We start from the raw sequence: 56364 nt of genomic DNA, 5'->3' as shown, positions 1-56364 counted from the left end.
CGGTCCTTCTGATGGTTGTCGAGAGAGGGTGAATTGAGGCGCCCCCGCACGCTCCATGCTACAATCGCGGGCATGCCCCACAACTATATCTGCCTTCGAAAGGAGCCTGCGTGGCGGATGCCATCGATCAGCTCACGGACCGCGTGCTCGTACTCGGCCGCCTCACCATCGTCCGCCGTGCCATTACTGCCGTGGCAGTCACGGTCTCTGCCGTTCTCCAGACATTCCTGATCCAGGCGTTCATTTGGCCCGCTGACCTGCTTCCGAGTGGTCTTACCGGCGTCGCGGTCCTTCTCGATCGCGTTACCTCGCTAGGTGGCGTTCACATCGACATCTCGCTCGGTATGCTCGCACTCAACATCCCCGTGGCGCTCCTATGCTGGAACGGCATTAGCAAGCGCTTCGTCATCTTCTCGATGATGCAGGTCGTGCTCTCGTCGCTGTTCCTCAACGTTTTTCACTTCGCTCCATTTTTGGGCGACAAGATCATGCTCATCATTTTTGGCGGCGTGGTCTCGGGCCTGGGTGCTGCCATCGCGCTTAAGTCCGGCGCATCCACCGGCGGTACCGACTTTATCGCGTTGTGGGTCTCCAACCACACGGGCAAGACCATCTGGGGCGTCATCTTTGGCTTCAACTGCTTTATCCTGGCAATCTTTGGTTTTATGTTTGGCTGGGACAAGGCGGCGTATTCCATTGTGTTTCAGTTTATTTCGACCAAGACCATCGACAGTTTCTATCATCGCTACGATCGTGTGACGCTGCAGATCACGACGCGTAAGGCAGACGAGGTCATGACTGCCTACGTAAACCATTTTCAGCACGGCATTAGCTGCGCCGAGGTCGTCGGCGGATACAGCCGCGAGAAGATGTACCTGCTGCACACCGTTGTCTCGACCTACGAGAGCCAGGACATTATCAGGCTGGTATGCGAGGTTGATCCCGGCGCCGTGATCAACGTGTTCCACACGCTCAACTTTGTGGGCGGTTGGTGGGGCGGTCATGTCGACGAACCCATGCCCACGGCCGTTCCCGATCCCGACAAGCCCGCACGCATGGCCAGCAGGCAGGTGCGCCTCAGCGAACAGGACAGCCTGCAGCAGGACGACGGCAAGTAAGGTATTTGGCATTTTGCCGGCTCTGCTCAATCCTGTCCCTTTTTGGTAGGGAGGGTGTATCGTTTTATCGTTATGAGGTAACATAAAACTAGACGTTATATACGTATTTGTTATTCCGATATTTCGATAAGAGTGATTAGATATGCCTGCACCCAAAAATGCGCCGCTGTACCAGCAGATTTACGACGAAATCAAGGATTCGATCGAGAAGGGTGTTTATGCACCCAAGGAGCGTATCCCGTCCGAGCTTGAGCTTGCCGAGCAGTACGAGGTGAGCCGTATTACGGTGCGCCGCGCCGTAGAGGAGCTGTGTTCCGATGGCTATCTGGTTAAACAGCAAGGCCGTGGCACGTTTGTCTCCACGCCGCACATCAACCGCCAGTTTCATGCCTCGATGCTGCAGACGTTTACCGCGCTGTGTGCCGACAATGGCATGAAGGCCGGCGCGCATGTAATCGATCGCCAGATCGTTCCGGCGCGCCAAAACGAGATGGAGTTCTTTGGCCTGCAGAAGGATGCGCTGCTGCTGCATATCAAGCGCGTGCGTACGGCCGACGGCGAGCCCATCTTTGAGGAGAACATCTTTGTGCCCTTTGACGCCTACCGTGAGCTGTTGACGGCCGATCTTGAGGACAAGTCGATTTTTGCCGAGGTCGAGCGTGTTGGTGGAACGCCGATTGCCTCGGCTGGCTACCGCACGGTCGAGGCCGTTCGCGCCAATGCCGAGCAGGCGGCCGAGCTGGGCATCGCTCCGCACGATCCGCTGCTCAACCTGCGTGCCGGCTTTACCGGTCCCAATGGCGAGCCGGTTTTGCTCGGCAAGCAGTATTACGTGGGTAGCCGCTACGTCATGGTCATATAAGTTACGCGGTTTTACCAAACCGTGTAACGGCTCGACGCTACGCCTTTGGTTCCGCCGTTCTAACGAACGGCGGACCGGTCGACGCTGCAAACGCCCCTAAGCGGCAATCTGACGTTCAATCGTCGGTCGCGTACCGAAGTACGCTTCCCTCCTCTTTCACGTCACCTTGCTCGCTTAGGGGCGTTTTCGCTGACTTATGCTCAACCAGCGACGTTTCCGCGCTTGTCAAGAATGTCCCCAATGACTACCCACCGTTTTTGGCCTGTGTACGGGTTCAAAGTGGGAGATTATCCACGCTCGTTCCCATCGGATTACATTGCCCGTGGCCGGCAGCCGTGCGGCACCGGTCCGCGTGGCGGCGTATAATCGGCGGCAGATGACTTGGACGTTAGGAAACCATGACCGATAGCATGCAGAAGATGGCGCTCGATACGCTCGGCGCCTATTTTGGCTACACCTCGTTTCGCCCGGGGCAGGACCGCATGGTCGATGCGATCCTTGCCGGCCGCGATGCGCTGGGCGTTATGCCCACGGGCGCCGGCAAGTCCATTTGCTACCAGGTGCCCGCGCTCATGCTGTCCGGTATCACCTTTGTGGTGAGTCCGCTGCTGTCGCTTATGGAGGATCAGACCCGTGCATTGCTCGCGGCGGGTGCGCGACCCAGCTATCTCAACTCCAGTCTTACTCCGGCCCAGCAAAACACCGTGCTCAAGCGGGCGCGCGAGGGCCGCTACCAGCTTATGTACGTGGCGCCCGAGCGTCTGCTCGAGCCGCGCTTTTTAGCTTTTGCGCGGGAGGCCGCCGCCGGCATTGGCGTGCCACTCGTGGCCATCGACGAGGCTCACTGCGTAAGCCAGTGGGGCCAGGATTTCCGTCCCGCCTACCTGCAGATTCGCGAGTTCATCGATTCCCTGCCGCAGCGCCCCATCGTGGCGGCCTTTACCGCTACGGCGACCGAGCGCGTGCGCGCGGACATTCAGCAGATGCTCGGCCTGCAAAACCCCGCGACGGTGGTGACGGGCTTCGATCGCAAGAACCTCTACTTTGGCTGCGAGGAGATGGGCGACAAGGCCAAGGCCGCGTGGGTGCGCGACTATGTGATCGCACATTCGAGCGAAAGCGGCATCGTGTATTGCTCGACTCGCAAGACCGTCGATGCGCTGGCAAGCGAGCTTGCCGAGGCGCTGGGCTCCAGCGGCATTCGCGTTGGCCGCTACCATGCCGGCATGGGCAACGACGCCCGCCGGCAAAGCCAGCGCGCCTTTATCGACGACGATATCCAGGTAATGGTTGCCACCAACGCCTTTGGCATGGGTATCGACAAGCCCAACGTGCGTTACGTGATTCACAACAACGTGCCCGAGAGCATCGAGGCGTACTACCAGGAGGCGGGCCGCGCCGGCCGCGATGGCGACCCAGCCAGCTGCCATTTGCTGTGGAACGGCAATGATTTTCGTATGCGTCGCTTTTTGATCGATCGCGGCGATGTTGCCGACGAGGCGCTCGATGACGAGCAACGCGCGTGGGCGCTCCAGAATCGATACCGTCTGCTCAGCCAGATGGAGGGCTACTGCAATACCACCGGCTGCCTGCGCGAATACATACTGCGCTACTTTGGCGACGAGGCTGCGGCCGAGCATACCGCCGCAGCCGGTGCTAGCGGTGCCGCCACGGACGACGCCGAGGGCTGCGGCAACTGCAGCAACTGCCTCACGCAGTTCGAGGTCGAGGACGTCACCGATATGGCCCGTGCCGCCGTGCGCTATGTGGCTACGCGTCCCATGCGTTTTGGCAAGTCGCTGATCGCCGACGTGCTCCACGGCGGTAACACCGAGCGCATTCGCCAGATGCATCTGGACGAGGACCGCGGCTACGGTGAGCTGTCGAGCGAATCGGTCGGGCGCATCAAGGACATTATCGGGCAGCTGTGCGGCCGCGGTTATTTGGCAACCTCACAGGGACAGTACCCGGTCGTGGGGCTGGGCCCGCGTGCCGGCGAGGTCGAGGACGAGGCGTTTGCCTTTACCGTTAAGCGTCGTGCATCCAAGCGCAAGGCCTCGGCCCGCGCCCGCCGTGCGGTGGATCTGCTGCGCGAGGAGGCCGAGCTGGATCAGCGCCCGCGCGTGGGCGACGATGCCGAGCTGTTCGAGCGCTTGCGGGCACTCCGCAAGGAGATTTCGATCGAGCTGGAGATGGCGCCGTACATGGTCTTCTCCGATAAGGCCCTGCGCGGTCTGTGCCGCCTGCGCCCTCAGACGCGCGACGAGCTTATCCGGGTCAACGGCATTGGCGAGAAAAAAGCCGACGCCTTTGGCGAGCAGTTTATGGCGGCGATTGAAGAGTTTGAATCCGAGCATGCACGGGATGGAGCGTAACGATGGCAGCCGATAGCAAGACCGACCGTACTGACGTGTCCGCCGTGCCGCTGTACCAGCAGGTTATGGACGACCTAAAGGGCGAGATCGCGCGCGGCGTGTACGCTGCCGGCTCGCGCATTCCTTCCGAGATGGAGCTCGCGAAGTCCTACGGCGTGGGGCGCATTACCGTGCGTCGCGCCATTGAGGAGTTGTCGCGCGCGGGATATCTCAACCGTCAGCAGGGGAGGGGCACGTTTGTGTGTGCGCCCAAGCTCAAGCGCAAGATTGTCCAGAAAGGCGACGTCCAGAGTTTTACCGAGGCCTGCGCTGCCAACGACATGGCGGCCGGAGCGCGCCTGGTATCGCGCACGGTGGTTGCGGCGACGCGAGAGGACGCGGCGTTTTTTGGCGTGGAACCCGGCTGCGAGCTCATCGTGGTCGAGCGCGTGCGCACGGCCGATGGCGTGCCCGTCATGCTCGAGAACAACGCCTTTGTGCTGGCCGACCATCCCTATCTGCAGCAGCTTGCCGACGAGGACCTCGCCGACAATTCGATTTTTGCGATCGTTGCCGTGCATTCGGGCCGCGCACCGCTCAAGTCCGATCCCTGTACCGTGGAGATCGCGCTCGCTGATGCCCAGACGGCCCCGCTGTTGGAGGTGCCGGTCGGCGAGCCGCTCTTTTATATGGAGGCGTACTTTACCGATGCGGACGAGCGGCCCTTGCTGCTCGGGCGCCAAAAGATCGTGGGCTCGCGCTACGTGTTCGACATCTAACGTCCATAGATAGAACAATACAGAACAAGTTTGGTGAAATGAATTCACCTGCGACAGCTTGCGTGTTATAAATAGGACAACATAGAACGACCGCAGGTACGAGCTTTCGTCGCTCAAAGCCGCCACACAGGGAGGAACGTCACCGTGAACGCACACGATCTGGTTCAGGAAATTATCGAGCGCAAGGGTAAGATCGAGAATGTCTTTTGGATCGCCTGCGGCGGTTCGATGATTGACCTTATGCCGGCCAATGAGCTGCTCAAGCGCGAGGCAACCACGTTTACTTCGACGGTCTACACGGCGCGCGAGTTTTGCCTTATGGCCCCCAAGAGTCTAGGGCCGAAGTCGCTCGTCATCGCCTGTAGCCACAGCGGTAACACGCAAGAGGTCGTCGACGGCTGCGAGATGGCGCTGGCCGCCGGTGCCGAGGTCGTGACTATGACTGACTACGCGGGCTCCAAGATCGATAACGGCAAGTGGACCACCTGGGTTTACCCGTGGGGCAAGGGCGAGTCGCAGGCCGAAGTTCCGCAGGGCATCGGCGCTCTGATCGCCGCCGAGCTGCTCGACCAGCAGGAGGGCTACGAGGCGCTCGCCGACATGTACGCCGGCCTTAAGCAGATGGACGCACTGCTGCCCGCTGCCCGCGAGAAGGTCAACGCCGAGCTGGGCGATCGCTTTGCCGAGCTCTGCCAGCAGCACAAGTTCTTCTATATCCTGGGCTCCGGCCCCAACTTTAGCCAGACCTACGCCATGGCCATCTGTTCGCTCATGGAGATGCAGTGGCAGCACTGCTGCTACATCCACTCCGGCGAGTATTTCCACGGTCCCTTCGAGGCTACCGAGCCCGGCGTGTTCTACTTTGTGCAGCTTGGCGCTGGCGAGTGCCGCCCCATGGAGGAGCGCGCACTGGCATTTCTCAACACGCACACCGATACAGTCATGGTGCTCGATGCGCTTGAGTACGGCGTGGGCGAGGTGCCTGCCAGCGTGCGTTCGTACCTGGAGCCGATCTTCTTCTATGCGATGAGCTGTGAGCTGCGCGCCGCCCGCGGCAAGGTATTTGACCACAGCCCCGAGGTTCGCCGCTACATGGGCGTCGAGCAGTACTAGGTAACGGGGAACGCGATTTTTCATGACGGGGCCTTCGCCAAGCGCGGGCCCCGTTTGCGTTACGGCGCCCCTTTCTGTTTGTCGAAAACGAAGTCAAATACTTTTCCCGAGAAGTGAACGACCTATTTTGGACCCCCGAAGCATCGACATTTTTTGACGCCAAAACAGCAGGAAAATCTTAATGAAACTGCAGGAAATGGTCTCCACAAAGTGCCGATGCTTCGAGGGCTCGTTTTTGCTCGTTCACTTTTCGGGAAAAGTATTAGACCTAAATCTGCAGGCGTGTCGCGTGAGTCAAAAAGCGGGCCGCGCCGGTGGGTTTCCGGCGCGGCCCGCTTGGTATCGCGCTTAGATTTGCAAGGTTGCGGCAGCCAACGGCCTACTTGGCGTCGTAGGCCTCGGCGTCCCACCAGTCGAGCTGGGCGATGTTGTCGCGGATGTGCTGACAGCTCTTGTGGAAGCCCTCGAGCTCGTGCTCGGAAAGGTCGAGCGTGTAGACCTCCTCGACGCCCTCGGCGCCGATCACGCACGGCAGGGAGGTAAAGATGCCCCCCTCGCCATACTGGCCGGTCATAAGCGTAGAGGCCGAAAGCACGGCGTGCTCGTTGTGCAGCACGGCGGCGCAGACGCGCGCGGCGGAGTTGGCAACGGCGTACTCGGTGCACTGCTTGCCGGCGTAAGTCACATAGCCGCCCTTGCGTGCGAGCTCCTCGACTTCCATGTGGTCGAAGGCGTACTTGTCGGGGTTCTCGGCCTGAAGCTCGTTGAGGCTCTTGCCGGCGATGGTTGCGGCCTTAAAGGCGGCCAGCTGGCTAAAGCCATGCTCGCCGATCATGTAGGCATCGATGGACTTGGGGCTCACCCCGACCTTCTTGGAGATCTCGGTGCGCAGGCGGGCAGAGTCCAGGCCACAGCCCGAGCCGATGATCTTCTTGGGATCGTAGCCGGTCAGGTGCCACAGCTCGGTGCACACGACGTCGCAGGGGTTGGAGATGCTCACGAAGATGCCGTCGAAGCCGGCGTTGACGATGCGCTTGGCAAAGGTGCGGGCGGCGTCGGTGGTAAAGAACAGCTCGCCGTCGCGGTTGCCGGCGGCCAGTGCGACCTTGCCGGCGGCGTTGACGATGACGTCGCAGCAGGCCAGCTCCTCGTAGTGGTCGTAGCAGTTGACGATCTTGGTGTTGTACGGAACAAACGAAAGGGAGTCGCGCAGGTCTTGGACCTCGGACGTCACCTTTGCCTCGTTGATATCGCAGAGGTACAGCTCATCGGCAATGCCCTGCATGAGCAGGCTGTTGGCGACATGTGCTCCTACGTGGCCCTGGCCGACCACACCGATCTTACGCGTCTGGTACATATACGTATCCTTTCGGCCGAGTTTTTCGCATCGAACCATTGTAGCGTCCTGCTGCCACTTTGCTAGGCTAAAGCGCCGTAGATTTTTGGGACATGCCTTAATCTCTACTTTTGGAGTGATTTGGGCCGCTGACGGTGTCTCGGGGCGATGCACTCGCGCGGATGGGGCCGCTCGTTGTACCATAGCTGCAACTGACTCGTAAGGAGCATCCATGCCCATTCGCATCCCTGACGCCCTCCCTGCCGCCGCGCAGCTCGAGAGCGAGAACATCTTTGTCATGACCGAGTACCGCGCGCTGCACCAGGACATCCGTCCGCTGCGCGTGCTCATCCTCAACCTCATGCCCACCAAGATCGCCACCGAGACGCAGATCATGCGCAAGCTCTCCAACACGCCGCTGCAGGTAGAGGTGGACCTGCTACGCACCAAGACGCACGAGGCCACGCACGTGAGTGCCGGCCACCTGGAGACGTTCTACCGTACGTTCGACGACATCCGCGATATCCACTACGACGGCCTGATCATCACGGGCGCGCCGGTGGAGCAGATGCCGTTCGAGGAGGTCGACTACTGGCCCGAGCTCTGCCAGATCATGGATTGGTCCACCACGCACGTGCACTCTACGCTGCATATTTGCTGGGGTGCACAGGCAGGGCTCTACCATCATTACGGTATCCAGAAGTGCGACCTGCCGGCCAAGGCGAGCGGCGTGTTTGAGCATTATCTGGTGAAGCCGCAAAGCCCGCTGGTCCGCGGCTTTGACGACCGCTTCTATGCCGTGCATTCACGCAATACCGATGTGCGCCGCGAGGACGTGGAGGCCGAGCCGCAGCTTGAGGTCGTGGCCGTATCAGACGAGGTGGGCCTGTACATCGTCAAGTCGACCGACAGCCGCCGCTTCTTTGTCTTTGGCCATCCCGAGTATGATACCGACACGCTACGCCTGGAGTACGAGCGCGACGTGAAGCGCGGGCTCAACCCCCAGGTGCCGGCGCATTACTTCCCAGGTGACGACCCCACCGCCGAGCCGCGCAACGTCTGGCGCAGCCAGGCCCAGCTGCTCTACACCAACTGGCTCAACTACTACGTCTACCAGACCACGCCCTACGACCTGGCCCGCGCCGGCGAGGAGCACTAGGCTACGGCCGCGGTTGCGGTTGTGGCTGCGGCTGCGGCGTGACGAGCGTGGATTTTCGGATGCCCATCTTGCGGGTGCGATACAACGGCGGTTAGGCGCTGATGATGTGGGGTAGCGGCAGGTCGTGGGTGTCGGTGGGAACGTGGTCGACACGCTGCTCGTCAAAGGCGATGCCGATGATTTGGCATGCGGGCGAGAGCGTGGGCAGGTAGCGGTCGTAGCAGCCGCCGCCGTAGCCCAGGCGCGCGCCGGTGTGGTCGAAGGCTACGAGCGGCACGACGATCATATCGAGCGCCTCGGCAGGCACGATAGGAAAACGGCTGCTGTCGACGTCCGTGGCTGCGAAGGCCCGCGTAGGGTGGGCGATAAACGGGGCCTCGGACGCATCGCCGGCAGCAACTGCCCGCATGCACATGCGCTGGCCACAAGCCACGGTGTCAGCTGCCGAGAACATGCACGGATAGGCCACGCGCCAGCCGTGTTTTGCGGCCGCTGCGGCAAACGCGGCAGGATCTGCCTCGGAGCCCATGGCGGCATAGACGGCAACGGTGCGCGGGGCCGCGGGACCCGAGCCGCCCAGCAACTCAACGAGCCGCGCGCATACAGCAGCAGACTTTGCCGCCCGCATATCCAAATCTAGAGCATCGCGCCGGGCAATTATCGCCCGCCGCAACTCGGCCTTATCCATCCCGGCCCCTCTCTCAAACCTGCCAAAAAGGGACAGGTTTATTTTGGTAGGTTTTATCTGGTCAAATGTCGAAACCACCACGCAAACCATCGCAAGGGGAGCAGTTCATGGACATCTTCGTGGGTTTTGACGAAGAGTGGGTGTTCGCGGCGGTGTGTCTCGATCTGTAACAGTAACTCGGCAAAATCGGGCCTAGATGTTACAGATTGAGACAAAGGGCCGGCGTCATCCGAAAACGTCTCGATTTGTAACGTCTGGAGCCAATATTCCCGCCTAGATGTTACAGATTTAGACAAACTGGTGTGACGGGCTGAGCTGCCCCGCCCAGGCAGCGGCAAAAGAAAAGGTAGATTTTCAGGCATGTCCCAAAAATCTACCTTTGCTGTGCGTTAGCCCAGCAGGTCGATGACGTTGAAGCCGGCGTTGCTCTTGGCGATGACGTCTCGGCCGCCAAAGACGCAGGTGGGCGAGACGGCTGCGATGCGCGTAACGTCGGCGCCGAGCGAGCGCAGCTCACCGGGCGTGGCGGCGAGCATCTGGGCGCGGCGCTCCTCGCGTGCATGCGGATCGAGTCCGGCCAAGTAGGTCGTGTTGCGGCGTTTGGTGAGCGCGTACGGCTTCACCGGCGCGTCCATGCCGCTCACGCAGCTCACGATAAAGCCCTCAAAGGCTGCCTCGTCGGGCTCAAAACCGCCGAGCCATTCGCCTGCGCGCGCCACGCGCTCAATCGAGGGGTCGATTGCCGGGTCGCGGTAGGTGTAGAACGCGGCCTGACGCTCGCCTGCCGCGCGGAATCCGCAGCCGTAAGCCCCGCCCTTCACGCGGATCTCGTTCCACAGGTAGTCGTAGGAGAGCGCGTTGGCGGCAACCGCCCAGGCGCCCGTCACGTCGAGCCCCAAGCGACGCGGGTCGCATGCGCTTGCCGCAAAGCAGATGTCGCTGGGGATGACAAAAGCCTCGTGGCGGTCGCACGGCGTCGGCACCACGAGCGTGTCGCGGCCGGCAACAGCACCGTTGCCCGCGCCCAACCCCAGGTCGCCCGCGGCGGCCCAGTACGCGTCAAAGTCCTCATCGCTGCCGGTAAAGCTCGCCAGACAGCCATCGGACACAAAGATGCGGCCTGCCAGCTCGGCAAGCTTGGCGCGCAGGTCGTCCAGGCGCTCATCAAAGTGGTCGAGCAGATCGCGCAGGAACAGGTAGAAGTCCACGCCCGAAAGCTGCTCGCGCACCACGGCCGAAGGCGAACTGTAGCTCATCGCGCGACCGAGCGCCGCCGAGTGACCGTTGTTAATGAAGCCCTGCTCAAGCCCAATGCGAATCTGCGTGAGCACGTCGCGCACGCGGTCGGCGTCGGCATCAAGCAACAGCGTGCTCGACCACACCTCGCGCGGCAGGCTCGCCAGCGCATCGATCTTTTCGGACAGGGCGCCGGCGCTCACCAGCAGGTAGGGGCGCACGCCGTCCACGTCGGGCTGGGTCATGACCTCGGTCGTAAAGCTCAAAAAGCCCAGCTTGCCGGCGATAAGGTTGTCGAGCTCCTCGGCCGAGTGCTCGCTCGTGGGCAACTGCTTGAGCAGGCGGCAGAGCAGGGTCACATAGGGCAGGTCCTCAAACGCGACGCAGCTCAGGTCGAAATACTGCATGGCGTAGGCCAAGCGGTTGGTGGGGATGCCGTGGCGCAGGCAGGGGATGGGCGCGGTCGTGTCCACGACCAGCGGCGGCTCGGGGCGCGCCTCGCCAATGTCGGACACGCGCAGGCGTGGCAGCGTGGCCTTGGCCTCGGGCGCGTCATCCGCCTCCTGCGCGGCGCGCAGCGCAGCCGTGCGCTCGACCACATCGGCCAGCTCGGCATCGGTCATGGTATCGCGCTTGGCTGCCAGCTCGGCAGCCTCGGCACTCTCCGCACCCTCGGCGGCATCCACCGGCACCAGCTCGACCAGCGCCATGTGGTCATTCTCCAGCACCAGCTCGCGCAGCAGGTCCTCAAAGTAGCTGCCGTCCAGCTCGCCGCGCAGCTCCTCGTACACCGGGCCGTACTTGAGCGCCAGCGTCGCGGCGTCGTCATCGTAGAGCCAGGTGCTCAGCGCGTCGCACGCAATGGCCACGCCGTCGGCGATACCGTAGTCGCGCTGGCGCAGGTCGTATTCGTTGCTGCTGATGATGGCCTCCAGGCGCTCGCGCGGAACGCCGTGCTCGCACAGGTCGCGGCAGGCGTCCTGGAACACGCGGCGCAGCTCACGCGCCACGCCGGGCTGCGCGTTTTGCAGCATGATGAGCTCGTAGGGCTGCAGGCTCTCGGCCGCGGTGTAGCTCACCACGTTGCCGCCCAGGCCGGCGGCAAGAATGGCCTTCTTAACCGGCGCCTCGTTGGAACCCAGCAGTGCCTCGAACAGGATGTCCGCCGCGATCGTGCGCTTGCGGTCGAGCGCGCTGCCCAGCACAAGACCCAGGCCCACCAGGGCGTTCTCGGGTGTGGTGGCCATCTCGACGCGCTTGTACTCGCAGGTCACGGGCGCCTGCACGACCAGCGGATTGGGCGCCAGCGTGGACGGGTCCTCGCCGGCTGCAACGGCAGCGTCCATGCGGCGGCTCGCGGCACTCGGCTGCGACAGATAGCGCTCGTCCAAAAACGCCAGCGCGCGGTCCACGTCCAGGTCGCCGTAGAGCGTGATGTAGGAGTTGGAAGGATTGTAGTGGCGCGCGTGCGTGTCCAGGAACTGCTCGTAGGTGAGCGCAGGGATCGCGCGCGGGTCGCCGCCGCTCTCGTGCGCATAGGCGGTGTCGGGATAAAGCGCGGCGTTGACGGCGTCGTCCAGCACGCTCATGGGGTCGGACAACGCGCCCTTCATCTCATTGAAAACCACGCCGTTATAGTGTAGGGTTCCCTCGCGCAGGCTCGCGGAGCTGCCGTTGCCCTCGCCCTCGGCGCCCTTCGGCAGGTCCAGCTCGTAGTGCCAGCCCTCCTGCTCAAAAATGGTGGGCTTGGTATAGATGGCCGGGTTGAACACCGCGTCCAGGTACACGTCCATCAGGTTGTACAGATCCTGCTCGTTGGTGGTGGCAACGGGGTAGATGGTCTTGTCGGGGTAGGTCATGGCGTTGAGGAACGTCTGCATGGAGCTCTTGATCAGGTCGACAAACGGCTCCTTGACGGGAAACTTGGCCGATCCGCACAGCACCGAGTGCTCGAGGATATGGAACACGCCGGTGGAATCGGCCGGCGGCGTCTTAAAGCCAATGGCAAAAGCCTTGTTTTCGTCGTCGCACGCCAGGTACAGCAGGCGGGCGCCCGAGGCGGTGTGGCGCAGCACGTAGGCGTCCGAGTCGAGCTCGGGCACGGTCTCGCAGCGCTCGACGGCAAAGCCGTGACAGGTGGTGCCGGGCACCAGCAGCGCGGCGGCAGCGGCGCGCGGGTCGGTTGAGGTGGTGGGCATATGCAGTCTCCTTTGACGCCCCAGCGGGGGCGAATCGAGTCGAATCCTCGTGAGTATACCCATATGGGGCTGCGGCTCTGCGGCGAACTGGAGACGATGTCGGCGGATTGGACAAAGGCCCCGCGTGCCCGCCGCGCGAGCGTGGAAACTTGGACGCCTATCGAATGAGAGTGGATTTTCGGACGGAATCAGCCTCAAAACGTCCAAAAACCGTCCAAATATCCACCCTCATTTCCCGACCGTCCAAAATCCACGCTCATCCGCCGCCCGCGCATCTCTCATCTCTCATCTCTCATTCGTCACTAATACGAGAGATAACAGAAAGACGAGAGATGAATATGAGAGATAACTGAGCAGCAAAGAGACAAGAAATCACGGTATTGTCTCAATACTGATTGTTCTACCAGCAAAAACATGTTTAAATGAAACAGATGGTAGATATCTTATCTCTCATCTTTCACTCATCTCTAATACGAGAGATAACAGAGAGACAAGAGATAATTACGAGAGATAACTGAGAGACGAAGGAAATCTATTCGCGGCATTCTCCGCCGGACCGAGCGAAAGGACGTGCAGATGAACGAGAACGAACTGATCGGTCTGCTCGAGTCTTTAAGGCGCATGGGCTCGGACGATCTTAGCGTCGAGGTCAAAGAGAGCGCCACGACGCTTTCTCGCGACGTATGGGAAACGGTTAGCGCATTCGCGAATACCGCCGGCGGAATTATCGTGCTCGGCGTGAGCGAGCGCGCGGGCTTTGTCCCGGTTGAGGACTTTGAGACCGAGAAGGTGCTCAACCAATTTGTCGCAGGCATGGGTGATGCCGGCGGTCGCGGAAAACTGGCCAATCCGCCCAAATACACTATTGAGCGCGTGGAGCTTCGGGGCACCGTGGTTCTCGTTATCACGATTGAGGAGCTCGACCCGTCGAGCAAGCCCTGCTATGTAATAGAACGCGGCGCCCAGGGCGGCAGCTACAAGCGCATTGATGACAAAGACGTGCCACTTTCATCGACCGAGGTTTTGGCACTGTCGTCATACGAGCGGACGAGTCCTAGCGATCGCGATGCAGTGCCCGGCGCGGTTGCAGGCGATCTTGACGAGGCACTGGTCGATCGCACGATAGAGCGTGCTTTCTCGCTGACACCTCGGGCAATGCGCGGCGCGCCGGACAAGAAAACGAAGCTGGAGCGCCTGAATTTCCTCGACTCCCAGGGCAAAGTTACTAAGGCCGGGCTCCTGGCTGCGGGTGCCTATCCTCAGCAGTTCTATCCTAAGCTCTTTATCGATGTGGCGGTCTATGCCGGAACGCAGAAGGGCGCGGCGGGGTCGTTGAGGTTCATGGACCGTACGATCTGCGAGGGAACGTTGGGCGAAATGATCTCGGATGCCGTCGCGGCAGTCGCCAAGAATTTGCGGCGAACCTCGACGATCCAAGGCGTCTCGCGTGTCGACTCGCTGGAGATTCCCGAGGAGGTCCTGCGCGAGGCAATCGCCAACGCCGTAATCCACCGAGAATACGGAGATCGGTTCTGTGGGCAGTCGGTCGCTGTTGACGTCTTTGATGACCGTATCGAAGTGACGAACCCCGGCGGCCTATACGGAGGAAAGACTCGCGAGAACTTGTTTGACGGCAGCTCCCGGTGCCGCAACGCGACGCTCATGAAACTCATGTCGATTGTTCCGCTGCCGGATGGCGCAGGTTCGCCGGCTGAGGGCAATGGCTCGGGCATTCCGATGATGATCGACGCCATGTGTGCTCATGGTTTGGCCGAGCCCCTGTTCTGCCCGGGATTCGATCGGTTCAAAGTGGTTCTCTATCGCTCAAAGGTCGAGCCGGTCGACCACGGCGGTGACTTAATTGTGGCGGCACTTAAGCGTTGCGGTGAGCTGGGTACGCGCGAGTTGGCGGAGCACACAGGGCTCACAATTTCCCAGGTTAGGTCGCGCGTCAACACACTCATTGCTCAAGGCGAGCTTGAGCCTACAGCGCCGGCGACGAGTCGCAACCGCAAGTATCGACTGTCGGAGCGTGCGGAATAAATGCGCCAGCGGACGAGGTGACCCAATAATCGACTCTCGATTGGCGCCCGCTAAGGTAAGGCGGTTGTTGCCCAGTCGACGGCGAAGTTAAAAATCCGGCTTACGCTGGCATAGTCCCGAACCCATCCATCAGGAACAGCCTAAGAACCAGCTTGATGACATTTCCCGGTTTGATTTCTGCCGTGCCAAAGACGTGGCGCTCGGCGAGCTCGCTGCAGTATGCATAGATGTCGCGGATAAGGTCCGCGCCCGAAAGCGTAAACATGTAGCCCGCGTCCGAAAGTGCATTGGGCGCGGCGGGCAACTTGGCCATGTGGCAGAACGTTTGCAGGTCGGGCGCCATAACATTCTGGTAGTCGAGGTGGCCGCTGGCATCCTGTGCGGCAAGCTCCAATTGGCGCACAAAATCCAGCGCCGCCGCTAACACAAAGCTCGGCGTAGGCGCATTGACGTCCTCCGTGGTCGCCACGAGCCTGCCCGCCGCCTGCGTGACAAGCCAAGCGACCTCGCGCTGGCAGCGCACGGCCTTGCGCGTCACCGGCTTGATGGACGAAGAAGAAACGCTTCCCTTAGGCGGATTCGAAGCAGCCATAAGACCCTCCCATGAACAATCCGGCCCAATAAGCCCGGATGAAACATGTGCTACATCAGTATACAGGGGAGTGGGATAGCGGGGTATGAGCGCGCCAGCGGCAAACCGAGAGCATCAACGATGTGCCGATCGCGGAATGAGATCTCGTAATAATTGACTCTCGGCCATATTATTGAGGGGCATGACTCGCGTTCGTATGGTTGTAGGTGCTGGCGATGAACGACATTGACCTTGCTGCTCCGTTGATGGATGGACCAAGCTATGACCGTGCCTGCAGTCTCGTGCCTTCCGAATACGTTGAGGCATGGGAGTGGTTTCTGGGTGAGGAGCAGCGCGGCGGCGTTTGGACCAGCCTTCCGCACCGCACCAAGGAAGATAGCCCTCAGTATCAGTATCGTTTGAGAATTGGCGCGGACTTCTTTCCCGTAACGCGGGATTCAGGGATCTTCTGGCCGGGCCAGGATCGGGTGAAGCAAGATCCCAATAAGATCTTTGCGCTTTCGGTCCATAACTCTAAAAAGAGCTTCTACACCGATGTTCCTCCGCTCTATTTGGATGACGGTACGTGGGTCATTAAGTATTCGGTTCAAACGCCAGGTGTCGTTGGTTCTCGAGACCAGAATTACAACCGTAAAATGCTCAACTGCATGGAATATGGCGTTCCAGTTGGAGTCATATTTGCAACCGAGGTGGGCTATAAGGTGCTCGGCCTTGCGTTTGTTGAACGGTTTGAGCCCGAAAACGGCTGGTTTGTTCTGCATGGTCCCGTTCATAAAGGCGGGCCTGATCCTCGTTTTGCGTCCGACATGAGCTATCTGAAGCACATGTCAGCCGACATTGAGTTTGCCGGACAGAGTGCGACCGATGACGAAAAAGCTCGCTATGCGTTGAGACGCGAGCGATTGGGGCAGCAATGGTTCCGCAAGCAGCTCATTGCCGCCTATGATGGTCGCTGCGCGGTGTCGGGTTGTGGGGTTAACGAGGCACTGGAGGCTGCACATATCGAGAATTACTCGGGACCCAAATCGCAGGTTGCCAGCAACGGCATTCTACTTCGGCGCGACTTTCATGCTCTATTCGATGCTCATCTGATTTCGTTTGAGCCTGTTTGCGGCGAATATCGACTGTGCGGATCGTACCTGCTGGATAAGACCGACTACGCTTCCTTTGCAGGTGCGACGCTAAGGCAGCCGAATGAGCGTCAGTGGCGACCCAATGCGGTGTTTCTCGAGGCCCATCGCATTGAGTTTGATCGCTCGGAAAAGAAGCGTGAAAAGGCGGGGCTTCTGCCGTATTAGCGTATTTGGCTTCGGCGGTCTTTTACGATCGTGTTGTTTGATCGGATCGCGTGGCGATGCAATCTCGTGCACGCCCGCCGGTGCATGCTCTTCCTGATTTGGATAGCGAGAGAGGAGCGCGTGTGAGCTGGCGAGGCGATATTGCGATGGGGAAGTACGGAAAACTGCCGTGTGCCCTTATCGACAACAATATGTTTCCGGGCGTAGAGGTTGATTGCGGGTCGTTTGCCGTCGCCTGTCCTTATTGCGGCTCACAAATATCGTGTCTCGATATTCGGTTCATCGATGCGCGCGACAGACTCAGCGACGAAGTGAGAAAACGGACGGGCGTTCATATGCCGGTGTATCCGGAGAAATGCCCTGTTTGCGGCCTCGATATCGTGTATGACGTTTGCGACGAGGGATAGGCGATGCGGAGGAGCTGGCTGTGAAGGCCTCTCCGTCTCTACAAATAAATTCCCTCACCGAGCTTCTTGTGGAACTCGGCGTGATGGTCGCGTGCCCAGGTAAAGAGTGCCTGGTCAAAATTGGTACGCGTGGCCGGGACGCCAAAGACGCCGGCAACTTCGACGCGCACAAACTCCAGTGCCGGCAGCTTGTTGATGGCAGTGAGGGCAAACGGGGACGTGGGTTCTTCGAACAGATAGCGGCTGCCTTGCAGCGCGTCGCAACTGGTGCACGTGTTGCCGAGCGATGGGGCTTTGGAGGCTCGCGCGCCTACGGGCTTGTAGCCACAGCGCTTAGAAAGATAGTCGCGGATCTCGCCCGGGACGCAGCCAAGAGCGGGAACAATGGCGAGCGCGTTGGCATTGGCTGTGTCGATGGCAATATGCCCGGCCTTGTTGGGTGCGTGCGCAATGGCGATGCCCTCGCTGTCATCGGTTCGATAGGGAATGCCGAAGGCCGCGACCGAGGTCTCTTTGTGACATTTCCAGCATTCGCGCTTGCCCAGTACTAGATATATATACGGCGCAGAGGGGTCGGATCGGTCAACACCGGGCAGCCACTCGGCAAAGGGCTCGGGGTTGACGCCGCTGGGTACATACCAGATCTTCTTGGTCCGGTCCCATTTGGCGCCCAACGCTTTGGCTTCTTCTTTGTGTGAAAAGGGAACATCGAGCTCGGTGCGCATGGTGGCTCCTTGGTGCTGCAGGTGTAAGTGGCTCAAGGATACCGCAGGGTGTGGACGTTGTGGCGTTTTGCCGAGAAGCCGCGGTGCGGACTGGTTGGTTACGCCTTGGATAAACTGGCAAGTAGATGGTCGGCTTTTGGCCAGTTGGGCGGCAACCTTGCCAAAAGCTTGACGGATTGCGGTTTGGGCATCGGCGAATGAACACTTTGGCGCACCTCGGCGAAAAAACCGCCGGTCGTTTACCGGAAACTTAGCAGAACCGCCAGCCGCCGCCGGCGTGCGTGCTATCTTCGCGCCATGAGGTACTTTATCGTTTCACATAACGCCGCATTGGCGCTGTTGGCGCACATGCCGAACCCTCGCTTTGGGGATTCGGAGCCAGAGGTCGTGTCGATTGCAGGTGCCTGTGCGCTCTTGGACCAAGAAGCGCAGGAGGTTATCGATCGCTATGACCTGGGGATCGAAACGCTGGATTTGCTGGTGCCGTCGCGCGCCGGCCGTCGGCAGAGCAAGCATGTTAAGACGCATCTGTGCACCAACGAGCTCCCGGCGGGTTCGTTTATCTCGCTGGGCCACTGGATGGGCGACCTTGATGCGTATGTGTGCTCTCCCGAGCTGGCGTTTTTGCAGGCTGTGCACGATGGCGATGTGGCAGCGGCCGTCTATGCCGGCTATGCGATGACATCGGATTACCGGCTGGATAACCTTGCTCCCGGTGGGGTAACAGGCAGGGATGCGGGCATGCGCGATAGCAGGCTCACGACTAAGGAGCTCATCGCGGCGTATATCGAGAAGTCACCCAAGGTGAGGGGTATCGCGAAGGCAAAGGCGCTGCTTGCATATGTGATCGAGGGGTCGCGCTCTCCGAGGGAGTCGGGGCTCTGCATGTTTATGTCGCTGCCTGCGCGCTACGGCGGGTATGCATTGGGCAAGGCCGAACTTAACAAGAAGGTCTTCATTCGCGATGGATACAATGACGGACGTGATCACAAGCTTCGCGTGTTGGAGCGCACACCCGACATAACGCTTACGGCTAAAGTCGAGGTGGGCATGGATAAAGTAAAGGCCGGGCTGCTGCCAGAGGTGCTGACCGCGATGGTCGATTACGACAGCGATGCCATTCATGACGGACGCGAGAAGATTTACAAGGATGCCGAGCGCCGCAACGAGTTGGAGCTGTTGAGCGGCGTGGCACACTTCACCGTGACGACTGAGCAGGCAAATGACTACGACAAGCTCATTCGGCTGTGCGAACGCATCCGACGGAAGCTGCACCGGAACAAGCGACCCATTTTTAACAAGCCCATGAGCGAGGAGCAGCGATACTTTGCCCTCAAGCGCGTCGAAGCGAAGCGGTTTAAGCTTTGGCAGGCCGTAATCGAGGCGCGTCAACATTGGTAGGGGCGGTTGCTGGGCATGGGACCAAGGGCCTCATTGTCAGGTCTAATACTTTTCCCGAGAAGTGAACGAGTCAAAACGGACCCCCGAAACATCGACACTTTTGGTGGCTTATTTCCTGCGGTTTTATCATTGGAATCCTGCGGTTTTGGCTGTAAAAAGTGTGGATGCTTCAGGGGTCCAAATAAGGTCGTTCACTTCTCGGGAAAAGTATTAGACCTGGTTATGGGAAGGCTGTCCGGATGTGGCCGCGAGGCTTGCGAAGGCCAGATCGGGGCGGTCGCCAAGGCTGTTTGGGTAATTTTGGGGCTGATTGGGGCGGTCGCCGGGGTTGTCTGGGCGACTTTGGGTGTGGCAGGGGTAATTGCCGGCGATACCGAAGCAACTTGGGGTCTGCCGGGATGATTGCCGGTTATGTAGAGGCGGTATCAGCCTCGATTGGGATGGTTATTGGAGCTGCCGAAGCGGTTTTGGGTGCCACGGCGCCCTTTTGGCTTAGCACATAAAACAAAACAGCCCAGAGGCATAGCATCTGGGCTGCGAACATTTGGTGGGCGTTAGAAGATTTGAACTTCTGACCTCTTCCGTGTCAGGGAAGCGCTCTCCCCCTGAGCTAAACGCCCGATCAAGGGTGCGCAAGTGCGCAAGGGATAATATAACGGAGCTTGAACTCGGTGGCAAGAATATTTTTTAAAATCGCTAACGTTGTGGAATCAAAGGGCTTTGTCGCGCCCATTTTAAAAGAGCTCGCTGCCGTGATTTGGCTATCGCATAATGCAAAGCCGTTGCGATGCCGAACCATGGAAGAGACGTCCGCGGAATTGTCCTACCGATAAGCGGACAAGCCCCCAGCTGGTGCCTTCGCCGTGGTAAGGTAAGCCGAATTGTTTCCAGGCTGTTTCGGGGGAGCGGGATGAGCAAAGAGCGTGTCGAGCAGGTCGAAGGCGCAGGGGCTTCGGTGCCGATGACCGATATATCGAACATTGATGTGCCCGAGGGCACCGATGAGCTCAGCCGCAGCACCCGCCGTGCATGGCGCGACCGCCTCAACGATGCCCAGACGCGCAAGATGATCGTGGGCATGTTGGCTACGCTCGTGGGCGGCTCGTTTTGGGGCTTCTCGGGCACCAGCGCGAGTTTTTTGTTCGATACCTACCATGTCGATACGCTGTGGCTTATGAGCATACGACAGATTCTCGCCGGCCTGCTCTTTATGGTCGTGGTTGTCACGCGCGACCGCGCACGCCTGGTCAAGCTTTGGACGACGCCCGCTGATCGCAAGCAGCTGCTGCTCTTTACCGCTTTTGGCCTGCTCTTTAACCAGTTTTGCTATCTTTCGGCCGTGCGCCTGACCAATGCCGGAACCGCGACGGTCCTTCAGTGCCTGCAGCTGGTCATCATCATGGGATATACCTGCATCACCGATCGCCGCAAACCGCGCATGCGCGAGGTTATCGGTATTGGCCTGGCCCTTGGCGGCACGTTTTTGATCGCCACCGGCGGCGACCCCACGAGCCTGAGCATCTCGCCGCTCGGTCTGGTGGCGGGTCTTATGTGCGCGGTGAGCGCCACCTGCATGGCGGTGATTCCCGCCAAAATTCTGCCAGAATACGGCAGCCCCATCGTTACGGGCTCAGCCATGCTCACGGCAGGCGTGGTCTCGTGCGTTTTCGTGCAGCCGTGGGCCCATATGCCGGCGCTCGATGCCGCCGGCGTCGAGGCGCTCGCGGTGTTTGTGGTCGTGGGCTCGTTTTTGGCGTACATGCTCTATATGCAGGGCGTCAAGGACATCGGCTCGGTGCGCGCGAGCCTCATCGGGACCGTGGAGCCGGTCTCGGCAACCATTACCAGCGCCGTTATGCTGGGCACGGTATTTTTGCCGACCGACCTTATCGGCTTTGCCATGATTATCGTAATGATGTTTTTAACGGTGTAGCCCCCGCGGTTGCTATTAAAGGATAATGGGCTGGCGGCGCGTTGCTTTGGCGGCGCGCCTTTGTCTATAGAGAGGACCTCTTATGAAGTACTTTGGCACCGACGGATTTCGCGGCGAGGCCAACGTTGGGCTGACCGTGGAGCACGCGTACAAGATCGGCCGCTTTGTGGGCTGGTATTACGGCGCCAGGCGCGGGGCCAAGGCGCGCGTGATCGTGGGTAAGGACACGCGTCGCTCGAGCTATATGTTCGAGGCGGCGCTGGTGAGCGGTCTGGTTGCGAGCGGTGCAGACGCCTATATGCTGCATGTGATTCCTACGCCGGGCGTGGCGCACCAGACCGTGGAGGGCTGCTTCGATTGCGGCATCATGATCAGTGCGAGCCACAATCCGTTTTGCGATAACGGCATTAAGCTGGTCAACAGCGACGGCTTTAAGATGGACGAGGACGTGCTGGAGCTCATCGAGGACTACATCGATGGCAAGAGCGAGGTGCCGCTGGCCACGGGCAACCACATTGGCGCCACGGTTGACTACATGCAGGGCCGCAACCGCTACATCGCCTCGCTCATTGCAAGCGCGAACTTTTCGCTGCAGGGCGTCAAGATTGGCATTGACTGCGCCAACGGCTCGGCGTCCTCTGTCGCCAAGCCGGTGTTCGATGCGCTCGGCGCCGATGTGCGCGTGATTAACGCCGCACCCGACGGCTTTAACATTAACGTCGACTGCGGCTCTACGCATATGGAGCGCCTGCAGCGCCATGTGGTGGAGCAAGGCTTGGACGTGGGCTTTGCCTACGACGGCGATGCCGACCGCTGCCTGGCCGTGGACGAGCGCGGCCGCGTGGTCGACGGCGACCAGATTCTGTACGTGTGCGGCGTGTATCTTAACAAGCACGGGCGCCTCTCGGGCGGTACCGTGGTTCCGACAATCGCCAGCAACTTTGGCTTGATTAAGTCGCTGGAGCTTGCCGGCCTGAGTGCCGTGACCAGCGGCGTGGGCGACCGCCACGTGTATGCCAAGATGCGCGAGGGCGGCTACAGCCTGGGTGGCGAGCAGACGGGCCATACGATCTTTGGCGATATCGAGCGTACGGGCGACGGCATAATGACCTCGCTGCGTGTGATGGAAGTGATTCGTGCCGAACGCGAGACGCTTTCGCAGCTCGCGGTGCCGTGTAAGCTGCTGCCGCAGGCGCAGGTTGCCGTACGCGTGGCGGACAAGGATGCTGCGCTGGGCAACATGGGCGTGCAGGCCGCCATTGCCGAGGCCGAGGCGTCGCTGGCGGGCGAGGGCCGCGTGCTGGTGCGCAAGAGCGGAACCGAGTCGGTGATTCGCGTTTTGGCCGAGGCCCCCGACCAAGACGCCGCCGACGCCGCCATGAAGCGCATCGCCGCCGCGCTGGAGGCTCTGTAGTTACGCGGTTTTACCAAACCGCGTAACCGCTCGACGCTACAAACGGCCCCAAGCGGCAATCTGGCGTTCAATTTCAAGGGCGCGACCAGAAGGTCAGCGCCCTTTCATTTCACGTCACCTTGCTCGCTTGGGGCCGTTTTCGCTGACGTTGCCAAGACATCGACGTCAACATGGTTGGCGTTGGCGATGGCGTGCTGGTCAATCCTTACAGCTGGTACAGCGTGGTGAACTTGTCCTGCAGGTAGCTGCAGTAGTAGCGGGCATCGAATGCCATACCGCACGCGCCCTTGATGAGCTCCGGCGCGTCCTTGGCGCGGCCCCACTGCCAAATGTGCTCGCCCAGCCAAGCGCGGACGGGTGTCAGGTCGCCGCTCGCACAGGCGCCGTTAAGGTCGACACCGTCGCGGCACATGGCCGGCACAAACATGGCATCGTAGGCGCTGCCCAGCGCATACGTGGGGAAGTAGCCAAACGAGCCGCCGCTCCAGTGCGTATCCTGCAGGCAGCCGCGCGTGTCGTCGGGAACAGGAATGCCCAGGTACTCGTCCATAAAGCGATTCCAAAGCGCGGGGATGTCCTTGGCCGTGGCCTCGCCGGCAAACAGCATGCGCTCAATCTCGTAGCGCACCATAATATGCAGCGGGTAGGTGAGCTCGTCGGCCTCGGTACGGATCAGCGACGGCCGAGCGATGTTCACGGCGTGGTAGAGCGTGTCCTCGTCCACGTTGCCGTAGACCTCGGGCGCGTGACGGCGCAGCACTTCGAGCAGCGGGCCCATAAAAGCGCGACTACGGCCTACGGTGTTCTCGAAAAAGCGGCTCTGGCTCTCGTGAATGCCCATGGAGGTGCCGCCCTCCAGACACGTGCGCGCGTAAGCGGGATTGACGCCCAGCTCGTACATGGCGTGCCCCGCCTCGTGGATGATGCTATAGACGTTGGAGATGCAGTCGTCCTCGTAGATGTGCGTGGCGATGCGCGCATCGCCCACCGAGAAGCCCTCGCTAAACGGGTGCTCGGTAAAGGCGAGCGTGGTGTCGTCCAGGTTAAGGCCGACGAGCTTCATCAGGTCGAAGCTCATGGCGCGCTGGGCGGCCTCGGGCACGCGGGCATGCAAAAAGTCGGCAGTAGGCTGCTGTCCGTGCTCGCCGATGGCGTGCACGAGCGGCACGACGGTGGCCTTGACCTCGTCACAAAACGCATCGAAGCTCTTGGCGGAAAGGCCGCGTTCGTACTGGTCGAGCCAAACATCGTATGGGTCGCGCTTGGGGTCCATGAGCTCGGCCTGATGCTTGAGCTGGGCGACGATTCTATCCACGTAGGGCTCAAAGCTCGCCCAGTCGTTGGCCGTCTTGGCCTTGTGCCACACGGCGTCGGCCTCGCAGGTGAGCCTGGTCCAGGCCTCGGCCTCCTCAGTAGGGATAACGCTTGCCTCGCGCTGGTCGCGGCCGAGCACACGGATCTCGTCGAGCAGCTGCGGGTCGTCGATCTTGCCGCCGGCGACGGTCTCGTGTGCCAGCGAGCCTACAAGCTCGACGGACTTTTTGCTGGTCAGGAGCTTGTGATGTTCGCCGGCAAGGGTGCCCATGGCATCGGCGCGGGCCGCAGCGCCGTTGGCGGGGGCAATCGTCGCGCCATCGAACTCGGCAATCTTGAGCAGGTACTCGCGGGTCCATAGTTTGCCTTCGAGCTTGCGGAGCTTCTTGATGCCCTTGCCCGCCTTGGCGTTCTTAGAGGCCTTGGCCACGGCGGCCTTGGCCTTCTTATCGAGTTTCTTTCCCATACCTATATCCTTGATCTCGCAGACCGGACGCCACGGGTGGGCGTGCGGCCAGTTTGCACAGCTACCTGCCTTGTACCCAGTGCGAACAAAACGGAACGCGGCGATATGCTCGCAGAATGTGTTATCCTATAGCCCAATGCGTTGACGGAGAGGGTTTTGCCCGCCGCGTCGCCGGCAAGAGAGGGAAGGTCATGGGCTGCAAGCCTTCCTGCGGTGGCAAGGGCCAAGCGTTCACTCCCGAGCAGCAACCTCAACGGGCGCGCGGCCAGTGGCGGCGAAGCCCCAGTAGGGAAGCCGTGAGCCTCGCGATAAGGGGCACAGAGTGGGCACGGCGGGCCAGACATCCGCCGGGTCAAACAAGGTGGTACCGCGGAATTCAACCGTCCTTGGGCAATGCACATGCCCGAGGACGGTTTTTTGTTACCGAACCGGGCCGCGTTTTTGCAACGCCAGACGGCGGCAGTCGTCCTGGCGAGCGGGGAACGCGAGAGACGAAAGGGAAGACATGAGTCTGATTGATGATCTGGTCAAACTCGAGGAAGAGGCCAAGGAGCTCGTCGCAGGCGCCGACGACGCCGCCAAGCTCGAGGCTGCGCGCGTTGAGCTGCTCGGCCGCAAGGGTCGTATTACCGGCCTGATGCGCATGATGGGCAAGCTCGCCCCCGAGGATCGCCCCGTGATGGGCAAGCGCGCCAACGAGATGCGCCAGCTGATCGAGGGCATGCTCGACGAGCGCACCACCGAGATGAAGGCCGCCGCCCTCAAGCACGCACTCGAGCACGAGGCCGTCGACATCACGCTGCCGGGCATTCGTCCGCAGATCGGCCACCAGCACCTGATCAAGCAGATCATCGAGGAGGCCGAGGATATATTTAGCGGTATCGGCTACACCGTCGAGTCCGGTCCCATGGTCGACACCTCCTACTACAACTTCACCGCGCTCAACGCCCCCATGGATCACCCGAGCCGCTCGGCCCGCGACACCTTCTATGTGGTCGACAACAACCCCGGCAGCGTCGCGCACCCCGAGGCGCATGCCCACGGCGAGTCCGACGTGCTGCTGCGCACCCAGACCTCGGGCGTGCAGATTCACACCATGGAGTCGCAGAAGCCGCCCATCTACATGATCTGCCCGGGCACCGTCTACCGTCCCGACACGGCCGACGCCTGTCACCTGCCGCAGTTCAACCAGATCGAGGGCCTGGTCGTCGACGAGGGCATCACCTTTGGCGATCTTAAGGGCACGCTCGACTACTTTGTTAAGTGCATGTTTGGCGAGGACCGCAAGACGCGTTACCGCCCGCATTTCTTCCCCTTCACCGAGCCTTCCTGCGAGGTGGACGTGAGCTGCCACGTCTGCGGCGGCAAGGGCTGCAACTTCTGCAAGCACAGCGGCTGGATCGAGATCTTGGGCTGCGGCATGGTCGACCCCAACGTCCTGATCAACTGCGGCATCGACCCCGAGAAGTACACCGGCTTCGCCTTTGGCATTGGCGCCGAGCGCGTCGCTGCCCTGCGCTACGACCTGCCCGACCTCAGAACGCTCATGACAGGCGATATGCGTTTCCTGAATCAGTTTTAAGTTGACCTGTCCCGGCGGCTTCCCGAGCCGCCGCACCTTGCCCCTCAAACCGTCGCTTGCGTACCCAAGTACGCGGCGCTCCTCTTTCGGGGCAATCTGCGGCACCTCGGAAACCCGTCTCCGTAGCTGGAGTTTTCCGTCTGTTTATTGCAGACGTTACAGATGAAAGGAGACCAGTTAGATGCGTGTTTCTTACGACTGGCTCAAGACCATGATCGATATTCCGGAGGATCCCAAGACCCTTTCGGACGAATATATCCGTACCGGCACCGAGGTCGAGGCGATCGACACCGTGGGCGAGTCCTTCGACCATGTGGTGACTGCCAAGGTGCTTACCAAGACCCCGCACCCCGATAGCGACCATATGTATGTGTGCTCGGTCGACGTGGGTGACAAGAACCTCGACGCCGACGGCAACCCCGCTCCGCTGCAGATCGTCTGCGGCGCGCAGAACTTTGAGGCCGGCGACCACATCGTCACGGCCATGATCGGCGCTGTCCTGCCCGGCGACGTCAAGATCAAGAAGAGCAAGCTTCGCGGCGTCGTGTCCATGGGCATGAACTGCTCCGCGCGCGAGCTCGGCCTGGGCGGCGACCACTCCGGCATTATGATCCTGCCCGAGGATACGCCCTGCGGCATGCCGTTTGCCGAGTACGTGGGCTCGAGTGATACCGTGCTCGACTGCGAGATCACGCCCAACCGCCCCGACTGCCTGTCCATGATTGGCATGGCCCGCGAAACCGGTGCCATTTTCGATCGCGATTTCCACGTTGAGCTGCCCGCCATCAAGGCGGAGACCGGCCGCGCGACCGACGACGAGCTTTCGGTCGAGATCGCCGACGAGGGCCTGTGCGACCGCTATGTCGCCCGCATTGTGCGCAACGTGAAGGTCGGCCCCTCGCCCGACTGGATGGTCAAGCGCCTTAACGCCCTGGGCGTGCGTCCGCACAACAACATCGTCGACATCACCAACTATGTGATGATGCTCACCGGTCAGCCGCTGCACGCCTTTGACCTGGACACCTTTGCCGAGCGCGAGGGCAGGCGCCGCGTGGTGGTTCGCGCCGCCCAGCAGGATGAGAAGTTCACGACCCTCGACGGCGAGGAGCGCACGCTCGACGCCGGCATGGGCCTTATCACCGACGGCGAGCGCCCCGTGGCGCTGGCCGGCGTTATGGGCGGCATGGATTCCGAGATCGAGGACGACACCGTCGACGTGATGGTCGAGAGCGCCTGCTTCGACGCCGGCCGCACCTCGCACACCAGCCGCGACCTGTCGTTGATCTCCGACGCTTCCATCCGCTTTGAGCGCCAGGTCGATGAAACCGGCTGCGTGGATGTGGCCAATGTTGCCTGCGCGCTCATCGAGGAGATCGCCGGCGGCGAGGTCGCTCCCGGCTACGTAGATGTGTTCCCCGCGCCCAAGACCATCGACAGCATTAAGCTGCGTTTGGCCCGCGTGCACGCCATCTGCGGCGCCGACATCGAGCCTGATTTTATCGAGCGCTCGCTCACCCGCCTGGGCTGCACCGTCGAGCGCGACGGCGAGGACTTTATGGTTACCCCGCCGAGCTTCCGCCCCGACCTGCCGCGCGAGATCGACCTGATCGAGGAGGTCCTGCGCCTGTGGGGCATGGGCCGCGTGACGGCGACCATCCCGGCTGCCAAGAACCACATCGGTGGCCTGACCCGCGAGCAGAAGCTTACCCGCAAGGTCGGCGAGATCCTGCGCGCCTGCGGCCTCAACGAGACCACGACCTTTGGCTTTGCCGCGCCGGGCGACCTGGAGAAGATCGGCATGTCCACCGAGGGCCGCGGCTGCCCCGTGGTACTTATGAACCCGCTGGTGGCCGAGCAGACCGAGATGCGCCGCTCGCTGCTGCCGGGCCTGCTGCAGTCTGTGGCCTATAACGAGGCCCATGGCACGCCCAACGTGCACCTGTACGAGGTCGGCAGCCTGTTCCACGGCCGCGAGAACGCCAGCCTGCCCAAGGAGACTAAGTCCGTGGCGGGCGTGCTCTCGGGCCAGTGGAGCGAGCAGTCTTGGAACATGAAGTACCGCAAGCTGCGTTTCTTCTTTGGCAAGGGCATTGTCGAGGAGCTGCTCGCCCAGCTGCGCATCGAGAAGGTTCGCTTCCGTCCCGTCGAGGGCGAGGGCTATGCCTTCTTGCAGCCGGGCCGTGCCGCCGAGGTTCTGTCTGGCGGCACCGTGCTGGGCTGGGTCGGCGAGATCCACCCCGAGGCGCGCGAAGCTATGGGCATCGACGAGGTCGTCGTTGCCTTTGAGCTCGACCTGGACAAGCTGATCAAGGGCGCCCGCAACCAGGAGAACTACCGCGAGTTCTCGCAGTACCCGGCTGTTGAGCACGATCTTGCTATCGTGGTCGACAACTCCGTGACTTGCGAGGACCTTGAGCGCCGCATTACCAGCGCCGGCGGCAAGCTGCTCGAGGGTGTGCGTCTGTTCGACGTCTACCGCGATCCGGTCCGCGTGGGCGTGGGCAAGAAGTCCATGGCCTTTGCGCTTACGTATCGCTCCGACGACCACACGCTTACCAGCGAAGAGGTCGAAAAAGCGCACCAGAAGATCGTCACCAAGGTGTGCAAGGGCGTAAACGGCGAGGTCCGCGGCTAGGCCCTGCACTGGGGTATGGGTCAGCGGTGGCTGCTGCCGAGCCTTACGTGACTGCTATCCTCGGTATAAGGCACTGCTGAGCCTGCATATATGACACGCGCATTACATAACGGCGTGCTGCTTTGTCGGCAGTGCGCCGTTTTGCTATGATAGCCCGTGGCGTGTTACGAATCTGACAATACGTAACACTGGCAAGGTGATTTAAGCGGCGTTGTAATTCTGTGCGCCGATAACCGGGAGGCGTACATGCACATTCCAGATAATTATCTGTCCCCGCAGACCGATGCCGTCATGGCAGTGGCGATGGTGCCCGTTTGGGTTCACTGCATCAAAAAGGTGCGCGCCACGCTCGATCGCGAGCACATGGCGTTTCTGGGTATCTGCGCCGCGTTCTCCTTTTTGCTCATGATGTTCAATGTGCCGCTGCCCGGCGGTACCACGGGTCACGCCGTCGGCGGCGCGCTCATCGCGCTGCTGCTGGGCCCGGAGGCCGCGGCCATCGCGGTTTCGGTCGCGCTGGCGCTGCAGGCGCTGCTGTTTGGCGACGGCGGCATCCTGTCCTTTGGCGCCAACTGCTTTAACATGGCCTTCGTGCTGCCGTTTGCCGCCGCTATCGTGTTCCGTGCGCTCAACAGCCGTTTGCACGACAAGAGCTGGGGCACCTCGGTTTCGGCCGTCGTAAGCGGTTGGGTCGGCCTGTGCCTGGCGGCCCTGTGCACGGCGATCGAGTTTGGTATTCAGCCGATGTTCTTTACCAACGCTTCGGGCGCTCCGCTGTACTGCCCCTTCCCGCTGTCTATTGCAATCCCTGCCATGATGGTCCCGCATATGCTGGTTGCCGGCGTGGTCGAGGGCGTGGCGACGGCTGCGATCTACGGTTTCATTAAGAAGACGGCGCCGAGCGTTATCGTCGGGCCCGAGGCCGCCGATGGCCAGCTTGCTGCCGAGGGCGCTGCTGCCAAGAAGACCTCGCTGGTCCCCACGCTCATCCTGGTCGCCGTGCTTGTCGTGGCCACGCCGCTCGGCTTGCTGGCCACCGGTGACGCATGGGGCGAGTGGGACGCTGAGGGCGCCGCGACCGCCGTTCAGGAGGCTGGTGACGACAGTCTGCAGACTTCGGTCGGTCTCGATACCCCGACCTTTGCCGATGCCCTGCCCACGGGCGATTATCTGCAGGCCTATTCCGAGGAGCAGGGCCTTGGCTTTGCCGGCCAGGCCGCGATGTATATTCTTTCGGGCGTGATTGGCGTGGCGGTGCTCACCATCGCATTCCGTCTGGTCTCGCTAACGGTCAAGGAAAGCGGAGCCCATGGCGACGGTCGAGCTGCCTAGCTGGCTTGCGGCCGAGCAGCGTTATGAGCCCGCGGGGGCTCGGCATCGTGTGATGCAAAAGAATGTCCTGCATCTGGCGAGCCTGCTTGAGCGGGTTCGCCTAGGTGGCGGCGTGCATAAGGGCGGGTCGATTATCGACCGCGCCCTTTCTGCCGTTTCGGCGCCAGTGCGTTTGGTGGGGATGTTCGTCTGCGTCCTGTGCGTATGCCTGACGCAGAGCCCGCTGTACTTGATGCTGATGACAGCGATCGCATTGGTGCTCGTTGCGGTGCGCCCCGTACGCGGGCTGCGCGCGATCTTTGTGCCGGCGTTGGCTGCCGCGGGGTTTGCCGTGGTTTTGGCGCTGCCGGCCCTGCTGCTGGGTGCTTCTGCCACGGGCGCCATGCTCAAGATTGCGCTCAAGACATTCATTAACGTGACGCTGGTGCTGGGTGTTTCGTGGACGCTTACCTGGAGTCGCATGTCGGCCGCGCTTAAGATGCTGCACCTGCCCGACGAGGTTATCTTTACGTTTGATATGGCGCTCAAACACATCGAGGTGCTGGGTCGCACGGCGCACGACCTGTGCGAATCGGTCATGCTTCGCAGTGTGGGCCGTGCGCCTGCAGGATTTTCGCGTACCGATTCGATCGCGGGTATCATGGGCATGACCTTTATCAAGGCGATGGAATGCAGCCGCGCGATGGACGAGGCTATGCTTTGCCGCGGTTTTGCCGGCGCATATCCGGCGCCTACACGGAACGGCTTTGGCTGGCGCGACGCGGTCTATGCGGCCGTTGTGGTGCTGCTCGCCGTGTTGTGCGCGGTGCTGTAGCGCGGGCGGTCAAGCCGTCGATGTGAACAGGGAAGGGCGACGTTTTGGCAAACGATACAAATGGTGCGATGGGTGCGAGCGGTGCTGCCGGCGCCAAGGCCACGCCGCTCATCGAGTTTCGCGACGTGGTGTTTTCCTATGCGGGCCATACGGTGGTCGATAGCGTGTCGCTGCAGGTTAATCGCGGTGAGCTGGTTGCGCTGCTTGGACCCAACGGCTGCGGCAAGACGACGATCATGCGGCTTATCAACGGCCTTGAGCTTGCGGATGCGGGTACGTACCTGTTTGATGGACATGTGGTCGATACGGCATATCTCAAGGATTCCGCGACGGCCCAGCGGTTCCATCAGCGCGTGGGCTTCGTGTTCCAAAACGCCGATGCACAGCTCTTTTGCGCCACGGTCGGCGAGGAGGTCGCGTTTGGCCCGGTTCAAATGGGGCTTTCGGCGGACGAGCTTGGGCGCCGCGTCCGTGATGCCATGGAGCTGTTTCAGGTTGCCGATCTGGTCGATGCTTCGCCCTATCAGCTTTCGGGCGGGCAAAAGAAGCGTGTGGCGCTGGCTGCCGTCGTGTCGATGAACCCCGATATTCTGGTGCTCGACGAGCCTACCAACGGACTTGACGAGGACTCTTGCGACATCGTGGTCAACTTTCTACTGGCCTATGTTGCTGCCGGTAAGACGGTCTTGATGAGCACGCATCATCAGGATTTAGTACGACGTCTTGGGGCCCGTGCGATTTATATCGATCGATATCACCACGTGGTCGAGGCTCCCGTGCCATCATATGGAACCGAAAACGGTGCAGCAGAATAGTTGCCGCATAGTGGGGTTGCGGCCGCGCACGTGACTTGCTTCGAATGGTATAGTTATCCGGATTTTTACGGGGGTGGCTATGCCAAGTTGGAATATTCATATCGCTCAGACGGAACGACTTCTGGCGCGTGCCGGCGCGCTTGCCGATAACGTGCGCGACCGCAATGCCTTTTTGTTTGGCAGCGTGGTTCCGGACATTTTTGTGGGCTACATGGTTCCCGGTATTGCCGACCCCATCCCGTATCGCATCACGCACTTTGCCAAGCCCGAGCCCATTCCTAAGCCACGCGAGCATGAGTTTTGGGACACCTATGTGGCGCCGTTGCTTAAAGGTGCGCCGGCGGGTGCGCCGGCTGCAGCGACCTCGATTGTCGAAGAGCGTGAAAGGCTCAATCGGGTGCACTATCCGCAGCGCTACAAAGACGCCGAGCCGGTTGACGGCCCCGGCGCCGCCGAGTTTTCGCTTGCGCCCGATGACGTGGCGCAGTCGCTGCTCGATTTGACGCTGGGCGTTTGGTCGCATCTGGTGGCCGATACCGTGTGGAACACGCGCGTGAACCAATATCTCGAGGCGCGCGGCGGCAAGCCGTGCGAGGAGTTCCGCATTAAGAAGCAGGGAGACTTTGACTGGTTTGGCAAGACGCTCGGCATCGTTTCTATCCCGCGTGCGACCGATCGCCTCTATACCGCGGCGGCCCAGTTTGGTCAGTATTCGATTCCACAAGAGTATGCGCTCAAGACCATTGGCGTTATGCACGAGATTGTGCGCGAAAACCCCGGCGATCCGGATCATCCGCCGTACCGTCTGCTGACCGAAGAGTTCTTTGACGCAACGTTTACCGAGGTCGTCGAGCTAACCGAGGCGGGTTTTGCCGCCCGCGTTGCCGCTTCTGACGTCCCCGCAGTCCCTCTGGTCACTAGCTGCTAGCCGGCTGACGTAACGGTGAACAGTTCATCCCAATTGACCAACAGCTCCCGCCGAAGGGTTTCTGCGGCAGTGAGTTCCAGCTTAGATTTTGGAACGTAAGGGAGCCCCGCCTTTTTATGAATTAGCTCGGCGATGCTGTTAAAGCTCTTCGTGTCCTTGATTTGATCATAGGTTATCTGGATAGCGTCATAGCCCATGCTTGTGAGGGCGGTGGTGCGCTCGGCATCGGAGAGGCTCGCGGCTTCGCTGTCATGGGCGGAGCGGCCTTGGCATTCCAGAATGACGCCCATGCTGTCGGTGCTGCTCTCTATGAGGATATCGGCGTAGCAGCAGGTTTTGTCATACAGTGAGCGCGCGGCGTCGCTGAGTGGGATGCGCACGTTGTTTGCGATATTGATGCCCATGCCGCCCTCGTTGCGGGGGAGCGAGACAAGCATGGAGGTCTGTACTTCGAAGGGCGAGGCGGTCTGTCCCGTCATGTGCTCGGCCGCCCAGCGCAGTTGTTTAACGCCGCGCAGGCCTGCGGCCTGCTTGGCGAACGCGGCGATATCCGCTGCGGAAAGAAGCGGCGTGCGCTTCCACAAGTTGGTGTCATTGCCCTTGGTGTCGACAACACGTTTCCAACCACAGTCGGGCGGAATGAGCTTAAGCGAAATTGCTTCATCGAGCTGCTGCTGCGCCCGTTTACAAGGCGTGAACACTGCAAAGGAGCCGCACATCTCGTAGCAAGCCATGAGTAACTGGTTGCGTGAGACCTGCGTAGCAAGGTTGAGCAGCGTAAACTCGGGCGACGTGACATCAAATCCATGCTCAGTCTGCCTAAACGACCCAGGAGGCGGTTCCTGGGTTAGCAGACGGCTATGAAATAGCTTTCCGTTCGCGCGCTGTTTTCTTTCGCCCACGAATCTCCAGACTGGTGTGCCGAGCAAGTCTTTAAATACTGGTTGTTTTGAGTAATGCACCAAGCGATGGTCATGGTCGGGCGGCAGGATTGCCGGATAGAGTCCCAGTATCTGGGGCGGTATGCGATAGTACTGAAAAGCCGTGGGTCCGCAGGCAAGAAATGACATAGCGATCCGATCGTTTGAGCGTAGTTTGGGCTAGAAAAGCCATCGGTTTCGGAAGTGCGGGGAAAAAGACAAACAGGTCAACCACAAGCGGTATTTAAGCCAACTTTATCAGGGGTTTTGTTGAAATAAAAGGGCTTGTGCTCGGGGGTAGGCAATTTTTCCCCGCACTTCCGAAAACGTGGTAGATTTAGACCTTGCTAAAACGATTTATCAGCCCTGTGTGAGGTGTGGGTTTGCCACCGGGCGAACACTTTTAGCGCTTGGGGCTTTATTTTTTGGGCCTCGGAGGGCGGATTTCGCGCTTTTGGTAAAGAAATGGGTGCGTGTCATGCCGTGCGGTAGGCATCGGCGCACAGAAAAAGGGCCCGGAAGGCGAAGCCTTCCGGGCCCTTTTAATGCAAATGTGCTTGCAAGTGCGATTTAGCGCACCTGAGCGACGTAGGCGACGTTGGTCGAGGAGACCTTGTCCTCAAGCTGGACGCTCATACGGGGATCGCCGGCGGTAGCGACGGTCAAATCGCCGGTCTCGACGTAGCCAAGCTCCTTAGCGGTCTCGATCGCCTTGACGATCGTGCCGTTGACGGTGCCCTGGGTAATCTCGGCCTTGTGCGGGATAACGCCCCAATACATGATCATCTGCTGGACGGCCCACTCGTGGCGGGAGAACGCGCAGATCGGCATGTTGGGACGGAAGTGCGAGATCAGGCGAGCGGTACGGCCGGTGGTCGTCGGCACGGTGATGCACTTGGCGCCAACGGTGGTGGCCATGTTCACAGCGGACATACCCACAACGTTGTTGACGACGCGGGTGCCGTGAGCATCGGCCGGAACCTCGAGCGGAGCGTGAGCCGGGAGGTACTTCTCGGTCTCGAGAGCGATGCTGGCCTGCATCTTGACGGCCTCGACCGGGTACTTACCGGCAGCGGACTCGCCGGACAGCATGACGGCGTCGGTACCGTCGTAAATGGCGTTAGCAACGTCGGCAACCTCGGCGCGCGTCGGGCGCGGGTTCTGCTGCATGGAGTCGAGCATCTGCGTAGCGGTGATAACGGGCTTGTAGGCCGCGTTGCACTTGGCGATGATCTCCTTCTGGATGTGCGGAACGAGCTCGGGCTTGATCTCGATGCCCAGGTCGCCACGGGCGACCATGATGCCGTCGGAAGCCTCGAGGATCTCATCGAAGTTCTCGACGCCCAGGGCGCACTCGATCTTCGGGAAGATCGTCACGTGCTCGCCGCCGTTCTCGCGGCAAAGCTCGCGGATGCCGCGGACAGACTCGCCGTCACGGATGAAGGAAGCGGCGATGTAGTCGATGTTCTCGGTCAGGCCAAAGAGGATGTCCTGACGATCGCGCTCGGTGATGGCGGGCAGCGAGATGTTGACGTTGGGCATGTTGACGCCCTTGCGCTCGCCGATCAGGCCGTCGTTCTTGACGACGCAGGTCATGTCCTGGCCGTCGACGGACTCGACCTCGAGAGCAACCAGGCCGTCATCGATCAGGATGAGGGAGCCCTTCTCGACCTCGGAGGGCAGAGCCAGGTAGTCGAGGGAGATGTGCTCAGCGGTGCCGTGGAAATCCTCTGACGTGGGCTGAGCGGTGACGACGATCTTGTCGCCGGTCTTGACGGCAACCTTCTTGCCGTCGACCAGAAGACCGGTGCGGACCTCGGGGCCCTTGGTGTCGAGCAGGATGCCGACGGGCATACCGAGCTCCTTGGAAATACGACGGACGCGCTCGATGCGACCGTGGTGCTCGTCGTAGGAGCCGTGCGAGAAGTTAAAACGGGCGACGTTCATGCCCGCCTTGATCATCTCGCGGATGGTCTCGTCGCTATCGCAGGCGGGACCCATGGTGCATACAATCTTAGTGCGCTTGTACATTCAGACCTCCATCTGACATCGTCTTGCGCTGATAGATAAACCATAAGAAATAAAACTGAGTTGATTATAACGAAATACCGACCGAATACCCCAAAAAATCGACCGTATGCCGAATTAGAAGTTCATTTTTTACGGGAAAAACGGTATATGAAAAAACTTTACCAACCGCTCTAACCGCTGCTATCTGGGCGATATTTTAGTTTGGCGACGCGCCTAAGAAAAAACGTTTTATCAGTATTGAGCATCACACGGTCCGCATCGTTGCATACGGACCATATTTCCAAATGGATTGTTTTGGCTAGACGCGTCGCTTTGGGGTACCATAGCTCCACTATCAACTGCCGCTCAGCACGGCAGCCTTGATGAGCCCTTGCCCTTCTCCTGGGAATTATGATCGGGCATCAATCTGCTGAGTGGCCCGAATCCCAGGAGGGGACTCTATATGCAAAAGGAATACCTGTCCGCCGCGGCGGAGGTGCTCAGCGACCAAGGTGTCGATGAGAACCTCGGCCTGAGCAACGACGAGGCGTCGTCGCGCCTCGCCAAGACAGGCCCTAACAAGCTTGAGGAAGCCGAGAAGACGCCGCTGTGGAAGCGTTTCTTTGAGCAGATGGCCGACCCCATGGTCATCATGTTGATCGTTGCCGCCGTTATCAGCGCGCTCACGGGCATGGTTAAGGGCGAGGCGGACTTTGCCGATGTCGCCATCATCATGTTCGTCGTTATCGTCAACTCGGTGCTGGGCGTGGTCCAGGAAGCCAAGAGCGAGGAGGCCCTCGAGGCCCTTCAGGAGATGAGCGCGGCGCAGTCCAAGGTTCTACGCGACGGCAAACTCGTGCACCTGCCGAGCGCCGAGCTCGTACCCGGCGACGTGATCATGCTCGAGGCGGGCGACTCCGTCCCGGCCGACTGCCGCGTGCTCGAGAGCGCCACGATGAAGATCGAAGAGGCCGCGCTCACCGGCGAGTCGGTGCCGGTCGAGAAGCACGCCAACGTGATCGAGCTTGCCGCGGGCACCGATGACGTGCCGCTCGGCGATCGCAAGAACATGTGCTACATGGGCTCCACCGTCGTGTACGGCCGTGGCCGCGCCGTCGTGGTCGGCACCGGCATGGATACCGAGATGGGCAAGATCGCCGGTGCCCTGGCCGAGGCCAAGGAAGAGCTCACACCGCTGCAGGTGAAGCTCGCCGAGCTCAGCCGTATCCTCACCATTATGGTGATCGTCATCTGCGTCGTGATCTTTGGCGTCGACATCGTCCGCCACGGCGTGGGCAACGTCCTTACCGACCCGACTGCCCTGCTCGACACCTTTATGGTCGCCGTCTCGCTCGCCGTCGCTGCCATCCCCGAGGGCCTGGTCGCCGTCGTGACCATCGTGCTGTCGCTTGGCGTGACCAAGATGGCCAAGCGCCAGGCAATTATCCGCAAGCTCTCTGCCGTCGAGACACTCGGCTGCACGCAGACCATCTGCTCCGACAAGACCGGTACCCTTACCCAAAACAAGATGACCGTCGTCAAGCACGAGCTCGCTGCGCCTAAGGAGAAGTTCCTGGCAGGTATGGCGCTGTGCTCCGATGCCCAGTGGGACGAGGAGCTGGGCGAGGCCGTGGGCGAGCCGACCGAGTGCGCGCTCGTCAACGATGCCGGAAAGGCGGGCCTCACTGGTCTGACTGCCGAGCACCCGCGCGTGGGCGAGGCCCCGTTTGACTCGGGCCGCAAGATGATGTCCGTGGTCGTTGAGACCCTGGACGGCGAGTACGAGCAATACACCAAGGGCGCGCCCGACGTGGTGATCGGCCTGTGCACCCACATCTACGAGGGCGATAAGGTCGTCCCCCTGACCGAGGAGCGTCGTGCCGAGCTCGTGGCCGCCAACAAGGCCATGGCCGACGAGGCCCTGCGCGTGCTGGCGCTGGCAAGCCGCACCTACACCGAGGTCCCGAGCGACTGCAGCCCCGCCGCGCTCGAGCACGACCTGGTCTTCTGCGGCCTGTCCGGCATGATTGACCCGGTCCGCCCCGAGGTCGCCGACGCCATCCGCGAGGCCCACGATGCCGGTATCCGCACCGTCATGATCACGGGCGACCACATCGACACCGCCGTGGCCATTGCCAAGCAGCTGGGTATCGTCACCGATCGCAGCCATGCCATCACCGGTGCCGACCTCGATCGCATGAGCGACGAGGAGCTCGACGCGCACATCGAGGACTACGGCGTGTACGCCCGCGTCCAGCCCGAGCACAAGACCCGTATCGTCGAGGCTTGGAAGTCGCGCGACCAGATCGTGGCCATGACGGGCGACGGCGTCAACGACGCCCCGTCCATCAAGCGTGCCGACATCGGCGTCGGCATGGGCATCACCGGTACCGACGTTACCAAGAACGTCGCCGACATGGTGCTTGCCGACGACAACTTCGCCACCATCATCGGTGCCTGCGAAGAGGGTCGCCGCATCTACGACAACATCCGCAAGGTCATCCAGTTCCTGCTTTCGGCCAACCTTGCCGAGGTGTTCTCGGTGTTTATCGCCACGCTCATCGGCTTTACCATCTTCCAGCCGGTGCAGCTGCTGTGGGTGAACCTGGTCACCGACTGCTTCCCCGCGCTCGCGCTGGGCATGGAGGATGCCGAGGGCGACATCATGAAGCGCAAGCCGCGCAACGCCAAGGACGGCGTCTTTGCCGGCAATATGGGCCTGGACTGCGTGGTCCAGGGCTTGATCATTGCCGCGTTGGTGCTGGCGAGCTTCTTTGTGGGCGTGTACTTTGACATGGGCTACATCCACATCTCCGATATGATCGCCGGCGTCGCCGACGAGGAAGGCGTGATGATGGCCTTCATCACGCTCAACATGGTCGAGATCTTCCACTGCTTTAACATGCGCAGTCGTCGCACGTCGCTGTTTAAGATGAAGAAGCAGAACAAGTGGCTGTGGGCCTCTGCCGCGCTGGCGCTGGTGCTGACGGTGATCGTAACCGTGCAGCCGACGCTTGCCGAGATGTTCTTTGGCCCCGTGACGCTTGAGCTCAAGGGCGTTATCGCCGCGCTGGGCCTTGCCTTCCTGATCATTCCGCTGATGGAGATCTACAAGGCGATCATGCGCGCAGTCGAGAAGGAGTAACGTACCTGTCCGGGTCCGCCCCACGCCCTTTCTCCCTCACTGGTCCTCGCGCTTCGCGCTGCGGGATCGTTCGGGAGAAAGGGCTTCCGGGGCGGGCCCTGCGGTATCCTTGCTGGCTTTTCTCCCGCGCGGATGATAAAGGGCTGAGGGAAAGTGTGTGAGCTGGTCGGGCTTTGCCCGGCCAGCTCTTTTTGATTAAAATACCTGCTCAGTTGTGATTTGTGGTGCTGGGAGGCGCTTGTGGGCAAGGCTAGGGCTAAGGCGAAGAAAAAGACGACGGGGGCGCGGGCCAAGCGTGATCGTCGTCGGAAGCTTGCGACCGAAGCCCCCGCGTCTGCCGAGGAGCTGCTGGCGAGCGTGCCGGGACTCGATGCGCTGCAGGATGTTCCGGCGTTTGGCGATCTGCCGGTCGCCGCGGCTCAGCAGGCAGCATTTGACGATTTTTGCGCCCAAGCCGAGGAGCCCGAGCAGATGCAGCTGGGTGCCGTGGTGCGCTTAGATCGCGGGTTTCCGCTGGTGGCGACGGCCGACGATACCTTTCGTGCCGAGCATGCCGTGGGGTTTGCCAAGTCGCGCGGCGAGGACGAGGTGCTGCTGCCGGCTGTGGGCGACCGCGTGGCGGTGCGTCGTGCGCCCGGGCACGACATGGGCGTAATCGAATGCGTTCTGCCGCGACGCACGAGTTTTGAGCGTTGGCGTGGCCGCGCCCGCGGCGAGCGTCAGGTGCTTTGTTCCAACGTGGATAGTGTGCTGATCGTGCAGGCACTTGGCGCCGGCGAGGTGCTGCTCGACCGCGTGGCGCGCTCGCTGGTGTTGGCGCTCGACTGCGATGCCGAGCCGGTGGTGGTGCTTACCAAGGCCGACCGCTGTGAGGCCGCGGAACTCGAGCGCGATCTGGATCGCGTGCGCCGTCTGGTGGGCCCGGACGTGCGCGTGATCGTGACGTCCTCTGCCGAAGGCCGTGGTTTGGATGAGGTGCGCGCCTGTGTGCCGGCGGGAACGTGCGCCATGATCCTGGGTGAGTCGGGGGCCGGAAAGTCGACGCTGCTCAATGCGCTGCTGGGCCACGATGCGCTGGCTACCGGTGGTGTGCGCGAGCGCGACGACCAAGGCCGCCATACCACGGTCGCGCGCGTGATGGTGGCGCTGCCGGGCGACGCCGGCGTCATTGCCGACGCTCCGGGCCTGCGCAGTTTGCCACTCGTTGGTCACGAGCGGGGCCTAGCGCGTGCCTTCCCCGAGATCGTCGAGGCGTCGCGTGCGTGTCGGTTTGGCGACTGCACGCATACCCACGAACCGGGCTGCGCCGTTCGCGAGGCCGCCGATGCCGGGCAGATCGATGGCCTGCGCCTGGAAACGTTCCAAAACTTGGCGTCATCCATGCGTGTGAGTGCCCAAATGCTCGATCCCGATATCCATCTGTAATTGAATTTATCTATGACAGCCGTCTTCCAACTGTGCGGGAGGCGGCTTTTTTACTGGCGATGCGCCCTTAAATGAGCGTTTTGCCGACGCGCTGACCAAAACCTTGCCGCGGGCTTGACGGGTTGGTCAGCTCTTGGCTGGTAATTGGTTTGACACTTAAAACCAAGATGGTGATCGCGCTGTTTTGTTGCTTGGCCGCTCGGACAATAGTGGTACGGGCATCCCATCCGCCCAGTGCTGTCTTGAGAGGAGCTGCCGTGAACAAGAGCAAGCGCATCGCCATCAGTCTGGCAGCGGGCGTGCTCGCCGCGGCACTCTGCATGGTTTACGGGTCATCGGTTCGTTCGCGGGCTGAGCAGGCCCAGGCCAAAACCTTGGCCAAATACGGCGGCGATCGCGTCGAAGTTTGCGTCGCCGCGCGTGATATCGATGTGGGTGAGACCCTCGACGAGACCAATGTCGTAACCCAAGAGTGGCTCGCGAGCCTGCTGCCGCGCGATGCGGCGACCGAGCTGCGCCAGGTGCGTGGCGACGTGACGACCTCGCGTATTCCCAAAAATGCCGTGGTCTGCGATGTCTACACCAAAGCCGAGAGCCATACGCTCGAGGTGCCCAAGGGCAAGGTTGCCGTTTCGGTGGCGGTCGATGCCGAGCATTCGGTGGGCGGAGCCGCAGGCGTGGGCAGCTACGTGGATGTGTACGTGCAAAAAGACGGCGTGACCGACCGGCTGTGCGGCGCGCATGTGATCGATACCAGCGACGAGGCCGGTGCCACGCGCGAAGGCAAGGTCGAGTGGGTGACGCTGGCGGCCGACCCCAAAGACGTCAAGGAATTGCTGGGAGCCTCGGGCAAGGGAACGGTCAGCTTGACGATTCCCGCCACGGCACGCGGCAAAAAGAGCGGAGGCGACGAGTGATGAAGGCGATCTGGCTTGCGTGCTGCGCGTGTGGCGATTACGGACTGCTGCAGCAGGAAGTCGAGGGCCGCGATGCGGGCGCGCAGGTGCTTCGCGTGGGCGACCTAGACGGGTTGGTGTCTATGGCTCGGGCGTTTCCTTCGCGCCGTGGCGCTGCCATTATCGCGGCATCCCTGTTTGATACTAAAGATGTGCGAGAGACCGTCGCGCGCCTGACTGCCGAAGGACGCGTGAGCCGCGTCGTCGTGTTGATAGAGGCGCTCGATCCGTCGGATATCGAGGGGCTGTTTCGCGCGGGGGCGACCGAGGTCATCGCTGCGCACAGCATATGCGGCAGCGGACATGTGGGCGAGGGAGCGGTTGATTCCGATTGGGGCGTGTCGCCTGAGCCCGATGTTTTTGTTGATAGGGAACCCGGGGCGCCTCGCGCTACAAGAGGCCCGCGTGTTGATGACTATGGGAAAGCGGAAGCCGAGCATGTTCGGCGCTCCCCGGGCCCCCTTGCATGTGATGACGCCGGAGCGTCGGTGCCGTATGGCGAAGACCTCCTGGCCGTAGATATGGGATACGTGCACGGCGTGAGCCTGGCCGATGGACTCGATGAGGTCGAGGGCCTTGTCGCGGGTGATGGCCCGCACGTCGACGTGACAGCGGAATCCCCAGTTCCGCCCCTACCGTTTGAGCAGCCTGCCGTGCCGGCGTGGACGCAGCACTTGGGTGCGGCTGGCGAGACGGGGACGTTGCCGCCCACGTCGTCAGCCCCTGCACCGCTGGCAGACACTGCGTCGACGTCGCATCGAGCTCCGGTCATCTGCGCCGTCTCGGGATCGGGCGGCTGTGGCAAATCGACGATTGTCGCCACGATGGCGCATGCCGCTTCGTTGCTGGGTCTGCGAGCTGCCGTACTCGATTTGGACCTAATGTTTGGAAATCTCTACGACTTGCTGGGCGCCGATGCCCCGCATGACATGGCGACACTTATCGAGCCGTCGGTCGCGGGCGCACTTGCGGAGCAAGACGTGGTCGCTGCATCGATGCGCGTTGCCCCAGGCGTTACGCTTTGGGGGCCTGTCGCAGCGCCCGAGCGCGCCGAGCTCATGGCGCGTCCGGTAGAGCTGCTGCTCGACATCTTGCGTCGTGAGTCCGACGTGGTCCTTATCGATACCTCGGTCTTTTGGGGCGATGCCGTGGCGGCTGCGGTGGCAGCGTGCGACCGTTGCCTTGTCGTGGGTGATGCGGCAGTTTCTTCCGCGACGTCTGCAGCGCGCGTCATTGAGCTGGCGAGCCGTGTGGGCGTGCCGCGCACGCGCATGAGCGCCGTATTCAACCGATTTGGCGCGCGTGGGGCGGACGAGGATGTCGCCATGCGCTTTGAGATTGCCTGTGCGTTGAGCTCCAAGATTCGTATCGCCGATGGCGGGCAGGATCTCGCCGCGCTCATGGCGTTTGGGCGCGCTGACGAGGCAGTGGGGCAGACCAGCGCTTTTGCGACCAGCGTGCGCGAGGCCACACGTGAGATGCTCGTGGAACTGGGGTGCGCCGTCGGCTCTTGGAGCGATATGGTCGCCGACCGTGCAACGCGCACCGAACGCCCGCGCATCCGCCTTCCCTGGTCGCGTGAGGGTGATTGCCGATGAGCCTGCAAACGAGAATTAAAGCAGCCGGTGCGGCAGCGGCAACGGCACCTGTCGATGTGGGACGGCGCCGTGCGGTCAAGCGCCGCACCAAGCGGGCCGTGATGGACCGCGTGGGCTACGACGAGGTGGCACGCATCAGTGCCTACGTCGATCCGGTTCTTGCCCGCTCGGAATTGCGTCCTGCGGTGGAGGCGGCACTCAACGTGGAAGAACCGACCGACCTGGCGACGCCCGAGCGTGAGACCATCATCAACGAGATCTTGGATGACGTGGTGGGCTTGGGCCCGCTGCAGCCGCTCATCGAGGACGACACCGTCACCGAGATTATGGTCAACGGTTGCCGCTCGGCTTTCTTTGAGCGCGGCGGGGTCTTATACCCCATCGAGCATGCGTTTGAGGATGACGAGCAGATTCGCGTGCTCATCGACCGCATCATCTCGCCGCTGGGCAGGCGTATCGACGAGCGCAGTCCCATCGTCAACGCCCGCCTCAAGACAGGGTATCGCGTCAACGCGGTGATTCCGCCCGTGGCGATCGATGGGCCGATCCTCACTATCCGCAAGTTCTCGGATCGCATCTGTTCGTTGGACGAGCTTGTGGGCCTGGGGTCGCTGCCGCTTTGGTATGCGCAACTGCTTTCGTGTGCGGTGTCGCTGCGCCAAGATTTGGCGGTTGCGGGCGGTACGGGGTCGGGCAAGACTACGCTGCTCAACGCGCTATCGTGCGAGATATCTACCGGCGAGCGCATCGTGACGATCGAGGATTCCGCCGAGCTCAAGTTCGCGCATCACCCGCATGTGGTTCGCCTGGAGGCGCGCGAGGCTTCAATTGAGGGTGAGGGTGCGGTGACAATCCGCGACCTGGTGACCAACGCCCTGCGTATGCGTCCCGACCGTATTGTGGTGGGTGAGGTACGCGGTGCGGAATGTTGCGACATGCTGCAGGCCATGAACACGGGCCACGACGGGTCGCTCACCACGCTTCATGCGGGCACCGAGCAAGAGACCGTGGTGCGTTTGACGCTGCTTGCGCGCTATGGCATCGATCTGCCGAGCGAGCTTATCGAGGAACAAATCGCTATGGCGCTTGACGGCATCGTGATGTCCGAGCGCCATGCGGACGGCCGGCGTTTTGTGTCCTCCTATTCGGGGGTGCGACGCGGCGCGTCGGGTGGCGTGGAACTCGAGCGCTACGTGACCTTCGATGCCGCCGAGCGTACCTGGACCCTCAACCGCGAGCCGCCGTTTATCGCAGAGGGCTTGCGCTCGGGAACGCTTACACAGGAGGAGGTGGACGAATGGAGGTCGTTGTGCCCCTCGTCGTAGGGGGCCTTGCCGGGTTTTCGGTCGCGACGGTATGCGGAGTGGAGCCTCATGTGCCGAGGGTGCCGCCGGCGGAGCTGGTGCGCCAGACGCTCGAGACGGCGGCAGAGAAGCTGCCGCGTGAGCTGGTGGAAAACGATCTGCTAAAAAAGATCGCCCGTTCGTGGGCATCGTTGGCTCCCGTGCGCCGCATCGGTCTTGTCGTTGAGGATGATGCTTCACGCTTAGCGTTCCTGTTGCTATCGAGTGGCGTCTGCTGCCTTGCGCTTGCCGTGGTGTCGCTATCGCCCATCGGCTTTGTTTTGGGGGCGGTTGCGCCCTTTGCCGCCGGCGCCGCACGCGACATCTTTGACCACCGACGCGAGCAGCGCGATGTGGAGGAAGCCATGCCCGAGGCCTTTACGGCACTTTCCATGTCGCTTGCCTCGGGACATTCGCTGGCCCAGGGCATGCGGTTTGTGGGCGCTCACGCGCAAGAGCCGGTGCATACCGAGTTTCTGCGGGTAGCGGCGGCGATCGACTGTGGCATTTCGGCTGCCGATGCGCTCGACGACCTGCTTGTCCGCATCGACGCCCCCGGGCTTTCGCTTGTCACGTTGGCGCTCAAGGTGTCGCAGCGGACCGGTGCCCCGCTTGCCGATCTGCTGTCCGAGGCGTCGAGCATGGTGGGGGAGCGTATTGAGCTCAAGCGCCGCCTGGATGTCAAAACGTCGCAGGCGCGCATGTCGGCGCATATGGTCGCGGCGATGCCGGCGGGTATGTGCGCGGTGCTGGCCCTGCTTTCGGCAGATTTTCGCTACGGTCTCGCAACGCCGGTAGGCGCCGGCGCCGTGGTTCTGGGGCTTGCCCTTAACGGCGTCGCCCTGGTGGTTATCCGGCGCATTATGCGGGTGGAGCTGTGAGCGCCCTGGTTGCCGCCACGGCTTGCCTGTGCGCCTTCGGCGTATTTGTCGCGACGGGCCTGGAGCGCTCGGATGTGCGCCAGACCATGGAGATTTTCAGGGGCGAGGCGGTGCTAGTCGTTGCTGCGGCCCATTCGGTGATCGATGCCGCTATTGCGTGGGTGAGGGGCGCATTTGGCGTGGACAACTCAGCGCAGGTTTCGCTCGGTGAGGTGTCCGAGATGATTGATGTGGTGCGCCTGGGGCTTTCCGCCGGCCTTTCGTTCGATGCGGCGCTCGAGATCTTTTGCGCCAATCGTCGATCGGCGCTGACTGTTCGGCTTGAACGGGCATGCATGGCGTGGCAGGTGGGCGTGGGAGCGCGCGAGGACGAGTTGTTGGCGGCCGCGCAGGACCTGGACGTGCGGGCGCTCGAGACCTTTGCCATTACGGTGGGTCAAGCGCTCGCCCTGGGTGCCCCGCTTGCCGAGACCCTTGCTGCCCAAAGTCGCGAGATCCGCGCCGCCCATCGTGCCGCGGTCGAGCGCGAGATTGAACGAGCGCCCGTCAAGCTGCTGATTCCCACCGGCACGCTCATCTTGCCGGCACTGCTGTTATCCATATTGGGCCCGCTGCTGGGAGCAGGCGGGATGATGTAGGGAGGAATACATGAACAAAATGGCTGACGTTATGGGTAGGGTTTGGAGTCGGACGCTTTACCGTGCAATGCGTTCCTGTCAACGTGCCAAGGCGCTGGTGCAGGAGGAAAGCGCGCAGGGTACCACCGAGTACGCCATCTTGGTCGGCGTGCTCGTGGTAATCGCGATCATTGCCATCGTTGCATTTAAGGGCAACGTCGAAAAGCTATGGAACGCGATCAAAGACGGCATCAACAGCCTGTAGAAGGCGGGCATTCTGTTGGCGTGCTGCTGGTGCTCGCTTGCCTGATTGTGGCGATAGCGGCGACGCTCTGGGGGCTGAATGCCGTGCGACAGCAGCGTTCTGGGGTCGTCGCGGATGGGAGCTCGCGCGCGGTGGCGCCTCCCGATGACAAAGCGCGGGACACGGCCGACAGGGATGCCGCCGTCACGGCACAAACTTTTCTGCGCGCCCTCGACGAACGGGCGGATGCTGCGGCGGGTCCATCTGAGGACAACGCAGTCGCAGTCCGGCTGACATGGGCCGAGGAGCGACCGATGACCGAGGCTGCCGCGGACCTGTTGCGTGTCTATCGCGAGGTGCCCACAGCCCAGCTCGCTCTAAGCGGTTACCTCGACATCAAGGGCAACGTATGGGGCGCCATCGTGCGCGATGGGCGCGGCTGGGTCGACATGGTGACGGTTGCCGCGGATGCCGGAGACGCCTCGTGCCGCTTACGCGCGGTGCGCTTGGTTCCGCAAGCATCGGGGTCAAAGGAGGGATCGTGAAATGCTTGACGTTTTGCGCGAGGAGTCTGCCCAATCGACCGTTGAGTACGCCATCGTCACCATGGCGCTGCTTTCCATCGTGCTGGCGATTGCGGGGCTTTGGCGCGCCGGCACCGACGGACGCTTGGCGGCGTTGGCTGCACGGGCGGCGTCCCATGGCGTCGCCTCGACATCGGTTATCGATGCCGCCGCAGGCGCCAAAGACATCGCGCTCTATTGATATCGCGCGCGAGGACCGGGCGCAGTCTACGGTCGAGGCCGCTTTTTTGCTGCCGACGTTTTTGACGCTCATCCTGCTTGCGCTGCAGCCGGTGTGCCTGCTCTATACGCGTGCGGTCATGGAGTCTGCCGCCGCCGAGACGGCGCGGCTCATGACCACGACGACGGCGGAGGACGACGACCTCAAGGAGTTTGCCCGCCGCCGTCTCGCCGCGGTGCCCGATGTCTCGATCTTTCACGCCGGCGGACCGTTGTCGTGGGATATCGAGCTTGGCCGAGCGGACGCAGGGGGCGTTTCGTCTGTATCTATCGCGGGTGATGTAAAGCCGCTGCCCGTGATCGGCGCGTTCGCGCAGGCCATGGGCAATGTGGGGGGAGGAGGAAATGTTGAGTTGAAAGTCGACGTTTCGTACCGATCGCGTCCCGGATGGCTGGAGGGAGACTATGATTCGTGGATTGCCGCGTGGGATTAGGCGTCGCCTGCTGCGAATGATGCGAGGGCTCGTGTGCCGTTGCCGGTCGAATGCCCGCCGCAAGCGGGGCGGCTTCATGGGCCGCTCCGGTATCGACTTGTTTATCGAGGACGGTGCCTACACTACGCTTTCTTCGGCGGTCGTCATACTTGTGGTGCTTACGCTGCTGTTTTCGTCGACGGCGGCGATATGGAGTATGTCGCGTGCCGGGGATACCCAGGTGGCGGCCGATAGCGGTGCTCTGGCAGGTGCCAACGTGATATCGTCCTACCATACAGCGGCCACGGTGGTGGATGCGAGCATTTTGAGCTTGGGCTTGGCGGGGTTTGCCACAATCGGCACCGGCTTGGTTGCCATGCTGGTGCCGGGTGGGAAAATAGCCGCAAGCGATATGGTCGATACCGGGATTGAGATTATTAAAACGCGCAATAGGTTTGCCAAAAGTGCGTCGGAGGGTTTGCAAAAAGTCGAAACGGCTCTGCCATATCTGGTTGCCGCGCGAGCTACGCAGGCTGTTTCGGCGCAGGATACCGATAACGTGACCTATACCGGCACAGCGCTCGCCGTGCCCAGGACATCGGAGTCGGACTTTGTTGCGCTCGAGGGGTCAGAAATCTCGACCGATGCCATTAAAAAGACGTCGGAAGATTTAGACCGCGCAGCTGTGGAGCTGCAGAAGGCCTCTGAGGATACGGCGAAGGCCAAAGAGCGCGCCTGGCTTGCGGACTGTGGCGGATCGGATGAGAATGCGATTGGCAAGTACTCATGTATGTGGGAGCGTGCGGGGAGCTTGGCAAAGCTATCGGGTGAACAAAACCGCCACTATACTTCGAGTATCGATTGGGAGCCGCAGATCGCCCTAAATCGTGCGAAGACCTATTACCGCCGGCGCCTGGCGAATGAAAGGCCGCTTGGTGGGGGTGTAGAGATGGAGGCGGAGTCTGTCGCGCGCAAAGCGTTTTACGCTTATGCAATCGAAGAACTCGATCACTCGTATATTAAAGATGATGGTGAAAAAATCTTACCCCAGATTCCATTCCTGCCACGCACTCCAGATGAGGTGAAGGGAACCCAGCTCTACACCGATGCCATGTGGCCTACGAGTGATATTGGTGGCAAGACATACCTGCACTATGGGACCGGATGCCCCAACTATAAGAATGGGTCGCCGGGCGGGTTGGCATCCGTCGTCGATTACGATGGCCACGATGTGTGCGAGGAGTGCCAATTTGACGTCGTTGACCTGGGTCGCGCCCTCATGCCTCCATCATTTATCGAAAACGGCTTCGAGTATCACTTTGACGAGTTTAAAAGGGCTCTGGAAGAATACGTCGAATGTCGCAACAAAGAGCTCGAGCTTATGCGTCAGACCGAGGACGAGGCCGATCGCGCGGGTAATGCGTTTGACCAGGCCATCAAGGCGCTTTCGGGCGAGCGGCCGCGTATCGCCCCGCCCGGCCGAAACGGCGTGGTCGCCTTTGCGGTCTCGGGCGATATGACCAGTCCCGGTAAGCTCGACTCTTCATTCAATAAGCCGGTTACGCTCGGCAGTCGCGGCGCAATCTCTGCCGCGGTCTTGGCTCCCGACAACGCGGCGGCGCAAAACAACGTGCTCTCGCGGTTTTTCTCGACACTGGAAGAGCGCTCGGGCGGCGTTGCCGGCGTACTCGATGGCGTCATGGATGTTTGGGGACGCCTGCTTGTGGGATACGGAGACATCCAAGGTTCGGCCGACGAACTTATGGACGAGATGATTAAAGACCTAGGAGGGGGCAGCGGCGCGTTGGGCTCCATTGCATCGTGGCTCGGCGATACCGTTTCGGCGTCCGTGGCGGCGCTGGGTTTGGAACCGTGCGACTTGCGCCTGCGAAAGCCGGTGCTGACCGATTCCGCTAACGTCATTAAGAGTCCGGGGTCTGACATTGCCGGTCTCTCTCAAGCGCAAGACAAACTGCGAAGTATTCCGTTGGGCGTGACCGATCCCAAGGCGCTTTGCGAGGCGTTGGAATATCAAGTCGAACGCACCATTAGCGGTACGGTGTTCACACTTGCGGAGATTCCTCTGCCCGGCGGCGGCTCCATCCCGCTCACCGTCGATGTCGCCACGCTGGTTGGCGCTCTGGGCGGTGGGTCGTAATGAGTATCCGCATGCGTCTGCGCGAGGAGCGCGCCCAGGCGACGGTCGAGATGGCCGTGGTCGCTCCCGTTTTGCTGGCGCTTGCGCTCATTGTGTACAACGTCATGGTCTTTGCCGGCGCCGTTGCGCGCTTCGATCGCGTGGTGCCCGATATCGTGCTGGCGCACGCCGTGGCGCCGGAAGGGGAGGGCGACAAGAGCTCTGCCGATGCCTCGGTGCGTGTCCAGTCCGAGATTCAGGCGGCTATGCAGGGCTATGATCTGCAGATCGAGGTCTCGAGCGAGCAGAGCTCGGCGTCGTCTGACGGCGGCTTGCTCTCTCTGTCCGGGACGTTTAGGACCTATGCCTGCGTCATGTACTATGAGCCGTGGCCTAGATTGCTTAGCATTGCCGGCGTTTCTCTGGGGACGCCGGCGAAGCTGTCGCACGAGCGCGCGGTTACGGTCGATCCGTGGCGACCGGGGGTGGTCATGTGAGCGCCGTCTTGTCTTATATCGCCTACGCGCGTGCGCTCAATAGGCTCGGTTGGTCGCCGGCAGAGTTTATGGTGGCAGAATCGTTTGGCGCACGCTTGCGCGGCATGCTGGGCCGCGTGCCGATTACGGCTGACGGACTGCCGCTCGTCATGGCGTTTCCGTCCTGCTCTTCGGTCCACACCTGTTTTATGGCTTATCCCATCGACATTGCCTTTATTGATTGCAGCGGCAATATCCTTGCACGCTACGAAAATGTCCGCCCCTGGCGCATGTGCTCCTGTCCCGGTGCTTGGGCGGTGCTGGAACGCCCTTCAATCCTTGTATCGCCCACTGTCTTGCAACGAGTGCTGGCTTGAAGTTGCAACGAGTGCAGGCTTGAAGGCCCTGGGCGAAAAACTTCTTGCGGCCGGTTGATGTCTCTGACGTGCTGCTTTACAGAACCGAGGCGGCGTCCAAAAACTTTTTTCAAATTCTCGGTTGACCGGAGCGCGTCCTTGGTTATACTAATCAAGCCTTGAAACAAGGCACACCTCAAATGGCTGGGTAGCTCAGTTGGTAGAGCAGAGGACTGAAAATCCTCGTGTCAGGGGTTCGATTCCCTTCCCCGCCACCTTGAATTGACTAGGACCTCTGCAAAGAGGTCCTTTTCTTTTATGTAGCCCCCGCACGGAATCGAACCCCGCGAGGGCGCGGAGCTGAGGAAACGCGATAGCGTTTGCCAGCGTAGCTCGCAAGGCGCGCAAGCGCCGCAGCGGTCCGTCCGCGCAGCGCGCGGACGCGATTCCCTTCCCCGCCACCTTGAATTGACTAGGACCTCTGCAAAGGGGTCCTTTTCTTTTATGTGGACCCGCGGAAAACGCATCCCAGAATTTCAATCCTGAGCGGGATGCGCTTTCCGCTTTAGGGGCGCTTGGGAAAATGCGACCCGGAATGACGTGAAATTACGGGACATGCTTTCCGGTTGGGCCTGCTGGCGGAAAATGCATTCCATTATTGAGCAAAAAAACGGGATGCGCCTTCCGGCGCCTGCCTTCGGCGCGCGTGCACATCTTGGCGTACCATCTCGGGTGTGCCCGCCCAGACATTACTCCTACTTTTGCGCCACTTTGCAGACCGTTCGATCGGCTGTCCGTGTGCGCGGGTATACTCAAAACGATACTTTTCCTATGCAATACGATGCGGGTTCGCCCTGCACGATTCGAAGGGGGCCGTGATGGAGAGGATACTCGGCGTTAATCTCTCTGGCTGGTTTATTCCCGAGCCTTGGGTGACCCCGTCGCTGTACGCGGCGACAGGTGCGTCCAATGCGGCGGAACTGCAAGAAGCCATGGGCACTGCTGCCTATAACGAGCGCATGCGTCGCCATTATGAGACATTCGTAAGCGAAGATGATTTTCGCCGTATGGCGCAGATTGGTCTCAATGCCGTGCGTTTGCCGGTGCCCTGGTATGCCTTTGGCTCGCAGGAGTCCGATGCGTCCTACATTTCGGTTATCGACTACATTGACCGTGCAATTGAGTGGGCTGCGAAGTACGACATTCGCGTGCTGCTCGATCTAGCGACTGTGCCCGGTGGCCAGGGCGATTCCAACGATTCGCCCACCACGCCGGAGGCTGTTGCCGAGTGGCATTCGTCCACCAACGGTCGTCACGTTGCGCTCGACGTGCTGGAGCGTTTGGCCGATCGCTACGGCGAAGCCGAGAGCCTGCTGGGCATTGAGCTGCTGGATACGCCGCAGATGAGTGTCCGCAAGAGTCTCTTTACCATGACGGATGGCATTCCGGCGCACTACCTGCGCAACTTCTATCGCGATGCCTACGAGCTCGTCCGTTCGTATATGCCCGAGGATAAGATCGTCGTCTTCTCGTCGTCGGGACATCCCGGCGAGTGGAAGCATTTTATGCGCGGCGCCAAGTACAAGAACGTCTACATGGACCTTCACCTGTACCATTACCGCGACGAGCATGCGCTCGACATCACGAGCCCCCGCGGGCTGACGACGGCGATTTCGCGTAACAAGCGCGAGCTTAAAGAAGCGATTTCAACTGGGTTCCCCGTGCTGGTGGGCGAATGGTCGGGCGCGGCGATCTTTGCCAACTCGTCGGTTACGCCCGAGGGCCGCAATGCCTACGAGCGCGTGTTTATCGCCAATCAGCTGGCTTCGTTTGCGCCGGCTGCCGGTTGGTTCTTCCAAACGTGGAAGACCGAGAAACGCATCGCAGCATGGGACGCCCGCGCGGCGCTCGGTACGCTCGAGCGCGGCATGATTGAATAGGTTGATATGACGCAAAACAGCGCCCGTACGGGCAAACTCTATGTGGTCGGAACACCCATCGGCAACCTGGGCGACCTGTCTCCGCGCGTTGGCGAGGCGTTTGCCGCCGCCGATGCGATCTGCTGCGAGGACACGCGCGTGACCTCAAAGCTGCTGATGCACCTGGGCATTTCCAAGCCGCTTGTCCGTTGTGACGAGAATGTGATCGCCAGCCGCGCCGCCGGTCTGGTTGACCGCCTGCTGGCGGGGGAGACCCTCGCTTTTGCCTCGGATGCCGGCATGCCGAGCGTGTCCGATCCCGGCCAGGCGCTGGTCGAGGCGGCGCGTGAGGCCGATGTGCCCGTCGAAGTTATTCCCGGGCCCTCTGCTTGCGTCACAGCGCTCGTTTCGTCCGGCATTCCCTGCGAGCATTTTTTCTTCGAGGGCTTTTTGGGCCGAAAGCACGGCGACCGCGTACGCCGTTTGCAGCGCCTTGCCGTGGTGCCCGGCGCGCTCATCTTCTACGAGTCTCCACATCGCATCGTGGCGACGCTCGAGGCCGTGGCAGAGGTCTTTCCCCAGCGTGAGGTTGCCGTCTGCCGCGAACTCACCAAGCTGCACGAGGAGGTCTTGCGCGGGCCCGCCGCCCAGCTTGCCGAGGGGCTGCGTGCTCGCGGCGAAGTAAAGGGCGAGATTGCGCTGGTCATTGCGCCACCGAGTGAAGATGAGGAGGCCGGCATTGTGCCGGTTGGCGCAGCGGCAGCGGATCCCGATGAGGCCCTGCGCGCGGATATCCGTGTCGCGCTCGAGGAGGGGGAGCCCGCCTCTGCGGTGGCCAAGCGCCTGTCTCAGAAGTATTCACGCCGCAAGCGCGATGTCTATGCCATGGTGCTCAATATGCAATAGATGGAGGATATCCAGCCCTTGCGTTAGAATCATCCCCTGTATGCAACGTTTTTCTGGAGGACAAACCCCATGGATCAAAGCAAGCCTTCGTTCTTTATCACGACGCCTATCTACTACGTCAATGCCGATCCGCATCTGGGCACGGCTTATTCCACCATCATCGCCGACGTCCAGGCTCGCTATCGCCGCTCCGCCGGCTATAACGTCAAGTTCCTGACCGGCATGGACGAGCACGGCGAGAAGGTCGCCGAGGCCGCAGCCAAGCATGGCATGACGCCGCAGGAGTGGACCGACAGCCAGGCTCCGCACTTCAAGGAGCTTTGGAGCAAACTCGAGATCTCCAACGACGACTTCATCCGCACCACCGAGCCGCGCCAGCATCATGCGGTGCAGTATCTGTGGGAGCGTATGAAGGAGTCTGGCTACCTGTATAAGGGCAGCTACGACGGTTGGTACTGTGTGCCCGACGAGACTTACTTTACCGACACGCAGGTCCAGAAGGGTGACGAGGAGTACGGCAGCGTCGGCCAGCACCTGTGCCCCGACTGTCATCGTCCGCTCGAGCGTGTGCAGGAGGAGTCCTACTTCTTCAAGCTTTCCGCTTTCCAGGACAAGCTGCTCAAGCTCTATGACGAGCATCCCGATTTCGTCGAGCCTGCATTCCGCATGAACGAGGTGCGTAGCTTTGTCGAGGGCGGCCTCAACGACCTTTCCGTGAGCCGTACGAGCTTTGACTGGGGCATCCAGGTTCCGTTCGATGAGGGCCATGTGACCTATGTGTGGTTCGACGCGCTGCTCAACTACATGACGGCTGTCGGCTACGGTGTCGACACCGACGAGGCCCGTGCCGAGCTGGCCTATCGCTGGCCTGCGCAGTTCCACATTGTGGGCAAGGACATCATTCGCTTCCACTGCGTCATTTGGCCCGCTATGCTCATGGCCATTGGCGAGGCTCTGCCCGAGCACGTCTTTGCCCACGGCTTCCTGACCGTGCGCAATGCCGAGACTGGCAAGGCCGAGAAGATGTCCAAGAGCCGTGGCAACGCCATTGCCCCGCAGGATGTTATCGACATGCTGGGCGTCGAGGGTTATCGCTACTACTTTATGACCGACGTGGTCCCCGGCACCGACGGCGCTATCAGCTTCGATCGCATGGAGCAGGTCTACAACGCCGATCTCGCTAACAGCTGGGGCAACCTCATCTCGCGTTCGCTCAACATGAGCGGTAAGTACTTTGATGGTTGCGCGCCTGCCAAGCCCGCATCGTTCGATTCGTTCGATAACCCGCTGGCAAAGATCGCCGATGGCCTGGCCGAGCGCTACATGGCCAAGATGGACGTGCTCGATTACGGTGGAGCCAAAGACGAGGTTATGGAGCTCATCCACGCCGCCAACCACTACATCGAGGACTCCGAGCCCTGGGCACTTGCCAAGGACGAGGCCAAGGCCGACGAGCTGGCGTTTGTGATCTACAACCTGCTCGAGGCCATCCGCATTGCCGCTCACCTGCTGATGCCGCTCATGCCCCAGACTTCTACCGAGGCCCTGCGCCGCCTGTCGTGCGAGGACGAGGCCGCGAGCGACGACCTCAAGGGCATTTGCGCTTGGGGTCTGCTTGCCGGTGGTCAGCCCGTCGAGAAGGGCGAGCCGCTGTTCCCGCGTCTGGGTTAAGACGCCGCGCGCCATATCGGCAATCTGCTGTTTAGGTGTAAGGGCATGGCCGCAACGGTCCATGCCCTTTTGTTTCAAGACGCCGCCACCATGCTAAGGAGGCAACTATGACAACTTCGCCTTTGGCAAACCCCACGGCAACAAGGGAGCTGCTGGAGGAGTTTGGCCTTGCGACCAAGCATCGCCTGGGCCAGAACTTCCTGATCGACAACCATGTGATCGAGCGTATTTGCGAGCTTTCCGAACTTGCGGGCGATGAGCGCGTGCTCGAGGTTGGTCCGGGCGTTGGAACGCTCACGCTTGCGCTGCTTCAGGAGGCGGCGTGCGTCACGTCGATTGAGGCCGATCCCGAGCTCGAGCCGGTGCTCGATGCCCATGCCGCCGACTATGCCAACTTCCGCTTTATCATGGGCGACGCGCTCAAGGTGTGCCCGGAGCAGATTGAGCAGGCCGCGGGCGGTGAGCCGACGGTATTTGTCGCGAACTTGCCCTATAACGTGGCGGCGACGATCATTCTGCAGTTCTTCCAGACGATGCCCGCGCTCAAACGCGCCGTCGTCATGGTTCAAAAGGAGGTTGCCGATCGCATTGCCGCAACGCCGGGCAACAAGACCTACGGCGGCTATACGGCAAAGCTCGGCCTGTATGCGCAGGTGACGGGTCGCTTTGAGGTGTCGCCGCGCTGCTTTATGCCGGCGCCGCATGTGGATTCGGCCGTCGTGCGCATCGACCGTGTCGACGGCGTAGCGCCCGAGGGGCTTGATCGCGAGTTTGTGGCCCGCGTGATTGACGCTGCGTTTGCTCAGCGTCGCAAGACCATCCGCAATTCCATGAGCGCCAACGGCTTTGCCAAGGACGCGCTCGATGCCGCCTTTGAGGCTTGCGGCATCGCGCCCACCACACGCGCCGAGACGCTTGGCGTTGCCGATTTTGTCCGTCTGGCTCAGGAGCTAATCCATGATGCCTAATGACGAGCGCGTGACGTTTACCAAGAAAAAGAAAACGGTTGCTTGCCCTGTGCCCTTGGCGCCGCTTGCCGATACGCATGCGCACTTGCTCTCGTTTTGGGGCAAGGAAGTACCCGAGACGCTTGTGCGCGCCAAGGCTGCAGGCGTCGACCTGTTGGTGACGATCTTTGATCCCATTGCCGACAAACGCAGCGTGACGGACTATAGCGACTGGCTGGTGCGCGAGATTTTGCCGATGTGCGAGATTCCGCAGATAAAGTATCTCACCGGTGTGCACCCCTATGGCGCGCCGGACTATACCGATGACATTCATGCACAGGTCGTTGCTGCGCTTGATGATCCCTTATGCGTCGGTATCGGCGAGATCGGTCTGGACTACCACATGGATTACGACGACGACATCGCGCCGGCGCCCCACAGCGTGCAGATTGACTGCATGGCACGTCAGCTCGAAGTTGCCGTACGCCGCAATGTGCCGGTGGAGTTGCATCTGCGCCACGAGGACGCGGATGGGGAGCGCTCCTCGCATGTGGATGCGTACAACGTGCTGCGCGAGGTGGGTGTGCCCCAGGCCGGTTGCGTGCTGCACTGCTTTGGCGAGGATCGCGCCACGATGGAGCGCTTTGTGGGTTTGGGCTGCTATATCGCCTATGGCGGCGCGGCCACCTTTAAGCGCAACAATGATGTGCGCGAGGCATTTGCGTCAACCCCGCTCGATCGAATTTTGTTCGAGACGGATTGTCCCTATATGGCTCCGGAGCCCATTCGCGGTCTTGAGTGTGAGCCGGCAATGATTTCCATCACGGCAAACGCGCTGGTTAACGACCGTGTCGATCGTACCGGCGAGAACGCCGAGGCAATCGCTCGAGCCGCCTGGGAAAATGCCCGCAAACTTTTTCAAAAATAGTTCTTGCGTTCACGGTGGCGCTCCGTTATTCTAATTCCTGCACGCGGGCGTGGCGGAATTGGCAGACGCGTACGGTTCAGGTCCGTATGGGGGCAACCCCATGAAGGTTCAAGTCCTTTCGCCCGCA

44 protein-coding genes and 3 tRNA genes are annotated in these 56364 nt (G+C 61.3%); 38 read left to right on the top strand and 9 right to left on the bottom strand.

What is annotated here, in order from left to right:
- Positions 1 to 110 precede the first annotated feature (110 nt).
- From ACQRC0_RS05595 to ACQRC0_RS05575, 5 genes are all read left to right on the top strand, one after another.
- Positions 111 to 1118, top strand: coding sequence for a YitT family protein (locus ACQRC0_RS05595; protein WP_427719479.1), 1008 nt, complete (start codon positions 111 to 113; stop codon positions 1116 to 1118).
- Positions 1119 to 1260: 142 nt separating this feature from the next.
- Positions 1261 to 1980, top strand: coding sequence for a GntR family transcriptional regulator (locus tag ACQRC0_RS05590; RefSeq protein ID WP_427728466.1), 720 nt, complete (start codon positions 1261 to 1263; stop codon positions 1978 to 1980).
- 398 nt (positions 1981 to 2378) lie between these two features.
- Positions 2379 to 4355: a RecQ family ATP-dependent DNA helicase gene (locus ACQRC0_RS05585; protein WP_427728464.1), complete on the top strand. Its 1977-nt coding sequence runs from the start codon at positions 2379 to 2381 to the stop codon at positions 4353 to 4355.
- Positions 4356 to 4357: 2 nt separating this feature from the next.
- Positions 4358 to 5113, top strand: coding sequence for a GntR family transcriptional regulator (locus ACQRC0_RS05580; protein ID WP_427728462.1), 756 nt, complete (start codon positions 4358 to 4360; stop codon positions 5111 to 5113).
- Between the two features lie 144 nt (positions 5114 to 5257).
- Positions 5258 to 6226, top strand: coding sequence for an SIS domain-containing protein (locus tag ACQRC0_RS05575; protein WP_152067318.1), 969 nt, complete (start codon positions 5258 to 5260; stop codon positions 6224 to 6226).
- A 379-nt stretch (positions 6227 to 6605) separates the two neighbouring features.
- Here ACQRC0_RS05575 and ACQRC0_RS05570 read toward each other — a convergent pair whose 3' ends face one another.
- A complete protein-coding gene (locus ACQRC0_RS05570; protein ID WP_427728460.1) occupies positions 6606 to 7583 on the bottom strand; it encodes an L-lactate dehydrogenase in 978 nt (325 codons plus the stop codon).
- Positions 7584 to 7794: 211 nt separating this feature from the next.
- Between ACQRC0_RS05570 and metA the strand changes: the two genes are divergently transcribed.
- Complete coding sequence (gene metA, locus ACQRC0_RS05565; RefSeq protein WP_427719472.1) at positions 7795 to 8721, top strand: homoserine O-acetyltransferase MetA; 927 nt, start codon at positions 7795 to 7797, stop codon at positions 8719 to 8721.
- A 91-nt stretch (positions 8722 to 8812) separates the two neighbouring features.
- Here the strand turns inward: metA and ACQRC0_RS05560 are convergent, their stop codons facing one another.
- Together ACQRC0_RS05560 and ACQRC0_RS05555 are read right to left on the bottom strand one after the other, a co-directional pair.
- A complete protein-coding gene (locus tag ACQRC0_RS05560) occupies positions 8813 to 9409 on the bottom strand; it encodes a 5-formyltetrahydrofolate cyclo-ligase (protein ID WP_427728457.1) in 597 nt (198 codons plus the stop codon).
- Between the two features lie 389 nt (positions 9410 to 9798).
- Positions 9799 to 12843 carry an insulinase family protein gene (locus ACQRC0_RS05555; RefSeq protein WP_427728454.1) on the bottom strand — a complete coding sequence of 1015 codons (3045 nt, stop codon included), beginning with the start codon at positions 12841 to 12843 and terminating at the stop codon, positions 9799 to 9801.
- Between the two features lie 576 nt (positions 12844 to 13419).
- Between ACQRC0_RS05555 and ACQRC0_RS05550 the strand changes: the two genes are divergently transcribed.
- The gene (locus tag ACQRC0_RS05550) at positions 13420 to 14886 is read left to right on the top strand and encodes an ATP-binding protein (RefSeq protein WP_152067326.1); all 1467 of its coding nucleotides are present in this window, start codon (positions 13420 to 13422) and stop codon (positions 14884 to 14886) included.
- 100 nt (positions 14887 to 14986) lie between these two features.
- Here the strand turns inward: ACQRC0_RS05550 and ACQRC0_RS05545 are convergent, their stop codons facing one another.
- The gene (locus ACQRC0_RS05545) at positions 14987 to 15478 is read right to left on the bottom strand and encodes a hypothetical protein (RefSeq protein WP_427728452.1); all 492 of its coding nucleotides are present in this window, start codon (positions 15476 to 15478) and stop codon (positions 14987 to 14989) included.
- 215 nt (positions 15479 to 15693) lie between these two features.
- Between ACQRC0_RS05545 and ACQRC0_RS05540 the strand changes: the two genes are divergently transcribed.
- Complete coding sequence (locus ACQRC0_RS05540; protein ID WP_427728450.1) at positions 15694 to 16776, top strand: HNH endonuclease; 1083 nt, start codon at positions 15694 to 15696, stop codon at positions 16774 to 16776.
- Positions 16777 to 17221: 445 nt separating this feature from the next.
- On the opposite strand, the gene ACQRC0_RS05535 is transcribed toward ACQRC0_RS05540, so the two are convergent.
- A complete protein-coding gene (locus ACQRC0_RS05535; RefSeq protein WP_427728448.1) occupies positions 17222 to 17908 on the bottom strand; it encodes a DUF5710 domain-containing protein in 687 nt (228 codons plus the stop codon).
- 387 nt (positions 17909 to 18295) lie between these two features.
- Here ACQRC0_RS05535 and ACQRC0_RS05530 point away from each other — a divergent pair, with 387 nt between their 5' ends.
- On the top strand, positions 18296 to 19309 hold the full coding sequence (locus tag ACQRC0_RS05530) for a hypothetical protein (RefSeq protein ID WP_154517598.1): 1014 nt from the start codon (positions 18296 to 18298) through the stop codon (positions 19307 to 19309).
- A gap of 545 nt (positions 19310 to 19854) precedes the next feature.
- Here ACQRC0_RS05530 and ACQRC0_RS05525 read toward each other — a convergent pair.
- Positions 19855 to 19929, bottom strand: a tRNA-Val gene (locus ACQRC0_RS05525).
- Positions 19930 to 20219: 290 nt separating this feature from the next.
- On the opposite strand from ACQRC0_RS05525, the gene ACQRC0_RS05520 reads away from it, so the two are divergent.
- Both ACQRC0_RS05520 and glmM read left to right on the top strand, forming a co-directional pair.
- Positions 20220 to 21242 (top strand): DMT family transporter, encoded by a 1023-nt coding sequence (locus ACQRC0_RS05520; protein ID WP_427728446.1) that lies wholly within the window; start codon positions 20220 to 20222, stop codon positions 21240 to 21242.
- 82 nt (positions 21243 to 21324) lie between these two features.
- Positions 21325 to 22656 (top strand): phosphoglucosamine mutase, encoded by a 1332-nt coding sequence (glmM, locus tag ACQRC0_RS05515; RefSeq protein WP_154517601.1) that lies wholly within the window; start codon positions 21325 to 21327, stop codon positions 22654 to 22656.
- Positions 22657 to 22861: 205 nt separating this feature from the next.
- On the opposite strand, the gene ACQRC0_RS05510 is transcribed toward glmM, so the two are convergent.
- The gene (locus ACQRC0_RS05510) at positions 22862 to 24436 is read right to left on the bottom strand and encodes a carboxypeptidase M32 (protein ID WP_427728443.1); all 1575 of its coding nucleotides are present in this window, start codon (positions 24434 to 24436) and stop codon (positions 22862 to 22864) included.
- Between the two features lie 505 nt (positions 24437 to 24941).
- Between ACQRC0_RS05510 and pheS the strand changes: the two genes are divergently transcribed.
- The 6 genes from pheS (at position 24942) to ACQRC0_RS05480 (ending at position 32542) form a co-directional block, all read left to right on the top strand.
- Entirely contained in the window at positions 24942 to 26018 is a 1077-nt protein-coding gene (gene pheS / locus ACQRC0_RS05505; protein ID WP_154517607.1) for a phenylalanine--tRNA ligase subunit alpha, read from the top strand.
- Positions 26019 to 26199: 181 nt separating this feature from the next.
- Positions 26200 to 28653 (top strand): phenylalanine--tRNA ligase subunit beta, encoded by a 2454-nt coding sequence (gene pheT / locus ACQRC0_RS05500; RefSeq protein WP_427728441.1) that lies wholly within the window; start codon positions 26200 to 26202, stop codon positions 28651 to 28653.
- A 246-nt stretch (positions 28654 to 28899) separates the two neighbouring features.
- The gene (gene cbiM / locus ACQRC0_RS05495; RefSeq protein WP_427728439.1) at positions 28900 to 29985 is read left to right on the top strand and encodes a cobalt transporter CbiM; all 1086 of its coding nucleotides are present in this window, start codon (positions 28900 to 28902) and stop codon (positions 29983 to 29985) included.
- Positions 29963 to 30799, top strand: a complete 837-nt coding sequence (locus ACQRC0_RS05490) for an energy-coupling factor transporter transmembrane component T (RefSeq protein ID WP_427728437.1) — start codon at positions 29963 to 29965, stop codon at positions 30797 to 30799. The genes cbiM and ACQRC0_RS05490 overlap by 23 nt, the downstream gene beginning before the upstream one ends.
- A 44-nt stretch (positions 30800 to 30843) precedes the next feature.
- A complete protein-coding gene (locus ACQRC0_RS05485) occupies positions 30844 to 31614 on the top strand; it encodes an energy-coupling factor ABC transporter ATP-binding protein (protein ID WP_427728435.1) in 771 nt (256 codons plus the stop codon).
- 79 nt (positions 31615 to 31693) lie between these two features.
- Entirely contained in the window at positions 31694 to 32542 is an 849-nt protein-coding gene (locus tag ACQRC0_RS05480) for a hypothetical protein (protein WP_427728434.1), read from the top strand.
- On the opposite strand, the gene ACQRC0_RS05475 is transcribed toward ACQRC0_RS05480, so the two are convergent.
- Together ACQRC0_RS05475 and pyk are read right to left on the bottom strand one after the other, a co-directional pair.
- Entirely contained in the window at positions 32539 to 33612 is a 1074-nt protein-coding gene (locus ACQRC0_RS05475; protein WP_427728432.1) for a hypothetical protein, read from the bottom strand. The genes ACQRC0_RS05480 and ACQRC0_RS05475 overlap by 4 nt on opposite strands.
- Before the next feature lie 420 nt (positions 33613 to 34032).
- Entirely contained in the window at positions 34033 to 35493 is a 1461-nt protein-coding gene (gene pyk / locus ACQRC0_RS05470) for a pyruvate kinase (protein ID WP_154517625.1), read from the bottom strand.
- 442 nt (positions 35494 to 35935) lie between these two features.
- Between pyk and ACQRC0_RS05465 the strand changes: the two genes are divergently transcribed.
- From ACQRC0_RS05465 to ACQRC0_RS05365, 21 genes are all read left to right on the top strand, one after another.
- The gene (locus tag ACQRC0_RS05465) at positions 35936 to 38617 is read left to right on the top strand and encodes a cation-translocating P-type ATPase (protein ID WP_427728430.1); all 2682 of its coding nucleotides are present in this window, start codon (positions 35936 to 35938) and stop codon (positions 38615 to 38617) included.
- Between the two features lie 471 nt (positions 38618 to 39088).
- On the top strand, positions 39089 to 40042 hold the full coding sequence (rsgA, locus tag ACQRC0_RS05460) for a ribosome small subunit-dependent GTPase A (protein WP_427728468.1): 954 nt from the start codon (positions 39089 to 39091) through the stop codon (positions 40040 to 40042).
- Positions 40043 to 40299: 257 nt separating this feature from the next.
- On the top strand, positions 40300 to 40959 hold the full coding sequence (cpaB, locus tag ACQRC0_RS05455; RefSeq protein WP_427728428.1) for a Flp pilus assembly protein CpaB: 660 nt from the start codon (positions 40300 to 40302) through the stop codon (positions 40957 to 40959).
- On the top strand, positions 40959 to 42596 hold the full coding sequence (locus tag ACQRC0_RS05450) for an AAA family ATPase (RefSeq protein WP_427728426.1): 1638 nt from the start codon (positions 40959 to 40961) through the stop codon (positions 42594 to 42596). The genes cpaB and ACQRC0_RS05450 overlap by 1 nt, the downstream gene beginning before the upstream one ends.
- Positions 42593 to 43921, top strand: a complete 1329-nt coding sequence (locus ACQRC0_RS05445; RefSeq protein WP_427728424.1) for a CpaF family protein — start codon at positions 42593 to 42595, stop codon at positions 43919 to 43921. Before ACQRC0_RS05450 ends, ACQRC0_RS05445 begins: the two co-directional genes overlap by 4 nt.
- Positions 43894 to 44820: a type II secretion system F family protein gene (locus tag ACQRC0_RS05440; RefSeq protein ID WP_427728423.1), complete on the top strand. Its 927-nt coding sequence runs from the start codon at positions 43894 to 43896 to the stop codon at positions 44818 to 44820. Before ACQRC0_RS05445 ends, ACQRC0_RS05440 begins: the two co-directional genes overlap by 28 nt.
- Positions 44817 to 45458 (top strand): type II secretion system F family protein, encoded by a 642-nt coding sequence (locus ACQRC0_RS05435; protein WP_427728421.1) that lies wholly within the window; start codon positions 44817 to 44819, stop codon positions 45456 to 45458. The genes ACQRC0_RS05440 and ACQRC0_RS05435 overlap by 4 nt, the downstream gene beginning before the upstream one ends.
- A 10-nt stretch (positions 45459 to 45468) precedes the next feature.
- Positions 45469 to 45702: a hypothetical protein gene (locus ACQRC0_RS05430; RefSeq protein WP_427719148.1), complete on the top strand. Its 234-nt coding sequence runs from the start codon at positions 45469 to 45471 to the stop codon at positions 45700 to 45702.
- A 293-nt stretch (positions 45703 to 45995) separates the two neighbouring features.
- Positions 45996 to 46226, top strand: a complete 231-nt coding sequence (locus ACQRC0_RS05425) for a hypothetical protein (protein ID WP_154517646.1) — start codon at positions 45996 to 45998, stop codon at positions 46224 to 46226.
- Position 46227: 1 nt separating this feature from the next.
- Positions 46228 to 46446, top strand: a complete 219-nt coding sequence (locus tag ACQRC0_RS05420) for a hypothetical protein (protein ID WP_154517649.1) — start codon at positions 46228 to 46230, stop codon at positions 46444 to 46446.
- On the top strand, positions 46409 to 46918 hold the full coding sequence (locus tag ACQRC0_RS05415) for a TadE/TadG family type IV pilus assembly protein (protein WP_427728419.1): 510 nt from the start codon (positions 46409 to 46411) through the stop codon (positions 46916 to 46918). Before ACQRC0_RS05420 ends, ACQRC0_RS05415 begins: the two co-directional genes overlap by 38 nt.
- A complete protein-coding gene (locus ACQRC0_RS05410) occupies positions 46890 to 49055 on the top strand; it encodes a hypothetical protein (RefSeq protein WP_427728417.1) in 2166 nt (721 codons plus the stop codon). The genes ACQRC0_RS05415 and ACQRC0_RS05410 overlap by 29 nt, the downstream gene beginning before the upstream one ends.
- A complete protein-coding gene (locus ACQRC0_RS05405) occupies positions 49055 to 49531 on the top strand; it encodes a hypothetical protein (protein WP_427728414.1) in 477 nt (158 codons plus the stop codon). The genes ACQRC0_RS05410 and ACQRC0_RS05405 overlap by 1 nt, the downstream gene beginning before the upstream one ends.
- Positions 49528 to 49887, top strand: a complete 360-nt coding sequence (locus ACQRC0_RS05400; protein ID WP_427728412.1) for a DUF192 domain-containing protein — start codon at positions 49528 to 49530, stop codon at positions 49885 to 49887. The genes ACQRC0_RS05405 and ACQRC0_RS05400 overlap by 4 nt, the downstream gene beginning before the upstream one ends.
- 181 nt (positions 49888 to 50068) lie before the next feature.
- Positions 50069 to 50141 (top strand) — tRNA-Phe (locus ACQRC0_RS05395).
- Positions 50142 to 50744: 603 nt separating this feature from the next.
- Positions 50745 to 51806: a glycoside hydrolase family 5 protein gene (locus tag ACQRC0_RS05390; RefSeq protein WP_427728410.1), complete on the top strand. Its 1062-nt coding sequence runs from the start codon at positions 50745 to 50747 to the stop codon at positions 51804 to 51806.
- 6 nt (positions 51807 to 51812) lie between these two features.
- Positions 51813 to 52691, top strand: a complete 879-nt coding sequence (gene rsmI, locus ACQRC0_RS05385; RefSeq protein WP_427728408.1) for a 16S rRNA (cytidine(1402)-2'-O)-methyltransferase — start codon at positions 51813 to 51815, stop codon at positions 52689 to 52691.
- Between the two features lie 69 nt (positions 52692 to 52760).
- Positions 52761 to 54362 (top strand): methionine--tRNA ligase, encoded by a 1602-nt coding sequence (gene metG, locus ACQRC0_RS05380; RefSeq protein ID WP_427728405.1) that lies wholly within the window; start codon positions 52761 to 52763, stop codon positions 54360 to 54362.
- A gap of 107 nt (positions 54363 to 54469) precedes the next feature.
- Entirely contained in the window at positions 54470 to 55330 is an 861-nt protein-coding gene (gene rsmA / locus ACQRC0_RS05375) for a 16S rRNA (adenine(1518)-N(6)/adenine(1519)-N(6))-dimethyltransferase RsmA (protein ID WP_427728403.1), read from the top strand.
- Positions 55320 to 56237 carry a TatD family hydrolase gene (locus tag ACQRC0_RS05370; RefSeq protein WP_427728401.1) on the top strand — a complete coding sequence of 306 codons (918 nt, stop codon included), beginning with the start codon at positions 55320 to 55322 and terminating at the stop codon, positions 56235 to 56237. The genes rsmA and ACQRC0_RS05370 overlap by 11 nt, the downstream gene beginning before the upstream one ends.
- A gap of 43 nt (positions 56238 to 56280) precedes the next feature.
- Positions 56281 to 56364: transfer RNA gene (locus ACQRC0_RS05365), tRNA-Leu, on the top strand.

It is taken from the genome of Collinsella sp. SGI.033, from assembly GCF_050315135.1.
GTDB lineage: Bacteria > Actinomycetota > Coriobacteriia > Coriobacteriales > Coriobacteriaceae > Collinsella.
The sequence above is the reverse complement of the archived record's forward strand: the minus strand, read 5'-3'. Positions and strand labels throughout refer to the sequence as shown.

Excerpts from the sequence above, each read along its gene's own strand:
- ACQRC0_RS05535 (WP_427728448.1), bottom strand. The coding sequence starts at position 17,908 with ATGCGCACCGAGCTCGATGTTCCCTTTTCACACAAAGAAGAAGCCAAA.
- ACQRC0_RS05450 (WP_427728426.1), top strand. The coding sequence starts at position 40,959 with ATGAAGGCGATCTGGCTTGCGTGCTGCGCGTGTGGCGATTACGGACTG.
- ACQRC0_RS05555 (WP_427728454.1), bottom strand. The coding sequence starts at position 12,843 with ATGCCCACCACCTCAACCGACCCGCGCGCCGCTGCCGCCGCGCTGCTG.
- ACQRC0_RS05420 (WP_154517649.1), top strand. The coding sequence starts at position 46,228 with ATGCTTGACGTTTTGCGCGAGGAGTCTGCCCAATCGACCGTTGAGTAC.
- ACQRC0_RS05370 (WP_427728401.1), top strand. The coding sequence starts at position 55,320 with ATGATGCCTAATGACGAGCGCGTGACGTTTACCAAGAAAAAGAAAACG.
- pheT (WP_427728441.1), top strand. The coding sequence starts at position 26,200 with ATGCGTGTTTCTTACGACTGGCTCAAGACCATGATCGATATTCCGGAG.
- ACQRC0_RS05415 (WP_427728419.1), top strand. The coding sequence starts at position 46,409 with ATGCCGCCGCAGGCGCCAAAGACATCGCGCTCTATTGATATCGCGCGC.
- ACQRC0_RS05430 (WP_427719148.1), top strand. The coding sequence starts at position 45,469 with ATGAACAAAATGGCTGACGTTATGGGTAGGGTTTGGAGTCGGACGCTT.
- ACQRC0_RS05550 (WP_152067326.1), top strand. The coding sequence starts at position 13,420 with ATGAACGAGAACGAACTGATCGGTCTGCTCGAGTCTTTAAGGCGCATG.
- rsmA (WP_427728403.1), top strand. The coding sequence starts at position 54,470 with ATGACAACTTCGCCTTTGGCAAACCCCACGGCAACAAGGGAGCTGCTG.
- ACQRC0_RS05390 (WP_427728410.1), top strand. The coding sequence starts at position 50,745 with ATGGAGAGGATACTCGGCGTTAATCTCTCTGGCTGGTTTATTCCCGAG.
- pyk (WP_154517625.1), bottom strand. The coding sequence starts at position 35,493 with ATGTACAAGCGCACTAAGATTGTATGCACCATGGGTCCCGCCTGCGAT.
- ACQRC0_RS05405 (WP_427728414.1), top strand. The coding sequence starts at position 49,055 with ATGAGTATCCGCATGCGTCTGCGCGAGGAGCGCGCCCAGGCGACGGTC.
- pheS (WP_154517607.1), top strand. The coding sequence starts at position 24,942 with ATGAGTCTGATTGATGATCTGGTCAAACTCGAGGAAGAGGCCAAGGAG.
- cbiM (WP_427728439.1), top strand. The coding sequence starts at position 28,900 with ATGCACATTCCAGATAATTATCTGTCCCCGCAGACCGATGCCGTCATG.
- ACQRC0_RS05440 (WP_427728423.1), top strand. The coding sequence starts at position 43,894 with ATGGAGGTCGTTGTGCCCCTCGTCGTAGGGGGCCTTGCCGGGTTTTCG.
- ACQRC0_RS05520 (WP_427728446.1), top strand. The coding sequence starts at position 20,220 with ATGAGCAAAGAGCGTGTCGAGCAGGTCGAAGGCGCAGGGGCTTCGGTG.
- rsgA (WP_427728468.1), top strand. The coding sequence starts at position 39,089 with ATGCAGCTGGGTGCCGTGGTGCGCTTAGATCGCGGGTTTCCGCTGGTG.
- ACQRC0_RS05475 (WP_427728432.1), bottom strand. The coding sequence starts at position 33,612 with ATGTCATTTCTTGCCTGCGGACCCACGGCTTTTCAGTACTATCGCATA.
- ACQRC0_RS05465 (WP_427728430.1), top strand. The coding sequence starts at position 35,936 with ATGCAAAAGGAATACCTGTCCGCCGCGGCGGAGGTGCTCAGCGACCAA.
- ACQRC0_RS05480 (WP_427728434.1), top strand. The coding sequence starts at position 31,694 with ATGCCAAGTTGGAATATTCATATCGCTCAGACGGAACGACTTCTGGCG.
- ACQRC0_RS05545 (WP_427728452.1), bottom strand. The coding sequence starts at position 15,478 with ATGGCTGCTTCGAATCCGCCTAAGGGAAGCGTTTCTTCTTCGTCCATC.
- ACQRC0_RS05425 (WP_154517646.1), top strand. The coding sequence starts at position 45,996 with ATGACCGAGGCTGCCGCGGACCTGTTGCGTGTCTATCGCGAGGTGCCC.
- ACQRC0_RS05410 (WP_427728417.1), top strand. The coding sequence starts at position 46,890 with ATGATTCGTGGATTGCCGCGTGGGATTAGGCGTCGCCTGCTGCGAATG.
- ACQRC0_RS05560 (WP_427728457.1), bottom strand. The coding sequence starts at position 9,409 with ATGGATAAGGCCGAGTTGCGGCGGGCGATAATTGCCCGGCGCGATGCT.
- ACQRC0_RS05580 (WP_427728462.1), top strand. The coding sequence starts at position 4,358 with ATGGCAGCCGATAGCAAGACCGACCGTACTGACGTGTCCGCCGTGCCG.
- ACQRC0_RS05490 (WP_427728437.1), top strand. The coding sequence starts at position 29,963 with ATGGCGACGGTCGAGCTGCCTAGCTGGCTTGCGGCCGAGCAGCGTTAT.
- ACQRC0_RS05540 (WP_427728450.1), top strand. The coding sequence starts at position 15,694 with ATGAACGACATTGACCTTGCTGCTCCGTTGATGGATGGACCAAGCTAT.
- metA (WP_427719472.1), top strand. The coding sequence starts at position 7,795 with ATGCCCATTCGCATCCCTGACGCCCTCCCTGCCGCCGCGCAGCTCGAG.
- rsmI (WP_427728408.1), top strand. The coding sequence starts at position 51,813 with ATGACGCAAAACAGCGCCCGTACGGGCAAACTCTATGTGGTCGGAACA.
- ACQRC0_RS05570 (WP_427728460.1), bottom strand. The coding sequence starts at position 7,583 with ATGTACCAGACGCGTAAGATCGGTGTGGTCGGCCAGGGCCACGTAGGA.
- metG (WP_427728405.1), top strand. The coding sequence starts at position 52,761 with ATGGATCAAAGCAAGCCTTCGTTCTTTATCACGACGCCTATCTACTAC.
- ACQRC0_RS05585 (WP_427728464.1), top strand. The coding sequence starts at position 2,379 with ATGACCGATAGCATGCAGAAGATGGCGCTCGATACGCTCGGCGCCTAT.
- ACQRC0_RS05445 (WP_427728424.1), top strand. The coding sequence starts at position 42,593 with ATGAGCCTGCAAACGAGAATTAAAGCAGCCGGTGCGGCAGCGGCAACG.
- ACQRC0_RS05590 (WP_427728466.1), top strand. The coding sequence starts at position 1,261 with ATGCCTGCACCCAAAAATGCGCCGCTGTACCAGCAGATTTACGACGAA.
- ACQRC0_RS05510 (WP_427728443.1), bottom strand. The coding sequence starts at position 24,436 with ATGGGAAAGAAACTCGATAAGAAGGCCAAGGCCGCCGTGGCCAAGGCC.
- glmM (WP_154517601.1), top strand. The coding sequence starts at position 21,325 with ATGAAGTACTTTGGCACCGACGGATTTCGCGGCGAGGCCAACGTTGGG.